Genomic DNA, 57,671 nt, shown 5'->3' with positions numbered 1-57,671 from the left:
TCATCGCGCGGCGGAAAGCCACACGCGAAGCAAGCTGCTCGGCAATGCCCTGGGCAACCAGCTGGGCTTCGATGTCAGGGTTCTTGACCTCGAGGATGTTCAGCTGAACCTGCTTCTTGGTCAGCTTCTCCAGCTCACCGCGGATGCGATCGGCTTCGGCGCCTCGGCGACCGATGACGATGCCCGGGCGGGCGGTGTGGATATCCACACGCACACGGTCACGGGTACGTTCGATCTCGACGCGGGCGATGCCTGCGCGGTCCATGCCGGTGGACAGCAGTTCGCGGATCTTGATGTCTTCCTTGACAAAATCCTTGTAACGCTGACCTGGCTTGCTGCTATCGGCGAACCAGTGCGAAACGTGGTCAGTGGTGATGCCGAGACGGAATCCGTTCGGGTTTACCTTCTGTCCCATTTACTTTTCCCCACCCTTCTCCGGGGTTGAAACAACCACGGTGACGTGGCTGGTGCGCTTCTTGATCTGGAACGCGCGACCCTGAGCTCGCGGCTGGAACCGCTTCATGGTCGGTCCCTCGTCAACAAACGCTTCGCTGATGATCAGCTCGTCCTCATTGAATGCTTCACCTGCGCGGTCCGCGGCGACACGGGCGTTAGCCACTGCCGATGCGACAACCTTGTACACGGGCTCCGAAGCTGCCTGGGGGGCGAACTTCAGAATTGCCAGTGCCTCGTTGGTCTGCAGACCACGAACAAGGTTGACGACGCGCCGGGCCTTCATCGGCGTTACGCGGAGATGACGCGCAATTGCCTTGGCTTCCATTGCTTTCCTTCTCTCGTCTTTCGAAGAAGTGCTAAGCGACACTAGGTTCCCTTCCGGGCCTAGCGACGCTTGCCCTTCTTGTCGTCCTTCACGTGGCCACGGAACGTACGGGTTGGAGCAAACTCGCCGAGCTTGTGACCAACCATTGATTCGGTGACAAACACTGGAATGTGCTTGCGTCCGTCGTGTACGGCGATGGTATGTCCCAGCATGTCCGGGATAATCATCGAACGGCGGGACCACGTCTTGATGACGTTCTTGGTGCCCTTCTCGTTTTCAGCTTCGACCTTAAGGAAGAGGTGCTGATCGACGAAGGGGCCTTTCTTCAGGCTGCGTGGCATGTTTCCAGGCTCCTATCGCTTGTTCTTGCCGGTACGACGGCGACGCACAATAAGCTTGTCGCTTTCCTTGTTCGGACGGCGGGTACGTCCTTCACGCTTACCGTTGGGGTTGACCGGGTGACGACCACCGGAGGTCTTACCTTCACCACCACCGTGTGGGTGGTCGATCGGGTTCATGGCCACACCACGCACGGTCGGGCGAACGCCCTTCCAGCGCATACGGCCGGCCTTGCCCCAGTTGATGTTGATCTGCTCAGCGTTGCCCACTTCGCCGATGGTGGCGCGGCAGCGCACATCGACGTTGCGGATTTCGCCCGAAGGCAAACGCAGCTGGGCGTAGCGGCCTTCACGGGCCACCAACTGGATCGATGCACCGGCCGAGCGGGCCATCTTGGCGCCGCCACCTGGGCGGAGCTCCACTGCGTGGATCACGGAACCAACCGGGATGTTACGCAGCGGCAGGTTGTTACCTGGCTTGATGTCGGCGTTCGGACCGGCCTCAACGGTGTCACCCTGGTTGAGGTTGTTCGGTGCGATGATGTAGCGCTTGGTGCCATCCACATAGTGCAGCAGGGCGATCCGGGCGGTACGGTTCGGGTCGTACTCGATGTGAGCGACCTTCGCCGGAACGCCGTCCTTGTCATGACGACGGAAGTCGATCAGACGGTAGGCGCGCTTGTGTCCGCCACCCTTGTGTCGGGTGGTGATCTTACCGGAGTTGTTACGGCCACCAGTCTTGGACAGTGGACGTACCAACGACTTTTCCGGAGTCGATCGGGTGATTTCTGCGAAGTCGGCTACCGACGAGCCGCGAAGGCCCGGGGTAGTCGGCTTGTACTTACGAATTCCCATTATTCTTATTCCTCGTTAAAGTGGTCTCCGCTTAGGAAAGCGGACCGCCGAAGATGTCAATCGAGCCGTCCTTCAGGGTGATGATGGCGCGCTTGGTGCTCTTGCGCGATCCCCACCCGAACTTGGTGCGCTTACGCTTACCAGGCCGATTGATGGTGTTCACGGAATCAACCTTCACCTTGAAGATAGCTTCAACGGCGTTCTTGATTTCCGTCTTGTTCGAACGTGGGTCAACCAGGAAGGTGTACTTACCTTCGTCGATCAGACCGTAGCTCTTTTCCGAAACGACTGGTGCGATGACCACATCGTGCGGAGCCTTTGAGAATGCGCTCACTTGGCTTCCTCCTTCTGGACCAGGGCGTCAAATGCAGCCTTGGTGAAGACCACGTCGTCCGAGACCAGAACATCGTAGGTGTTCAGCTGGTCAACGTACAGGGCGTGAACCTCAACGAGGTTACGAACCGACAGTGCGGCAACGTCGTTGGCGCGATCGATCACCAGCAGGATGTTCTTGCGCTCGGTGAGCGAACGCAGGGTAGCCAGTGCTTCCTTGGTCGACGGGGTTTCACCGGCAACCACGTTCTCGATCACGTGGACGCGATCGAAGCGTGCGCGATCAGACAGGGCGCCGCGCAGTGCAGCAGCCTTCATCTTCTTCGGGGTACGCTGCGAGTAGTCACGCGGGGTCGGTCCGTGGACAATGCCACCGCCGGTCATCTGTGGTTCGCGGATCGAGCCCTGACGGGCGCGGCCGGTCCCCTTCTGCTTGAACGGCTTACGGCCGGCACCGGAAACTTCGGCGCGGGACTTGACCTTGTGAGTGCCCTGACGAGCAGCGGCCAGCTGTGCAACAACAACCTGGTGCAGCAGCGGAACGTTGGTCTGGACGTCGAAGATCTCTGCAGGCAGGTCTACCTTAAGTACCTTGGACATGGGGTTATGCTCCCTTCACGGCGGTGCGTACAAGTACGACGCGGCCGCGGGCGCCTGGAACGGCACCCTTGATCAGCAGGAGGTTCTTCTCAGCGTCAATGGCGTGAACGGTCAGGTTCTGCGTGGTAACACGCTCTGCGCCCATGCGACCGGCCATCTTCTGTCCACGGAAAACGCGACCTGGGGTCGATGCGCCGCCGATGGAACCTGGCTTGCGGTGGTTCTTGTGAGCACCGTGGGACGCCGGGGCACCGCCGAAGTTGTGACGCTTCATGGTACCGGCGAAGCCCTTGCCCTTGGAGGTGCCAACGACGTCGACCTTCTGGCCGGCTTCGAAGATCTCGACAGACAGTTCCTGGCCTGCAGCGTATTCGGCTGCATCCTCGGTGCGCAGTTCTACCAGGTGGCGACGGGGGGTCACACCAGCAGTCTCGAAGTGGCCAGCCAGCGGCTTGGTCACCTTGCGAGGATCGATCTGGCCGTAGCCGATCTGGACTGCGGTGTAGCCATCACGGTCAGCGTTGCGCAGCTGGGTGACAACGTTGCTGTCAGCCTGGACCACGGTCACTGGGATCAGGTTGTTGTTCTCGTCCCAAACCTGGGTCATGCCGAGCTTCGTGCCCAGCAGGCCCTTGACAATACGGGTTGCGGTCATAGTTCTCTCAGCACCTCCCCTAGAGCTTGATTTCGATGTTGACATCCGCTGGCAGGTCAAGACGCATCAGCGAGTCAACGGCCTTCGGGGTCGGATCGACAATGTCGATCAGACGCTTGTGCGTGCGCATTTCGAAGTGCTCACGGCTGTCCTTGTACTTGTGTGGCGAACGGATAACGCAGTACACGTTCTTTTCCGTTGGCAGCGGCACTGGGCCGACCACGGTTGCGCCTGCGCGCGTTACCGTCTCAACGATTTTCCGTGCTGAAACGTCAATGACCTCGTGGTCATACGACTTCAGCCGGATGCGGATCTTCTGTCCCGCCATGGCGTCACGCCTCTTTCTGATAGCACTATCTACGATTACTGTGCCTATACGGGTCCTGGTGGACCGGCACGCCTAACACTGCGACTGAATCCGGATCAGATCCGGGTTCCTCACCCACAGGCGGCTCCGACCCCCGCGGTCGGGCGTGTCGTGCAAATTTTTGTCACGACCGTCCCCTCGACGTTCACACGAAGTGCGGGAATCCAATTCATCCGAAGCTGTCGTATCGTTCCCGAGCCCCAGGCATTATCCTGGGTGAGTGCCGATCCCTGTCGTCCGGAATCTGTTTCTGCTCTTTCGAGCATGCGGCTGCAATGAAGCAACTTATCTAGTGTGACAGGTAAACCCCTGCACGCGCAAATCTTTTGGGTGTGCAAACGGTGGTGATCTTCGACTCAGCACCGGCCGGTGTGGCCGAAGATCACCGGTTGCGCTCACTTCGGGGTCTTTTCCACCTTCAGCAGTTTCACTACGGCCAGCACGATCAGCCCGGCCGCAAGGAAGGCCAGCAGCAGGAAGGCATAGTTGCGCAGAAACCACAGCACGGCCGCGGTGATGGCGATTGCCGCCCACCAGATGAACAGCTTCTGCCCGCGGACCAGCCCGAAGGCCAGCAATCCGGCAAAGAAGACCAACACCAGCATCTGCACGACGGCCCCGGCATCGGCGATCGTTGCCAGCTCGGCGGCACTGGCGAGCACCGCAGCGGCGACCATCCAGCCGGTCGTCAGCCCGCTACCCGTTTTCAGGTGCCGCACCGCGATGCCCGCGGCCACGGCCGCCAGGTAGAGGATCGCGGAGCTGGCGGCCGGTTCCCTCTCCAGCACCGTGTAGCTGCGCAAGACCAGCAGGGAAGTGATAACCAGTAACACGTCGGTGCCATGAGGCGCCCAGGCCCGCGGCAGCTCGTGCAGCCGTACAACCAGCAGTGCCAGCAGCAGCACCCCCGCTCCCCCGAGAACGGGAAGGTAGCCGGAGTGCAACAGGTGTGCGGTGGCCCCGGCCAGTGCGCCGGCGAACAGCATTGCGGCGTAGTAGATCCGCGCGGCCTGCCCTACCGCGTGCGGGCTCGTGGTCAACGCCAACGGATACCCCGGCAGCGGTTCGGTGAACCTGCCGTGCAGCAGCGAGACAACCAACAGTGCCAGTGCTCCAGCCAGCATGGACCAACTCAGATCCAGGGAACGGTCCGGACCCAGTGGCCCGTGGGCCGAAAGGGTCCGCCAGCCGGTGTACGCGGCCGCCAGCAGCAATCCTGCTGCGGGCACCGCCGACCAGGCCAGTGAGCGGGTGTGGACCAGCAGCGCGCAGCATACCGCAGCCAGCAACAGGACGAAGGCCAACCAACCCTGGCTGGACTGGTAACCGATGAGCACCGCCCAGGGCACCGACAGCGCCACCAGTTGCAGCTGCCGGTGACTGGTCCGGTTCCGGCGCAGGTATTCACCGCCGGCGGCGGCAACCAGCTGGAGAACCAGCAGCCACAGCACCGTGCTCTCGCCCCACAACGGGGAGCGGATCCAGCCGGTGCCCGGGTTCATCGAAGCTGCCGGAACCATCGCCAGCGCGACACCGCCGAGCACTGCCGGAAGCAACAGCCATTGCCGGTAGGTCTTGGCTGCCAGGGCACGGTGTGCCAGCAGGCCGTAGCCGATCCATGAGGCCAGCCCCAGCAGCACAGTGCCGCGATCCGCCCAGCGAAGCTCCAGCGCGTAACCGGCCAGTAGCAGCGGTACCAGACCCAGCAAGCCCAGGGTGATGGCTTCCAGTTCCCTGCCCGGACCCCGGGCACCGCGCAGGGCGGGCAGCAAGCGGGTGCCCTGTGGAAGCAGAAGGCTGAGCAGCAGCACCGCGAGTTGCCCGTGGACATCCAGGGCGAACTGGTGAACCGTCCACCAGATGGCACCGGTGAAATGCACCTGCGCCACCGCGGCATAGGCGATCTTCCACCGGCCATCATCCACCCGTGGAAGCGCTACAGCCAGGAACGCCAGATTCAGCGCGGCCACCACCGCTGCCAGCCACCAGTAGTCGGTGCGCAAGGCCAGCAGGAAGAACACCAGCAGCGTGGCCAGTACCGCCAGCCGCAGGTAGTGATCGACCCCCTTCCCGGCACCGTACTCGTGGTGCCACCCGGTATAGGCCACCGCCAGGACCCCACCGATCAGGATCAGCACACCCCAGAGAGCGGAGCCCAGGGTCAGGAACGAGTCGCCGGGGTGGAGGAACATGGCATCAGCCCGGGTGACCGCGGCCAGCAACAGCAGCAGCACAAAGCCCGCACCCACCCGTCCCAGCAGATGGTGGCGGGCCGGCCCGGGCTTCAGTTCCCGGCGCAGCACTGCGGCAGTGCGTACCAGCATCAGGCAGGCCACCGCCCAGAGACCGACCAGCCCGGGAAGCAGCAACCGCTGGTCGGCTCCCCCGGCCAGGACATGCACGCTCTGCCCCAGCTTCATGCCGATGACCAGCAGCAGCACCCAGCGCATGGCGGCTGCGGCGCGTGCCAGGGTTTCCGGGGGTCTGCGGCAAACCAGGCCCAGACCCGCCACGGCCAGGAGCAGCGCGGGCAGCGGACGCCACCAGGTCTCCACGGTTTCCAGGTTGGCCGTCCCCGCCAAAACCAGTAGCACCAGCGGTTCGAGCCGGCCTCCGGTACTCGAAACCCAGATCAGCACCCCCATCAGCGCCGGAATCAGTAGCAGGGTCACCCACCAGGTTCCTGGCATACCTGCCCCATCGCGCAGGTACAGGCCCGCGGTGAGGAGCACGCCAAGGGCCCAGAGGATGCCGCGTTCGCTTTGGCTCCAGACCATACCCACCGAGAACAACCGCCGGTAGCGTTCACCGGATCGGGTGAGCACTGCAGCCTGTCCGACCAGTACCAGGATGATCACCACAACGGCTGGTTCCACTGCCAGATCGAGGTACGCCATCGCGGCCACCAGAGCCAGCACGAAGAACAAGCGCGCCGCGGCGAAATGCAGGGCCCGCCGCCGGGTGTGCAACCGCGTGGCCAGCAGGTAGTGGGCGCTGAGCAGCAGGAAGATCCAGAAGGCATCCCGCGCGCCCAGTTCGAAGATCATCACCATGGCGGCAAGGAAGACCAGCGGCGGCAGCACGGTGATGCTGGCGGCCATCGCGGTGTGGAACAAGGATTGGCGCACCCTGCCACTGCGTACGATCAGCAGTTGCAACAGGACCGAAAGCCCCAGCAGGGCCACCAGGTAGGTGAGCACTCCTTGTTGCAGGGCGGCCGCCGAGGACATGGCCGTGGAAATCAGGATCAGTATCGCCAGCCAGGCCAGTACACGTGAGCGCAACGCGATGGTGGCGTAGCCGAAGGCCAGCGTGGCCAGCAATGAGAAAATCCACCAGGTCCCGGCCCCTGAAATCCCCAGGGTATTGTAGGTGGCGATCGCGCACAGCGGAAGCAGCGCCAGCCCGGTTCCGGTGAAGGCCGCGGCGGCCGGTTGCAGGGTGTGCTTGACCCGGTGGACGACCAGCCCGGCGGCATAGAAGCTGGCGGCCACCAGGCACAGGCCGACCAGTTTGGCCACCGGTGCCAGGGCGAAGCTGAGGAACAATGCCCCGGCGGCCACGAGCAGCAGTGCCGCCACGTACAGGGTGATGTTGATATTGCGCAGTTCACGCTCACGGGGTGTCAGATCCGGCTTCAGGTGTCCCACCGGTTCACGCCAGCCGGTGTCCACGGTCCCGGTTCCCTGCTGTTCGGAGGACTGCGGACCCCTCATGAAGGGCAACCCCGCCGGTGCTGGAGTGCCCGGCGGTACGGTTGACACAGCGGACGGCACATCGACCGGTTGGTCCCTGTCCTGCAGGTCGGCGGTGGAGGGCGGGGCATCCGGTGGCGGCTGGCTGGCTGGCGCCGGCTCCACACCGGGTGCCTGGCCTGGTGGCGCTGCCTGCGAACCCGCCATCCGTGATGTCCAGTACTCGGTGGAGCTGTCGTATCCCCGCTGCCAGGCCTGGCCCAGGAGCGTTGCATTGGTTGCGTCCTTGCGTCCGCGGCGTACCCCGATGAGGTAGCCCACGATCGCGGTGAGCAGACCCAAGACGATATAGCCCACGTTTCCCCCTTGTCCCCGGCGTGCGTGCCAGCAGGCCCGCCGCCACATCACGACTAATTAAACCAGCTTCTAGATTTATCGTGGGGGTTTGCGACGTGGCGCGGGCATAAAAAATTCCCCGGGGGTTCTGATGAACCCACGGGGAATTTTTTGCGCTTAGGCCCTTAGGCCCGGATCAGTAAGTCGGACTTACTTGTTGATCTTGGTGACGCGGCCCGAACCAACGGTGCGGCCGCCTTCACGGATAGCGAAGCCGAGGCCTTCTTCCATGGCGATTGGCTGGATCAGCTCAACCGACATTTCGGTGTTGTCGCCTGGCATGACCATCTCGGTGCCTTCTGGCAGAGTGATAACGCCGGTGACGTCGGTGGTGCGGAAGTAGAACTGCGGACGGTAGTTCGAGTAGAACGGGTTGTGGCGGCCGCCTTCATCCTTGGACAGGATGTAGACGTTGGCCTCGAAGTTGGTGTGCGGGGTGATCGAACCCGGCGCAACAACAACCTGACCACGCTCTACGTCTTCGCGCTTCAGACCGCGAAGCAGCAGACCACAGTTCTCGCCTGCCCATGCTTCGTCGAGCTGCTTGTGGAACATCTCGATACCGGTAACGGTGGTCTTCTGGATCGGGCGGATGCCAACGATCTCGACTTCCGAGTTGATGGCCAGGGTGCCACGCTCGGCACGACCGGTCACCACGGTACCGCGACCGGTGATGGTGAAGACATCTTCGATCGGCATCAGGAACGGCTTGTCACGGTCACGCACTGGATCCGGGATGAAGCTGTCAACAGCGTCCATCAGTTCCTCAACGGCCTTGGTCCACACCGGGTCGCCTTCCAGGGCCTTCAGGCCGGAAACGCGGACAACCGGAGCGTCGTCACCGTCGAAGCCCTGGGCCGACAGAAGTTCGCGAACTTCCATCTCCACGAGCTCGAGCAGTTCCTCGTCCTCGACCATGTCGGACTTGTTCAGTGCGACCAGCAGGGTCGGGACACCAACCTGGCGAGCCAGCAGAACGTGCTCGCGGGTCTGGGCCATAGGACCGTCGGTTGCGGCAACCACCAGGATTGCGCCGTCCATCTGGGCGGCACCGGTGATCATGTTCTTCACGTAGTCAGCGTGGCCTGGGGCGTCAACGTGTGCGTAGTGACGCTTTTCGGTCTGGTACTCAACATGCGAGATGTTGATGGTGATACCGCGCTGGCGCTCTTCCGGTGCCGAGTCTACCGATGCGAAGTCGCGCTGCTCGTTCACGTCCGGGTACTTGTCAGCCAGCACCTTGGAGATGGCGGCAGTCAACGTGGTCTTACCGTGGTCAACGTGACCAATGGTGCCGATGTTGACGTGCGGCTTAGTCCGCTCGAACTTTGCCTTTGCCACAGGTTCCTCCTAGAAACATTTACAGAAGACATTCTTCGTCTGCGCGTTTCGCAAACGAACTGGAATCAGTCTACTGGGGGCATGGATAAAAATGAAAATTTCGGTCCTCTGCGGGTCCCACATGTGGTGGATCCCTCGTTGGCCGTTTGCGAGGCCGGATTCAATGGCATTTGAAGCCGGCCTCGCGATCGGCCACTCCCCCACACGGGCGGGGTCACGGCCAAGTGTTGCAGCCTCAGGCGATTACTCGCCGCGGGCCTTCTGAATGATCTCGTCGGCAACAACCTTCGGGACTTCAGCATAGGTGGAGAAGGTCATCGAGTACACCGCACGACCCTGGGTCTTCGAACGCAGGTCACCAATGTAACCGAACATCTCAGACAGCGGGACAGCAGCGCGGATGACCTTGACACCCGCAGCGTCGGACATTTCCTGGATCGAGCCACGGCGGGAGTTCAGGTCGCCGATAACGTCGCCCATGTACTCTTCCGGGGTACGAACCTCAACGGCCATCACTGGTTCAAGCAGGATCGGGTTGGCGCGACGTGCACCTTCCTTGAAGACCTGCGAGCCGGCGATCTTGAACGCCATTTCCGAGGAGTCGACGTCGTGGTAGGCACCATCGAGGAGGGTGGCCTTCACGCCGACCATCGGGTAACCGGCCAGGATACCGAACTGCATGGCGTCCTGGATACCGGCATCCACCGAAGGGATGTATTCACGAGGCACACGACCACCGGTGACGGCGTTCTTGAACTCGTAGACGACCCCGTCGACAACCTCGAGAGGTTCGAAGGAAACCTGGACCTTTGCGAACTGGCCCGAACCACCGGTCTGCTTCTTGTGGGTGAAGTCGACCTTCTCCGCAGCCTTCTTGATGGTTTCGCGGTAGGCAACCTGAGGCTTGCCGACGTTGGCTTCCACGCGGAATTCGCGCTTCATGCGGTCCACCAGGATATCCAGGTGGAGTTCGCCCATGCCGCCGATTTCGGTCTGGCCGGTTTCCTCGTTCTGCGAGACGGTGAAGGTTGGATCCTCCGCCGACAGCTTCTGGATAGCGGTCGACAGCTTTTCCTGGTCACCCTTGGTCTTCGGTTCGATGGCCACGAAGATCACCGGATCCGGGAAGCTCATCGATTCAAGGACGATCGGGTTGGCCGGATCGCACAGGGTGTCACCGGTGGTGGTGTCCTTCAGGCCAATCACGGCGTAGATGTGACCCGCGTGGATCTCATCAACCGGGTTCTCCTTGTTGGAGTGCATCTGGAACAGCTTGCCAACGCGCTCACGCTTCTGCTTGGTCGAGTTCAGCAGCTGTGCACCGGAGGAAACCTTGCCGGAGTACACGCGGATGAAGTTCAACTGGCCGAAGAACGGGTGGGCAGCGATCTTGAATGCCAGAGCGGAGAACGGCGCGTCCTCGCTTGGTTCGCGGGTCAGCTCGATCTCTTCGTTCTTCGGATCGTGACCGGTCATCGCGCCAACATCCAACGGGGTTGGAAGGTAGTCGATGACAGCATCCAGCATCGGCTGGACGCCGCGGTTCTTGAAGGCCGAACCACAGAAGACCGGGTAGGCTTCGCCGTTGACGGTCAGGGCACGGATACCGGCCTTGATTTCCTCAACGCTCAGCTCTTCGCCTTCGAGGTACTTCTCCATCAGTTCCTCGGAAGCCTCGGCCACGTCCTCGACGAGCTTGGCGCGGTATTCCTCGGCCTTTTCCTGCAGATCCGCAGGGATCTCCTGGACCTCGTAGTTGGCACCCATGGTGACGTCGCCCTTGGCGTCGCCTTCCCAGACGAGTGCCTTCATGGTCAGCAGATCCACAACACCAACGAAGTCGGACTCGGAGCCGATCGGCAGCTGCATAACCAGCGGCTTGGCACCCAGACGGTTGATGATGGTGTCTACGGTGAAGTAGAAGTCTGCGCCCATCTTGTCCATCTTGTTGACGAAGCAGATACGCGGAACGTTGTACTTGTCGGCCTGGCGCCACACAGTCTCGGACTGCGGCTCCACGCCTTCCTTGCCGTCGAACACCGCAACGGCGCCGTCAAGCACGCGCAGCGAGCGCTCCACCTCAACGGTGAAGTCAACGTGGCCCGGGGTATCGATGATGTTGATCTGGTTCTTGTTCCAGAAGCAGGTCACGGCCGCGGAGGTAATGGTGATACCGCGTTCCTTTTCCTGTTCCATCCAGTCGGTGGTCGACGCACCATCGTGGGTCTCACCGAGCTTGTGGTTCACACCCGTGTAGAACAGGATGCGCTCCGTAGTAGTGGTCTTACCGGCATCAATGTGAGCCATGATGCCGATATTGCGGACCTTGTTCAGGTCAGTAAGCACGTCCTGTGCCACGTTGTCTCCCTAAAAGGTGAGGCAAGGAACTACCGGCGTCGGTTGACGCCCGGCAGCCCCAAGCGTTTCTTACCAGCGGTAGTGGGCGAAGGCCTTGTTGGACTCGGCCATCTTGTGAGTGTCTTCGCGACGCTTCACAGCGGCACCCAGACCGTTCGAGGCGTCCAGGATCTCGTTCATCAGACGCTCGATCATGGTCTTCTCACGGCGGGCCTTGGAGTAGCCAACCAGCCAGCGCAGGGCCAGCGCGGTAGCGCGACCCGGCTTGACCTCTACCGGAACCTGGTAGGTTGCGCCACCCACGCGGCGGGAGCGAACCTCAAGTGCCGGACGGATGTTGTCCATGGCCTTCTTCAAGGTCGATACGGCGTCGGTACCCGACTTCGCGGCGGCACCTTCCAGTGCACCGTAGACGATACGCTCGGCGGTGGACTTCTTGCCACCAACCAGTACCTTGTTGATCAGCTGGGTGACCAACGGCGAGTCGTATACCGGATCAGAAACCAGTGGGCGCTTCGGCGCCGGACCCTTACGCGGCATTACTTACCATCCTTCTTTGCGCCGTAGCGGGAGCGAGCCTGCTTACGATCCTTGACACCCTGGGTATCCAGCGCACCACGAACAATCTTGTAGCGGACACCTGGCAGGTCCTTCACACGACCACCGCGCACCAGCACGATGGAGTGTTCCTGCAAGTTGTGGCCGACACCTGGGATGTAGGCGGTCACTTCGACACCACCGGAAAGGCGCACACGTGCAACCTTACGCAGAGCGGAGTTTGGCTTCTTCGGGGTGGTGGTGTACACACGGGTGCACACCCCACGACGCATTGGGTTGCCGCGCAGTGCAGGGGCCTTGCCCTTGTTTACCTGCGGCGTGCGGCCCTTGCGGACCAGCTGCTGAATAGTAGGCACTCTCGTGTCCTTCCAATTTTCTAAAATTCTTCGGCGCCGCCGCTCCATCCTGGGACGGTGACCGCTGCGCTATCTGCTCGTTCCATCGCGCACTGAGTCCAAAAGTCCCTAGGCGTGCGAAAGTGTGGCATTCGCTGCGCAACTTACCCGCAACCCGGACCGCGTCCATTTTGCCACACATAAAACAATTGATTCGAGTCTAGCATTAATCCTGCCAGCCCTGTAAATTCACCGCTCTACGCTGCCTGGCTACTAGATTAAGCGGGCCGAGTGAACATCGACCACTAGTCAGACAGATATCCGCTGAACTTTTCCTTGCTTCCATCGTTGCACGCCCACCGGCACCCCGCAACGCGAGTTGGGTCACGTACGCTGCCCTGCCCCGTCAGCAGAATAGTCGATTTATCTGTCAATGACTTAATGACTAGTCGTTTGTGTGAATGCTATTTTGGCAGGTTAACGACGAGACAGCCCGTCCCCCGTGGCCTGGCGGCGGTGGGGAACGGGCTGTCTACTGGGCTAGGACGGTGTCCAGGCTACCGGTTTAGCGGAAGTCCTGGCCGGTGTCGTAGTCGTCCATCGAGATGGCCTGGAATTCCGGGGACAGTCCCCCCTCCAGCCCATCGTCGTACAGGCCCGAGGAGAACGCCGAGGAACCGGTGAACAACGTGGCCTTGGCCTCGTCGGTCGGTTCAACGCTGACCTGGGTGTAGCGGTCCAGGCCGGTGCCGGCCGGGATCAGCTTACCGATGATCACGTTTTCCTTCAGACCCAGCAACGGATCGGACTTGCCTTCCATGGCGGCCTGGGTCAGTACGCGGGTGGTCTCCTGGAAGGAGGCCGCGGACAGCCACGAGTCGGTCGCCAAGGAGGCCTTGGTGATACCCATCAGCTCGTCACGGCCGGCTGCCGGACGCTTGCCTTCGGCCACGGCCTTGCGGTTCGCGGCGGTGAAGCGTGCCCGGTCGGAGAGCACACCCGGCAGCAGTTCGGTTTCACCGGACTCGATGACGGTGATGCGACGCAGCATCTGGCGGACGATGACTTCCACGTGCTTGTCGTGGATGCCCACACCCTGGGACTGGTACACGTCCTGGACCTCGCGGACCAGGAACTTCTGTGCCTCACGCGGCCCGAGGACTCGAAGAACCTGCTTCGGGTCCAGGGTACCGGCGGTCAGCTGGGTACCGGCCTGGACATGCTGGCCGTCCTCCACCTCAAGGCGGGCACGACGCAGGATCGGGTAGGCCTGCTTCTCGTCGCCGTTGTCCGGGGTGATCACCACGCGCAACTGCTTCTCGTCGTCCTCGATGGAGATGCGTCCGGAGACCTCTGCCATCGGGGCCACACCCTTGGGGGTACGGGCCTCGAAGAGCTCCTGGATACGGGGCAGACCCTGGGTGATGTCGTCGGCCGAGGCCACGCCACCGGTGTGGAAGGTACGCATGGTCAGCTGGGTACCGGGTTCACCGATGGACTGTGCGGCGATAATGCCCACGGCCTCGCCGATGTCCACGGTCTTGCCGGTGGCCAGCGAACGGCCGTAGCACAGTGCACAGGTTCCCACGGCCGAATCGCAGGTCAGTACCGAGCGGACGCGGATCTCGTCCACGCCAGCGGCGTACAGCTGGTCGATCAGCACATCGCCCACATCCGAACCGGCTTCGGCCAGTACGTTGCCTGCGGCGTCCTTGACGTCGGTGGCCAGCGTACGGGTGTAGGCCGAGTTCTCCACGGTGTCGTGCAGCTTGCGGAATCCGGAGATGTCCTCGGCAATCGGCACGGTGAGCCCGCGACGGGTGCCGCAGTCGTCCTCGCGGACGATGACATCCTGGGACACGTCCACCAGACGACGGGTCAGGTAACCCGAGTTGGCGGTCTTCAGCGCGGTATCGGCCAGGCCCTTACGGGCACCGTGGGTCGCGATGAAGTATTCCAGGACCGACAGGCCCTCACGGTAGGAGGACTTGATCGGGCGTGGGATGATCTCGCCCTTCGGGTTGGACACCAGACCACGGATACCGGCGATCTGGCGCAATTGCAGGTAGTTACCACGGGCCTTGGAGGTCACCATGCGGTTAATGGTGTTCAGCTCCTCCATGCCGTTCTTCATCGCCTCGGCAACCTCGTCGGTGGCCTTGGTCCAGATGTCGATCAGGTCCTGGCGGCGTTCGGTATCGGCAATCAGGCCCTTGTCATAGGAAGCCTGGACCTTGGCGGCACGCTCCTCGTAGGGGGCCAGGATGGCGGCCTTGTCCATATTCGAGGTGATATCCGAGATCGCCACGGTCACGCCCGAGCGGGTTGCCCAGTGGAAACCGGCATCCTTCAGGTTGTCCAGGGTGTTGGCCACCACGACCTTCGGGTAACGCTCCGCCAGATCGTTGACGATCTCGGACAGTGCGTCCTTGCCGGCCACCTTGGCAACCCACGGGTAATCCGCGGGCAGGGTGTCGTTGAACAGCACCTGGCCCAGCGAGGACTCGATCAGCGCGTCGGTACCCGGCTCCCAGCCTTCCGGAGCAGGCTGCTCGGCGGAGGGAACGAAGTTCTCCACACGGATCCTGATCGGGGCGTTCAGGTGCAGTTCCCGGCGGTCCATGGCCATGATGGCCTCGGCGACCGAGGTGAACACGCGACCGGCGCCGATTTCGTTGGCACGCTTGGTGGTCAGGTGGTGCAGGCCGATGATCATATCCTGCGACGGCAGGGCAACCGGACGGCCATCGGACGGCTTCAGGATGTTGTGCGAGGACAACATCAGGATGCGCGCTTCGGCCTGGGCTTCGGGGCTCAGCGGCAGGTGCACTGCCATCTGGTCACCGTCGAAGTCGGCGTTGAACGCCGCACACACCAACGGGTGCAGCTGCAGGGCCTTGCCTTCGACCAGCTGGGGTTCGAAGGCCTGGATACCCAGGCGGTGCAGGGTTGGTGCGCGGTTGAGCAGTACCGGGTGCTCGGTGATGATCTCTTCGAGAACATCCCACACCTGTGGGCGGTAACGCTCGACCATCCGCTTGGCGCTCTTGATGTTCTGCGCGTGGTTCAGGTCAACCAGACGCTTCATCACGAACGGCTTGAACAGCTCCAGGGCCATCTGCTTGGGCAGACCGCACTGGTGCAGCTTCAGCTGCGGACCGACCACGATGACCGAACGGCCCGAGTAGTCAACACGCTTGCCCAGCAGGTTCTGGCGGAAACGACCCTGCTTGCCCTTGAGCATATCGCTCAGGGACTTCAGCGGGCGGTTACCCGGACCGGTGACCGGGCGGCCACGGCGTCCGTTGTCGAACAGCGAGTCAACCGCTTCCTGCAGCATGCGCTTTTCGTTGTTCACGATGATCTCGGGGGCACCGAGATCCAGCAGGCGCTTGAGGCGGTTGTTGCGGTTGATCACGCGACGGTACAGGTCGTTCAGGTCCGAGGTGGCGAAACGGCCACCGTCGAGCTGCACCATCGGGCGCAGCTCCGGCGGGATCACCGGAACGGCGTCAAGAACCATACCCTCTGGCGAGTTCTCGGTGGTCAGGAACGCGTTGACGACATTCAGGCGCTTGAGCGCACGGGTCTTCTTCTGTCCCTTGCCATTGTCGATGATCTGCTTGAGGTTCTCGGCCTCGGCAACCAGGTCGAAGTTCTGCAGGCGCTTCTGGATGGCTTCGGCACCCATCGAGCCCTCGAAGTACAGCCCGTACTTCTCGCGCATGATGCGGTACAGGCCCTCGTCACCTTCCAGGTCGGCGACCTTCAGGTTCTTGAAACGCTCCCAGACCGCACGCAGGCGCTCGGATTCGTTCTTGGCGCGCTTGTCGATCTGCAGCACGGTCTTCTCGGCGTTGGTGCGGGCCTTGTTCAGCTCCGCGCCCTTGGCGCCGCCTGCTTCCAGGCGCTCCAGTTCCGCTTCGAGGTCCTTGAGCACCGCACGCTTGTCGGCCTCGGCGTTGTTCGCCAGCTGGCGCAGCTCGAGGTCATGCTGTGCCTGCAGGTTCGGCATTTCCGCATGGCGACGCTCTTCGTTGACGCCGGTGATCATGTAGGCGGCGAAGTAGATGACCTTTTCCAGGTCCTTCGGTGCCAGGTCCAGCAGGTAGCCCAAGCGCGAGGGAACGCCCTTGAAGTACCAGATGTGGGTGACCGGGGCGGCCAGTTCGATGTGGCCCATGCGCTCACGGCGCACGTTGGCGCGGGTTACCTCGACGCCGCAACGTTCGCAGATGATGCCCTTGAAGCGTACGCGCTTGTACTTGCCGCAGTAGCATTCCCAGTCACGCGAGGGACCGAAGATCTTCTCGCAGAACAGGCCGTCCTTCTCGGGCTTCAGGGTGCGGTAGTTGATGGTTTCAGGCTTCTTGACCTCGCCGTAGCTCCAAGCGCGGATCTGTTCCGCGGTGGCAAGGGCAATGCGCATGAGTCCGAATGAGGAATCGCTGGACATATGGTCCTTTTCTCTCTTTTCTGGTGTCTGAAGTCAGTACGTGGTGAGTGAATCCGGAAGGGATCCTGCCGGTGCCGGTCCCCCAGGGGGCCCGGCACCGAAGGGATCGGGTCCTAGACTTCCTCGACGGAGTTCGGCTCCGACCGGGAGAGGTCGATGCCCAGCTCTTCAGCAGCACGGAACGATTCCTCGTCCGATTCGCGCCACTCGATGGTGTTGCCGTCGGTACCAAGTACTTCGACGTTCAGGCACAGCGATTGCATTTCCTTGATGAGCACCTTGAACGATTCCGGAACGCCTGGCTCCGGGATGTTCTCGCCCTTGACGATCGCTTCGTAGACCTTCACGCGACCGTGAATGTCATCGGACTTGATGGTCAACAGTTCCTGCAGGGTGTAAGCGGCGCCGTAGGCCTCCAGGGCCCACACTTCCATTTCACCGAAGCGCTGGCCACCGAACTGTGCCTTACCGCCCAGCGGCTGCTGGGTGATCATGGAGTACGGGCCAGTGGAACGTGCGTGGATCTTGTCGTCGACCAGGTGGTGCAGCTTCAGGATGTACATGTAGCCCACCGATACCGGATCCGGGAACGGCTCGCCGGAACGACCGTCGAACAGCCGGGCCTTGCCGGTGTTCTGCACCAGCTGCTGGCCGTCGCTGGTCGGGTTCACCGAGTCCAGGATGCCGCGGATTTCCTCTTCCGAGGCACCGTCGAATACCGGGGTGGAAACGGTGGTCGAGCCGGTCTGGCGAGGCAGATCCGGCAGGTCACGCACCCAGTTCGGTTCGTTCTCGATGTTCCAGCCCTGCTTGGCGGCCCAGCCCAGGTGGATTTCCATGACCTGGCCCACGTTCATGCGGCCTGGCACACCCAACGGGTTCAGGACCACGTCGACCGGGGTGCCGTCTTCCAGGAACGGCATATCCTCGATCGGCAGGATCTTGGAGATGACGCCCTTGTTGCCGTGGCGGCCGGCGAGCTTGTCACCATTGGTGATCTTGCGCTTCTGGGCCACGTACACGCGCACCAGCTGGTTCACACCCGGTGAGAGGTCGTCGTCGTTGTCGCGATCGAAGATGCGCACGCCGATGACGGTTCCGGACTCGCCGTGCGGCACCTTCAGCGAGGTGTCGCGCACTTCGCGGGACTTCTCGCCGAAGATCGCGCGCAGCAGGCGCTCTTCGGGGGTGAGCTCGGTTTCGCCCTTCGGGGTCACACGGCCAACAAGCACGTCGCCGGCCTCGACCTCGGCACCGATGTACACGATGCCGCGGTCATCGAGCTGCGAGAGGATGTCTTCCGAGACATTCGGGATATCGCGGGTGATTTCTTCGGCACCCAGCTTGGTGTCGCGGGCATCGACCTCGTGCTCCTCGATGTGGATCGAGGTCAGCACATCGTCGGAGACCATGCGCTGGGACAGGATGATGGCATCCTCGAAGTTGTGCCCTTCCCAGGACATGAACGCGACCAGCAGGTTCTTGCCCAATGCCAGTTCACCGGCGTCGGTCGAGGGACCGTCGGCGATGATCGACTGGTACTCCACGCGGTCCCCTTCGGAGACGCGCACACGCTGGTTGTAGGCGTTGCCCTGGTTCGAGCGGGCGAACTTCATGATCGGGTACATCGACTGGGTGCCGTCGTCGTTCATCACGACAACCAGGTCGGCCGAGACCTCGGTGACCACGCCCGGCTTGGCGGCCACCACGGAGTCCCCGGCGTCAACCGCGGCGTACTTCTCCATGCCGGTACCCACCAATGGGGACTCGGAGGCCAGCAGCGGCACGGCCTGGCGCTGCATGTTCGCGCCCATCAGTGCGCGGTTGGCGTCGTCGTGTTCCAGGAACGGGATCAACGCGGTCGCCACCGACACCATCTGGCGCGGGGAAACGTCCATGAAGGTCACTTCGCCTGGCTCAACGAGCACGGGCTCGCCGCCGCCGCCCTTTTCACGGACCAGGACACTTTCCTCGGCGAAGCGGCCGTCTTCCATCAGCGGGGCGTTGGCCTGGGCGATGAAGTGCTGCAGCTCGTCATCGGCGGTCAGGTACTCGACCTGCTTGGTCACCACACCGTCCACGACCTTGCGGTACGGGGTTTCGATGAAGCCGAAGGAGTTGATACGGCCGTAGGTGGCCAAGGAACCGATCAGGCCGATGTTCGGGCCTTCCGGGGTTTCAATCGGGCACATGCGTCCGTAGTGCGAGGGGTGCACGTCGCGCACTTCCATGCCGGCACGGTCACGGGACAGACCGCCCGGGCCCAGCGCCGAGAGGCGGCGCTTGTGGGTCAGCCCGGCCAGCGGGTTGTTCTGGTCCATGAACTGCGAGAGCTGCGAGGTTCCGAAGAACTCCTTGATCGCGGCCACGACGGGACGGATGTTGATCAGCGTCTGCGGGGTGATCGCTTCCACGTCCTGGGTGGTCATGCGCTCGCGCACCACGCGTTCCATACGGGACAGGCCGGTACGGACCTGGTTCTCGATCAGTTCGCCCACGGCGCGGATGCGACGGTTGCCGAAGTGGTCGATATCGTCCACGTTCACCGGAACGTCCACGATCTCGCCCTGGCGGGTTCCCTCGATGCTGCGTTCACCGGCGTGCAGTGCCACGAGGTAGCGGATCATCGCCACCACGTCGTCGATGCTCAGCACCAGTGCGCTCTCCGCGTTAACCGGGGACTCGACACCGAGCTTGCGGTTGAGCTTGTAACGCCCGACCTTGGCCAGGTCGTAGCGCTTGGGCTCGAAGTACATGTTGCGCAGCAGTGCCTGGGCCGCTTCCACCGTTGGCGGCTCGCCCGGACGCAGCTTGCGGTAGATATCCAGCAAGGCCTCGTTCTGGTCCTTGATGTTGTCCTTTTCCAAGGTGGCGCGGATCGAGTCGTACTGGCCGAATTCAGCCAGGATCTTCTCTTCGCTCCAACCCAGGGCCTTGAGCAACACGGTGACCGACTGCTTGCGCTTGCGGTCCAGGCGCACGCCGATCTGGTCGCGCTTGTCGATTTCCAGTTCGAACCAGGCGCCACGCGACGGGATGATGCGCGCGGAGTAGATGGTCTTGTCACTGGTCTTGTCCGGGGCGGACTCGAAGTAGGCGCCCGGGGAACGCACCAGCTGGGACACGACCACACGTTCGGTACCGTTGATGACGAAGGTACCCTTGTCGGTCATCAGCGGGAAGTCGCCCATGAACACGGTCTGCTGCTTGATTTCGCCGGTTTCATTGTTCATGAACTCGGCCTTGACATACAGCGGTGCGGCATAGGTGACGTCACGGTCCTTGCACTCGGCAATCGAGTACTTCGGATCGGCGAACTCAGGCTCCGAGAAGCTCAGGGACATGGTCTCCTGGAAGTCCTCGATCGGAGAGATTTCCTCGAAGATTTCCGCCAGTCCGCTGACATCCGGGACGCTGCCATCGCCTGCGGCGACGGCCTCGGCCAGTCGTTCCTTCCAGCGCTCGTTGCCGATCAGCCGGTCAAAGCTCTCGGTCTGCAGCGCCAACAGGTTCGGCACTTCAAGGGGTTCGTGAATCTTGGCAAAAGAAAGTCGGCCAGCGTACGCAGCGTCGCGAGCCGAACTAGCGGTTTGGTTGTTAGAGGTGCTCGAGGCGACCAAAATGGATCCTTCCACAGACCGTCAGGTTTCCGAAACGCCCATCGTGCAAAGGCATCAGCGCACAGCTGATGACCCCTTGTCACATGAACCCACCGCTATATGAAGGTCGCATGCGCAAATAATACGGGCGCAAATTTCCACTCTACCCCAGCTGGACAAACTTGTCGATAGCTATTTTCCGTATTCATGCTATAGTCTCCCCGCCGCGGCGGCGGACCGGTGCGGCAAGTTTTCCCTTGGCCACCGGTGCAGCCTAGTCAACGGCAGGGTTCCCGAGGATTTGCGGGACTTGGCGAAAGCGCCGGCGGCCGCAGGTGTGGGCAACAGCACATGGTCTAACCTTGGATTAGCGAATATTTTTTGCCTACCCACGATTGGATGTGATCCCCATGGCTTCGGCACTGGACGCGGTCATCATAGCCGGTGCACGTACCCCCTTCGCCCGGTTCAAGGGGACACTGTCCTCACTGAGCGCGACCGACCTCGGCGCGGCGGCCATCGCCGGGGCCCTGGACCACGCAGGGCTGGAGCCCGAGCAGGTGCAGGCGGTCTTCATGGGCCAGGTGGTCCAGGCCGGTTGCGGGCAGAACCCCGCCCGGCAGTCGGCCATCAAGGCCGGACTGGGCTGGGATACCCCCACGGTGACCATCAACAAGGTCTGTCTTTCCGGTTTGGCGGCCATCACCGATGCGGCGCGACTGATCCGCCTGGGTGAAGCCGACGTGGTCGTTGCCGGCGGCCAGGAATCCATGTCGAATACCCCGCACCTGCTCCCCCAGTCCAGGTTCGGCTGGTCCTACGGGAATATCAGTGCGGTGGACTCGGTGGCCCACGACGGGCTGACCGATGCCTTCGACGGCAAGTCAATGGGTGTGAGCACCGAAACGAAGAACCGCGAATTGGGTATCGAACGGCCCCTTCAGGACCAGCTCGCCGCCCAGAGCCACCAACGGGCCGCCGCGGCCCAGCAGGCCGGGATCTTCGACGGGGAAATCGTCCCCATATCCATACCGCAACGCAAGGGCGATCCGCTGGTTATTGCCCAGGATGAGGGAATCCGTCCCGGCACCACCGTGGAAACCCTCGCCGGATTGCGGCCGGCCTTCGCGGAGGACGGGACGATCACCGCAGGCAACTCCTCCCCGCTCTCCGACGGGGCCGCGGCCGTGGTGGTGGTTTCCCGTCAGTGGGCCGAACGGCATGGGCATCCGATCCTGGCAGTCATCGGAGCCGCCGGCCAGGTGGCCGGGCCGGATAACTCGCTGCATTCCCAGCCGTCCAACGCGATCCGCGCCGCCCTGGACAAGCAGTCGCTGTCGGTCGGGGACCTGGACTTCATCGAGATCAATGAGGCCTTCGCCGCGGTGGCCCACCAGTCCCTGCTGGACCTGGACTATCCGGGTGACCGGGCGAATATCCACGGCGGGGCCATCGCCCTGGGCCACCCGATCGGCGCCTCGGGTGCCCGCTTGGCACTCACCGCCGCGCTGGAACTGCAACGCCGCGGGTCGGGCACGGCTGCGGTGAGCCTGTGCGGCGGTGGAGGACAGGGCGAGGCCCTGATCCTGCAACGACTCGCCGAGGGGTAACAGGGCCATGGATCCTGCCAACGAACAGAATGATGCGCTCAGCCGCGTGACCCTGGACGCGGCCAGGCGAAACATCCCGCTGGAAATCGTGCCCCGCGCAGCTGCCGCTTCCCTCCGCGAAGCGGCGGACTTGCTGGGCATCGAGCCGGAACGCCTGGTCAAGACCCTGGTCCTGAAGCGTTCCGATGGCAGCTTCCTGTTTGTGCTGGTTCCCGGAGGTCGGGCGATGAGCTGGCCGAAACTGCGGGCCCTGCTGTCGGTCAACAAATTGTCGTTGCCCAATGAGCAGGCTGCGTTTGAGGTCACCGGATATCGCCGGGGCACCATCACACCCTTCGGTTCGCGTACCAGCCTGCCGGTGGTTGTGGATCAGAGCGTGTTCCAGGACCTGCCGTCACCCACGATCGCGTTGGGGAGCGGGGATCCGCGCCATGCCCTGTTCGTCGATCCGCAGGCCCTGGTTAACGGATTTGGCGCGACAGTGGCTGATATTTCCTCGCCGGAGTGATCCATGCCGCGGAAGCGGCGGCGGCCTCCCCCGCCTTCCGGGTCAGCCAGGTCGCCGAACGGATGAACTCGTTGCGCAGCCACAGGCCTGCGGGCTTCTCGATGAACCGCGCCACCAGGTAGGCCAGCGCGAGCATCAGCACCACGGTCAGGGTCAAGAGCACGTACTTGTTCAGTACCGAACTGAACTGCTCGATCATCCACCAGCCCCAGAGCTGGTGGAAGAGGTATAGCGGATAGGTGAGCATGCCGGCGGTCACCATCCAGCGGGCGTGGACGGTCTTGAGCGGGGTCAGCGTGCACAGCAGCAGCAAGACGATGCAGCCCAGCACCAGCACGGAGAAATGCCAGGCGGGAATGTCGACCCCGGAAAGGAAATCGGAGTCCTTGCGTCCCTTGACACCGGTGAAATAGCAGGCCAGTACCGTGTTGAAGGCGATCAGTAGCCAACGCCACGGGGTCTGCATTCCCCGGTGCATCAGGAAGGTGACCATCCCGATTGCGAACAGCGGCGCGTACTGGCCCATAACCCATTCCTGGGCCTTGGTGGCGTTGCTGATATGCAGGTACAGGCCCAGCACCGGCCAGAGCAGACTCAGCCAGAGGATCACCCGGTCCCTGACCAGGCCGAAGGCCACCAGAACCGCGAGGATCAGGTAGAAACGCAGTTCCACCCATAGAGTCCAGTAGACACCGTCCAGGTCGCGCACCCCCATGCCGGCTTGGGCCATGGTCAGATTCGGCACAATGTCCTGCGTGGTGCGCCCGTCCTTGGCTGCGGGCCAAAGCCTGAAGGTCAGCAGGGCGGCCGCGGCCACGGCCAGCCAGTAGGCGGGATACAACCTGCCCAGTCGCGACCCGATGAATTGGATCAGCCCCTTGCCCTGAACAGACATGAGGATGACAAAGCCCGAAATCAGGAAGAAGAGCTGGACACCTATGCTGCCGTAGATCGTGAACTGGGAGAGGATGGGCCAGGCTTCCAGTGCCCCTTCACCCCAATGCTGATGCCCCCAGGCGGTGTAGTGGTAAAGCACTACGACCAGGGCGGCGACTATGCGTAAGGCGTCGAGCAAACCGAGCCGTGGCGTTGGATTGAGCGCGCTACTTCGTTCATTCGTCAACACATTAAATACCGTAGGTGACGAATATGAATATCACCTGTTAATAGAATCGTTATATACCGATAGCGAGGTATTCGATATTAACGGCCAAGGGCCCCACGGACGATTTCTCGTCCGCAGGGCCCTTGGCAGTAGGGTGCGAGTGACCGCTGGAACCTACTTGAGGGTGACGGTTGCGCCGGCAGCTTCCAGGGCTTCCTTGGCCTTTTCGGCAACGTCCTTCTCGGCACCTTCCAGGATGGCCTTCGGAGCGCCGTCAACGAGCTCCTTGGCTTCCTTCAGACCCAGCGAGGTCAGGCCGCGAACTTCCTTGATGACTGCGATCTTCTTGTCGCCAGCCGATTCCAGGATGACATCGAATTCGGTCTGCTCTTCAGCAGCAGCAGCGTCGCCGCCGCCAGCCGGGCCGGCTACGGCAACAGCAGCAGCGGTGACCTCGAAGGTCTCCTCGAACTGCTTCACGAACTCGGACAGTTCGATGATGGTCATTTCCTTGAATGCTTCGAGCAGCTCTTCGGTGGTGAGCTTCGCCATGGTGGCGTCCTTTCGGTTATGGATCCCGGACACGGGAACCGCAATGTTTTGGGGTAAAAGTTGCGAGAGAATCGCGAAGGCCTAGGCTTCTGCCGGGGCTTCCTCGGTTGCAGCGGCTTCCGCCGGAGCTTCCTCGGCGGCAGTGCCACCGTTCTCTTCGAGCTTGATACGCAGGGCGTCGACGATGCGTGCAGCGGCAGAGGCCGGAGCCTGCAGAACGCCGGCAACACGTGCCAACTGGTGCTCGCGGGATTCCAGTGCAGCCAGGGCAGCAATGCCAGCTTCATCCAGGGCGTTGCCCTCGAAGAAACCGGTCTTGATGACCAGCTTGTCATTGGCCTTTGCGAACTCCGTGAGGCTCTTTGCGGCAGCAACTGCATCGCCCTTGATAAAGGCAATTGCGGTCGGACCGGTCAGCTGTCCATCGAATGCATCGATGCCAGCTTCCTTCGCTGCAATAGCAGTCAAGGTGTTCTTCACAACCGTGTACTTGGTGTCTTGACCAAGCGAACGGCGCAGATCCTTGAGCTGTGCAACGGTAAGCCCACGGTATTCGGTCAGGACAGCTGCGGTGGATTCCTTCAACTCAGCGGCGATCGTTTCGATCGCAACGGTCTTGGTCTGCGTTGCCATAACACTCCTTCCGGGGTTCAGTTCGGTACCGTTTCATAACCGGCGGAGCGCATAAAAAACGCCCCGCGCAGGAGCACAGGGCAGTTCAACCTGTAGATGGTTGGAACAAATCTATGAAACCTGCGTTGGTCGCCCTTACGGGCTCTTCGGAGTGGATCACTGGGATACCACTCAACCGACGGTCTTCGGTGTTACCATCCTAATTCGCCGGGGCTTCGGAACACAAATCCAGCAACCGGCAGGAGACTGTGATATGCGGCGCACGATACCCGAATTCCAGGGGGCGTTAAAAAGACAAGGCCCGTGGCCAGCACTTGGGGGACGCTGGCAACGAGCTCTTGTCGACATGAAGCTTGGGGAAACTTGCATGTCCAGCAGCTGCATAGTCTTGGGGGTCCCATGCAACCGCTGCCGAATTATTTCGGTAGGTTTACCGTACCACTAGCAACCCACCGACTAGCAACTCGAGGATGCACAGGCCAAGCGGCACTCGGCAACCGCTGCACGGTAGCCCGCTCCACCCTTTGAGCCATTGATTTGGGTTAATCAGCCCTGCCGGTGAATTACTGAAAACCGTTCATCAGCTGCCCTCAGACGTGATTCCAGGGTCCCGGAGGCCCGGATTAACGTCGCCCCGGAGGCAAGACTCACAGTAAACTGTAAGCTGCATCACCCCCGGGCTTTAGGCATTGGTAGGCTGAATCTGCGAGTCCGGAATACGTTTGTACGCTCAGAGCAGACATTCGAACCGCTAGATGACATCCGGTGACCGCATGCCCTCCCCCGCGAAAGCGGTCGGCTGGACTGCTGCCCCCTATATGACGTTAAAAGACCTCGGCTGCCCCGTACCGTGGTGGTACGGGGCAGCCGAGGTGTATCGGGCTAGGGTTAGCCGATTAGACGTTCACGCGGGTCACGTTCGGGTCCAGGGCGATGCCCGGGCCGAAGGTGGTGGCGATGGTCGCCTTCGAGATGTAGCGGCCCTTGGAAGCCGATGGCTTCAGGCGCAGGACCTCGTCCAGGGCTGCTGCATAGTTCTCGGTCAGCGCCTTGGCATCGAAGGAAGCCTTGCCGATGATGAAGTGCAGGTTGGCGTGCTTGTCGACGCGGAAGTCGATCTTGCCACCCTTGATGTCGTTGACGGCCTTGGCCACATCCATGGTCACGGTGCCGGTCTTCGGGTTCGGCATCAGGTTACGTGGGCCCAGGATCTTGCCCAGACGGCCAACCTTGCCCATCAGGTCCGGGGTTGCCACCGCGGCGTCGAAGTCGGTCCAGCCACCCTGGATCTTTTCGATCAGGTCGTCCGAGCCAACGAAGTCGGCGCCGGCTTCCCGGGCTGCCTCGGCCTTGTCGCCGTTGGCGAAAACAACCACGCGGGCGGTCTTACCGGTACCGTGCGGCAGGTTCACGGTACCGCGAACCATCTGGTCGGCCTTGCGCGGGTCAACGCTCAGGCGGAAGGCCACCTCAACGGTGGAGTTGGTCTTCTCGCCGGCGATTTCCTTGGCCAGGGCGATAGCCTCGGCTGGCTCGTAGAACTTGTCGGCCTGGATCTTGGCCGCTGCGGCCAAATATGCTTTGCTGCGCTTTGCCATCTGCGTTTTCTCCTTATGCAGTCGTGGTCATGAGGACCGCGCTCGGTCCTGCCACTGGCGGGGTCCGCTCGTAGCGGGATCCCCTAATGAAAATTATCTGGGTGTCACCAACAGGAGCTGGCGACGCTGGGTCGAACTTAGCCTTCGACGGTGATGCCCATGGAACGGGCGGTACCGGCGATGATCTTCGAGGCGGCAGCCAGATCGTTGGCGTTGAGGTCTTCCATCTTGGTGTTGGCGATTTCCTCGACCTGGGCCTGGGTCAGGTTACCGACCTTGGTGGTGTGCGGAACGCCCGAGCCCTTGGCAACGCCGGCAGCCTTCTTGATCAGCTCGGCTGCTGGTGGGGTCTTGGTGATGAAAGTGAACGAACGATCTTCGTACACGGTGATTTCAACTGGTACAACGTTACCGCGCTGCGACTCGGTCGCGGCGTTGTAAGCCTTGCAGAATTCCATGATGTTGACGCCGTGCTGACCAAGTGCCGGACCAATCGGAGGAGCCGGGTTGGCGGCGCCTGCCTGGATCTGCAGCTTGATAAGTCCGGTGACCTTTTTCTTTGGGGCCATGTCGGGTCCTTCTACTTTTGCGTGTCCCCGGGCACAGGAGCGTGCTTCGGGGTGTTGGTTGCCGTGGCGCGGCAACCGGACGTGCCTGGCTCACGTAAGCACGCGTGAGTGGCACGAAGTACTAATGCTACTGGATCTTGGTGACCTGGTTGAAGTTCAAGGTCACCGGGGTCTCGCGTTCGAAGATCGAGACCAGCACCACCAGCTGGGCTGCTTCGAGCTTGATCTCCGAGATCGTGGCCGGCATGGTCTCGAACGGGCCGTCGTTGACGGTGACCGATTCGCCGACCTCGAAGTCGACGGTGACCTCGGTGATTGGTGCACGACCTGGCTTCGATGCCGAAGGCTGCTCGGCCGGGTCAACCACGGTGTGCTCGAGCATCGAGAACACCTCATCCAGGGTCAGCGGGTTCGGATCGTGGGCGTTGCCAACGAATCCGGTCACCCCGGGGGTGTGGCGAACAACACCCCACGAGGCGTCGGTCAGTTCCATACGCACCAGGACATAGCCCGGGATGCGCACACGGCGCACGATCTTGCGCTGGGTGTTCTTGACCTCGACGACCTCTTCCATCGGGACCTGGATCTCGTAGATGAAATCATCCATGTCCTGGGTCTGGATTCGGGTTTCAAGGTTCAGCTTGACGCGGTTCTCGTAGCCTGCGTAGGTGTGGATGACGAACCAGTCACCTGGCTGGCGACGCAGCTTGGCACGGAACTCTTCCTTCAGCTGCTCGACATTGGTCTCGGATTCCTCGGCGGCCTGAACCTCTACACCGGTCTCGTCACCGGATTCGGTGGCTTCGGCGGCATTGTCCTCGGATTCGAGGGATTCGGTTGCGTCCTGGGCCTCAACGGCCTCGTCCAGCACTACCTCGTCCACGGTCTGATCCAGTTCGGGGGCTTCAGTGGCAACGTCTGCGTTGTCGACCTGCTCGTCAACGGGGTCGACGAACTCGGCTTCTACCTCGTTGTTGTTCTGCGGTTCGAGTTCCTGGTCGGACACTGCAGCTCCTGCTTTCTGTTACTGATGTACACCTTGGGCCCTGACGCAGCGCTTTCACAGGGCTGCGCGGAAAATTTTACTGCTCTGGTCTGTTTGTGAACAGCAGCGTGGAGCCGGTACCGAAAACGAAGTCCAGGGCAGTCACGATAAGCATCACGATGGCGACGAACGCGATCACGACCAGCGTGTAGTTGATCAGTTCGCTACGGGTGGGAGTGACAACCTTCTTCAGCTCCGCGATGACCTGGCGAACAAAGAGCACGATCCGGCCGAAGAAGCCCTTGCCGGACTTGTTGCCGTTTCCCGAATGGGTGACAGCTGATTCGCTCACCGTGTTCCTCGTTTCAATAAAATTGGCCAGTTGAAACAATCACGGTGTGCCGCAGCCTGGTCGACCACAACACACCGTGACGTGAGATTCGCTGTGCGATACATCTGATCGCTACTGCGCAGGGCAGACAGGACTCGAACCTGCAACCTGCGGTTTTGGAGACCGCTGCGCTACCAATTGCGCCACTACCCTTCGAGCATTTGCTCTGGTTGATCCAACTATATCCGATGACTTTGGATGTGTTGTCCAACCCGGCGCTTTCCGCACCGAGAAACAACTCTACGCAATGTTCCGGACATTGTCGAACTGACAGGGCACAGTGTGTCCCATGCCGCACCGCACCGCGGCGCGCACGCACCCGGTTTGTCATGTTGCCCGTCAGAGCGTGATTATCGGGGAGCCTTGGCTCTAAGCTAGAAGTACATTTGAACCTTCTCGGACGTCAGGATGCCACCAGATATGTCTAGAATTTCCCGCCGCATCGGCGCCATCTCCGAATCCGCGACCCTGGCTGTGGATGCCAAGGCCAAGGCGTTGAAGGCGGCCGGACGTCCGGTCATTGGCTTCGGCGCCGGAGAACCGGATTTCCCGACCCCCGATTACATCGTGCAGGCCGCGTTGGAAGCGGTGAAGGATCCACGCAACCACCGTTACTCCCCCGCCGCCGGGCTCCCGGAGCTGCGCGAGGCCGTGGCCGCCAAGACCCTGCGCGATTCGGGCTATTCCGTCCAGTCCAACCAGGTGCTGGTCACCAACGGCGGCAAGCAGGCCGTCTACAACACCTTCGCCACGTTGCTGGATCCGGGTGACGAAGTGATTATCCCGGCCCCATTCTGGACCACCTACCCCGAAGCCGTTTCGCTGGCCGGAGGTGTGCCGGTATCGGTGTTCGCCGGCCCGGAACAGGGGTACAAGGCCACCATCGAGCAGCTGGAGTCGGTGCTGAGCGCACGCACCAAGGTGCTGCTGTTTGTCTCCCCGTCCAACCCCACCGGGGCGGTGTACACCCCGGAGGAAGTGGCGGCAATCGGGCGGTGGGCGCATTCCAAGGGCTTATGGGTTGTCACCGATGAGATCTACGAACACCTGACCTACGGGCAGGCACAGTTCTCCTCCATCGCCACGCTGGTGCCCGAACTGGGTGACAAGGTCGTGGTACTCAATGGCGTGGCCAAGACCTACGCCATGACCGGCTGGCGGGTGGGTTGGATGATCGGCCCCACCGATGTCATCAAGGCCGCGGCCAACCTGCAATCACATGCCACCTCCAACGTCGCCAACGTCTCGCAGCGCGCCGCGCTGGCCGCGGTCGCCGGCCCGCTGGACGCGGTCCAGGAGATGAAGGTGGCGTTCAACCGCCGACGCCTGGCCATTGTCGAGGCACTGAACGCGATCGACGGGATCTCCTGCCCGACCCCGGAAGGTGCGTTCTACGCCTACGCCGATGTCCGCGGCCTGCTGGGCCGCGAGATCCGTGGCAAGGTCAGCGGCACCAGCGCCGAGCTGGCCGCCCTGATCCTGGAGGAAGCCGAGGTCGCAGTGGTCCCAGGCGAAGCCTTTGGGCCCTCGGGCTACATCCGGATGTCCTACGCGCTGGGTGACGCGGACCTGGCCGAGGGCGTGCAGCGGATGGCCGCGCTGCTGGGCGAGGCCAAATAGCCCATCACCCCGCACCAGACGCAGGTGGCCCGGATCATTGATCCGGGCCACCTTCGTCTTTATACCGGTCTAGAGGATCCTTCGGTCCACGGCCCACCGCGTGAGCTCATGGCGGTTGGACAGCTGCAGCTTACGCAGCACGTTGGAGACATGGGATTCGACGGTCTTCACCGAAATGAACAGTTCCTTGGCCACTTCCTTGTAGCTGTATCCCCGGGCGATCAGGCGCATCACCTGCAGTTCCCGGTCCGAGAGCAGGTCCAGTTCCTCATCAACCTGCTGCACCGCACCGCTGCCGAAGGCATCCAGCACGAAGCCGGCCAACCGCGGGGAGAACACCGCGTCCCCGGAAGCCACCCGGCGTACCGCCGTGGAGATCTCGGGTCCGGAGATGCTCTTGGTGACATAACCGCGTGCCCCGCTGCGGATCACGGTGACCACGTCCTGCGCCGCATCGGAGACGCTCAGGGCGAGGAACCGGGTGGTGTTCAAGAGTTGCGAACAGCCGCGCAGCACCTCGGCCCCACCCCCGCCGCGGCCACCGGGCAGATGCACATCCAGCAACACCACATCCGGGCGCAGCTCGGTGATCCGTTCAATGGCCTGCTCTACCGTGCCGGCCTCACCGACCACTTCGATGCCCTCATCCAGGTCGGCCTTGAGACCGGATCGGAAGATCCCGTGGTCGTCCACCAGGACCACGCTGATCTGTTCGGGTACGGCGGAATTGTTCATGGTTTCTCTTCCCCTTCGGTGCCGTGCGGCATCCTCAACTGTACTTCGGTGCCCTCCTCGCCGCTGCGGATCCGGGCGCTGCCACCGGCGCGCTGCATCCGGCCGATAATCGACTCGCGCACCCCCAACCGGTCCACGGGGATCTGCTCGGCGTCAAACCCGGTCCCCCGGTCACGGATGAACACCTCCACGCTTTGGGCATGGCATTCGATGAAGACCGAGATCAACCCGGTGGCATGTTTGGCCGCATTCATCATCGCTTCCCGGCTGGCCTGCACCAGGGCCTGCTGCCCGGCAAACCCACGGGCGGAGCCCACCGAGACCACATCGACTTCACGCAGCATCAGCGCCTCGATCTGGGCCGCCTCCGCGGCGATCGCCGCCACCACATCATCCTGGCCGGTTTGCCCGTCCCCGTATAGCCACTGGCGCAATTCACGCTCCTGGCTGCGGGCCAGGGCCCGTACCGCGGCCGGATCGGTGGCCCGCTTCTGGATCACCGCCAGGGTCTGCAGAACCGAGTCATGCAGGTGGGCGGCGAACTCGGCGCGCTGCGCGGCCGCCTGCCGCGAGGTTCGTTCGGCCAGGAAGTCCCGCCACAGGCGGGTGCCCCAGGGCAGCAACACCACCACTGCGCCGGCAAAGATGGCCAGCGCCGCCCAGATCCCGCCAATCAGGTCGGTGGTGGCCACGGTGCCGCTGATGAGGGCCAGTAGTCCGCCGATCACCAGCAAGAGGCCCACCCCGAGCCGGATCAGCGCCGCGAACCGTTGCTGCCTGCTGCCGTTGGCCGGCTGCTTGCCGTCGATCTGCAGCCATGCCAGCAACACCCCGGCCACGATCCCGATTCCCGGCCAGATCAGGTCCCAGCGGATATTCCAACCCAGCCACTGCCCCAGCGCCAGCACGGCGAGGATCATCAGCACCGCACCGATGAGGATTTCACGCATTGAGCCGAGTTTCTCGGCCACTTCCCGGGCATTGATGGAGGCGGCGTTTCCCAGCCCCAGTTCCTCGGCCAGGCTGCGGCGCCGGGTCCCGGCACTGCGCAATTCATCGGCCTGCGACTCCTGCGCGCTCGGGGTGAAAACCCATAACCAGGCATACAGGATGATCCCGATACCCCCGAGCGCGGTGAGGAAAAGGAAGGCCAAACGGATATAACCCACGGCAAGTCCCAGATGGTCGGCAACCCCACCGCACACGCCGGCCACCAGACGCGTTTCGCTGCGCACGATATGCCCGGTGCCTTGTGTTCGATCCATGTACCCAGTCAAACACGACTGGTGGCCATCGCCCCAGACCACCGGAAGGTTTACGGGTTGACTCAGGGTCGGAATCAGGGCTCTCCCGCATAGCGCGCGGGAGACGGAACGCGAGAGGATGGGAACATGGACACCGATCACTCACCGCACAAGATCTTCGAAAGCCTGCGCAATGCCGGCATCCGCCGCCGGGAATCCCAATGGATGGGCGGCGTCGCGGCCGGCGTGGCGGAGAAGTTCACGGTTGATACCGTATTGATCCGCGGCATCGCGGTCGCCCTGGCGCTACTGGGCGGGGTGGGCATGATCGCCTACGGCCTGGCGTGGGCCTTCCTGCCAGACGAGCAGGGCCGGATCCATTTCGAGCAGGCCCTGAAGAAGAACTGGACCCTGGGCATGACCGGGGCCACGGCGGTGTTCGTGCTTGGCGTGGGTCCGGCCCCGTGGGTCTTCAGCAGCCTGGCACCGTTCATCTGGCCGCTACTGGTCATTGCCGCGGTGCTGTTCATCGTCTTCAGCCGGAACAACACCAGCTTCGCCAAGGGCACCACCCCAACCCCGGACAGTTCGCCCTCCAGCACCCCCGGGCCAGTTGCCGGCAGCGGGGTCCTCCCCTACCAGGGGCCGCCCGCCCCACCACGGATCGACGAGGATTTCCGGGCCACAGCAGCCGGCTGGGACCGGCAGGACAACGCCAGCGCCCAGGCGCGGGAGCACGAGAAGGAGAACCCGATGCAATCTGAACCGGACGACAGCTATCCCCGGCCCGAACCACGGGCCAAGACCCCGAAGGTCCCCGAAGCGCCACCGATCCCCGGCTGGGTGGCCACCATTGTGGTCGGGGTGACCGCGCTGATTGTGGCGCTGATTTTCTGTGCCGACTACTTCGACGTGATCGCCTTCCCCGGCGGATCCTGGTCCTTGGCCCTGTCCCTGGGCCTGCTCTTCGTGGGCCTGACCCTGGTGGTGACGGCGCTGAGCCACCGCACCAGTGGCGGCCTGCTGGGATTGGCCATTCCGTTGCTGGTGCTGTCATTGATCTTCGGCAACACCGGTTACAACAACACCACCGGCTTCGGCATCCATTCCGGCGGCCAGATCCAGCAAAACAACGACGGCGACTACAACGCGGTGTTCAGCAATGCCTCGATCGACCTGCGCCACTACTCGGATCTGACCTCGTCCACCACGGTGGAAGTCAATGCGGTATTCTCCTCTGTGGATCTGCTGCTGCCCGCGGATGTGCCGGTGCGCATCGAGACCCGCGGCGCCTTCCTCTCCCAAGGCGGAGACCAGCCGTCGAACACCGCCGCCGGCAGTGGCCAACCGGTATTGACCATCGAAGTCAACGGGGCCTTCGCCCGGGTGAGCACCGTGGCTTCCGAACAGGCCGCCCCGTCGAATACCTCGGACTTCTAAGGACTGATTGACGATGAATCCCGAAAAATACGACTCTTCCAAGTTCCCGACCGGTACCCTGGTTTTCGGCCTGATCCTGGTCGTGGTGGCGTTGGCCCAGCTGACCAGGCATGTGTTCTCCTGGAGTTTCGACGCCCCGTTGTTCTTCATCACGCTGATCGCCCTGGCCGGGATCGCCCTGATCATCTCCGGAGTCGCCTCCGCCCGCCGGGCGGCATCAAGGAAGAACACCCCTCCACCCTATGATTCGAACCAACTCTAAGGATCCTGACATGGACAAATTCTTCAACTCCCTGCGTTCCATTCCACTGCGTCGCGGCCCGGCGCGCATGGCCGGTGGAGTCGCCGGTGGCATCGCCGACAAGTTCGGCTGGGACCTGACGATCGTGCGTATCGCCATGCTGCTCTCCTTCCTGCTGCCCGGGGTGGGCATCGCCGCCTATGTGGTGGCCTGGCTGCTGATCCCGGCCCAGGACAATTCGATCATCCTGCAAAAGTGGTTGCGCGCACTGTAGCCATCAGCCACGGCAACACGGCGGGTTCCGGTTCACTTCACGGCCGGCACTCGCCGCGTTGCTGTTTTCCCAGTAGAATCGCATCAATGACGGCTCAACGGCGCGCTGCTGAACAGACAAGAAACCGGCCTTCGGCCCGGTCTGGCGTGTAGCTGCCCCGGTGGTTGCCCGCTGCGACACGGCTGGCCATCCAGGTAGAATCGAGCAGATATGCGCATTGGAATACTGACCTCCGGCGGCGATTGCCCCGGTTTGAACGCCGTGATCCGCGGTGCGGTACTCAACGGGATCAAGAGCCACGATTTCTCCTTCGTCGGCTTCCGTGACGGGTGGCGCGGAGTGAAGGAAGGCGACATCTTCGAGTTGCCCCGCCACCAGGTGCGGGGTATCGCCAAACAGGGCGGCACCATCCTGGGAACCTCGCGCACCAACCCGTTCGACGGGGAAAACGGCGGGCCGGAACGCATCCAGGCCACCCTGGACCGGCTGGGTGTCGACGCCGTCATCGCCATTGGCGGGGAAGGGACCCTGGCCGGGGCCAAAAGGCTCACCGATGCCGGGTTGAAGATCGTGGGGGTGCCCAAGACCATCGACAACGACCTGGACGCCACCGACTACACCTTCGGTTTTGATACCGCGAACCAGATCGCCGTGGAAGCCATCGACCGGCTGCGCACCACCGGTGAATCCCACCACCGGTGCATGGTCGCCGAGGTCATGGGCCGGGATGTCGGGTGGATCGCCTTGCATGCCGGCATGGCCTCCGGCGCCCACGCCATCCTGATCCCCGAGGTTCCGACCAGCATGGAACAGATCTTCGGGTGGGTGCGCGAGGCCCACGATCGTGGGCGCGCCCCGTTGGTGGTGGTCTCCGAGGGATTCGTGCCCGAAGGTGCCGATGCGGCGTTCAGCTCGCGTGGGGTCGACAGTTTCGGCCGTCCGCGACTCGGCGGCATCGGCGAGGTGCTGGCCCCGCTGATCGAGGAAAACACGGGCATCGAAACCCGGGCCACGGTTCTGGGACACATCCAGCGTGGCGGGGTTCCCACGGCCTTCGACCGCGTGCTGGCCACCCGGCTGGGCATGGCCGCCGTAGAATCGGTGGCCGCCAGGCAGTGGGGCACCATGGTGTCGCTGCACGGAACGCAGATCCATCGGGTTCCACTCCGTGCGGCACTGGATAACCTCAAGCGTGTACCGGCCGAGCGTTACGCCGAGGCCCGGATCCTCTTCGGCTAACTGCAGGCAGGGGAAAACCGCTGCGCCCCGCTCCCTGATGGGAGCGGGGCGCAGCGGTTTTTTCCTTGTGTCCTAGACACCCGGGGTGCGCGGGGTGCGCAAGAACCCGGTGAATCGTCCGGCGACCTGCCCGGCATCCGGGGACACGATGATCTCCTGGCTGACCGGGTAACGGGTATCCCCGTCCTCGACCTCCAGTTGCGCATCCGGTTGCACGGTGCGGCGCAGGGTCGCCAGCCCGATGGGCCCGGCCTCGAAGTGCAGCGCCACGGAGGAAAGGCGGCCGACCACGCGTTCGCCATCCATAACCGGCGAGCCTGCCGCCGGCAGGGTGTGCATCGATCCGTCCAGGTGCAGCATCGCCAGCCGGCGCGGCGGATGGCCCACATTGTGGACCCGGGCAATGGTTTCCTGGCCCTTGTAGCATCCCTTGTCCAGATGGACGGCGGTGCGCAACCAGTCCAACTCGTGCGGGATGCTCTTTTCGTCGGTGTCCACACCCAGACGCGGTTCCCAGGCGGCGATCCGCAAGGCCTCGACGGCCATGGTCCCGGCCAGGGGCAGCTGCCCGACCCGTTGTTCAAGTTCGGTGAGCGGGACGATGTATTCGAACCAGTCCCGTTCCGCGCCCGGATGGTCCTCGCGGGAATAGGCGAAGCCTCCGACCTGGATATTCGGCCACGGGTTCGCCCAGACGACCTCGCCCAATTCGGGTTTGGCCACGGTGCTGGCCAGCACCCCGTGGGTGGCCGACAGATCCTGGATCTCGACCCGCGACATGAAGCGCATTGAATCCATGAACTGCGCCAGCGCCGCACCATGCTGCGGTTCGGTGATGATCCACAACAGGTCTTCGGCCGCCACGATGTTCAGTACATGCTCGGCCCGGCCCTGAACGCTCAGCAGCAAGGCCTGGGTGCTCTGCCCCGGGGCCAGGGTCGTGATGCGTTGGCTGCTGATGGTGTCCAGCCAGGTCAGCCGGTCCTCCCCACGCAGCTGGAGCACATCGAAATGGCTCAGGTCGGCCACGGCCTTGCCCTGGAACAGATCACGGGCCTCTCGGGTGGGCGCGCCGTAGTGGGCTGCCACCCCGGCATCCACCCCTGCTGCGGCCACGGCGCCGTCCCTCTTGAGGAGGACCGACTGGTAACTGTCGCTCATGGTCTACCCACCGGCGCTTTCCGTAGGACTCTGCCCACTGTTCGACACGCGTTTCAGGGCTGCGGAGGCATGGGCCTGCAGCTGTTGCTCGCCCTGGGAGATGTCCCAACGCCAGAACAGCTCGCCGCCCACCAACCCGTAGATCCTGGTCGATGAGGCATAGGGCTTGGAATTCGCGCTGCGCAGCAGGGCCTCGGTGGCCAGCTGGATCCGCGGCCCATTGATCAGCCCGTAGTACAGTTCGCTCAGCCCGCCAGGGTGGTTGATACTCGCCTGGATTCTGAAACCGTCGTCGGTGCGTAATTTTTCGACATCATCGGCTGAGCGCAGGACCGGGAACGGGTCTCCGGGAGTCATCCCCGGTCCGGGATCAGCCGGTTCCAACTTGCGGTCCAACGACCAGAACCCGGTTTCCACCGCCAGCGGGCGTAGGCGGGTGCCATCGGCTTCGGTCAGCCATGATTCGCTGCGGTATTCCAGGCAGGGTAGTCCCGTGTCGCGGAATGCTACCTGCTGCCAGAAATAGGCGTCATCCGCTTCGCCTTCACCCAGGCGGCCGGTGCCTTCCCAGGTGCCGATCAGCCAGGATAGCGGGACAAGTTCCGGGGTGAGATCCGTGGGAATTTCAATAGCCATTTACGGCGCTCGCTTTCCGTGGATGTACATGAAGAAGGCGCACACCGTACAGTGTGCGCCGCTTCTACTTCTGACCCTTGAACAGGCGCTTGACAACCAGTCCGGCGAAACCGGCCATACCCAGGCCGGCAACGGTCAACAGCGCCAGGAAGAAGATCTCGAGTGCAAGATAATTTTCGTTCATGTTCCCATCCTAGCGCCACCTGTCGGGGTGCCGGGTAACCGACGAGAGCTGAATCACTTTCAGGATGTCATGTTCCGCCTAGATCCGGCCCATGACCTGCATGGCGTACCAGCTCAACGCACCGGCCACCAGCAGGATCAGGGTGGAGACCGCCAGGATATGCGTGGTGCTCCTGATCGCCCGGGTCGCCAGCACGATGGCGCGCATCGACCCGACCAGCAGCCCGGCCAAGGCACCGATCAGCAGGCAGTGATACCAGTACAGCCCCAAGGGCAGGGCGCTGGCTGCGGCGGCGACCGCCGAACCGGTGAGCACCGAAAGGACCATGACCACCTGGTCGGGCAGCCGGGTCATCGCCACCGCCCCGGAACCCAGCAGGCTGGCCACGGTGACCAGGATGATCCCGAAACCGCCGGCGACCGCCCCCAACGCGGAGAACCCCGCCCCCTGGCTGACCAGGGCCAGCCCGCTGATTCCCGCCACCACATTGGTCAGCCGCCCGCTGGCCGCGGCCCCGCGGAAGACCTGGGATACGAAGACAAGCAGAACGCCGGCGGCAATCACCAGCAGACTGTCCTGCAAACCCGGGTTTGCGCCCAGCCCCACGGCCGCGGCACTGGAAGCCAGGGCCGCCAGGGCCAAGATGACACGCAGCGGCCAGGGTTTCTCACACCCGGTGAAACCCGGCCAGGTGTAGGCGAACACCAGCTGCAGCAGCACGGTCACCACACCGACCCAGATGCCCGGTGTATCAAGGGCTGCCGCAAGAAGCACAGCTGCCGCCGCAAGTAATCCGCTGATCAAAACCTTGATTCTCACACTGTCCATCCTGTGGTGTTACTCGACGCGCACATGGGGCTTTCCGCTTAAACGAACTATCTATTCCTTATACTGTGACACGTACAAAATTTTTTTTCGCCAAACCACCCGGCAGGAGGTCCCATCGAATGGCACACCTGCTACTGCTTGGGCCCGTTGATGCCCAACAGTCCCTGCCACTTCCGGCACTGGAGCTGCTCAGCCACGAATTGCTTGTTCTGCCCGCCACCAGCGAGTCGCTGGCCAAGGCCGAAAATTGCGAACTCGTGGTGCTTGATGCCACCGGAGAGCTGGTCGCCGCGCGCACCATGGCGCAGCTCGTGGCCTCGGTTCTGGGCCTGCCAATCCTGCTTGTGGTCAACGAGGGCGGCTTGACTGTCCTGTCACCGGAATGGCACCTCTCGGATTTCGTCTTGCCCACCGCCTCCCCGTCGGAGGTCGAGGCGCGCCTGCGTCTGATGCTCTCGCGCAGCGCCGAAAACGACGGCCGGGCGGCTCCGGAGAATGTCGGCGGATTGCATATCGACGAGCTGAGCTACACCGCGAAAATCGATCGGCGTGTCCTGGATCTGACATACAAGGAATTCGAACTGCTCAAGTACCTCGCCCAGTTCCCGGGGCGCGTCTTCACCCGGGAACAGCTGCTGCATGAGGTCTGGGGCTACGACTACTATGGGGGCACCCGGACCGTAGACGTCCACGTACGGCGCCTTCGGGCCAAGCTCGGTTCCGATCATGAACAGCTGATCGGTACCGTGCGCAATGTCGGCTACCGTTTTCACGTCGACTCGGATTAGTCTTCCCACCTTCCTGTTCCCTGCCTTGATCGCTTGACGGCGGCCGTGGTGGTTCTGGTACCCAGCATTATCAACGGGGTCCTTCGCATATAGGTGTTAGCTCCCCTGGCTTCCGCGCCACTGAACGAGGTGTGATTTCCATGCCCCGGCCCCGGACCTGGCGCTAGGGTTGGACTATGAGCAACCAGCAGAAACTCCACCTGGCATTGTCGACCCACAACGGGGCGGCCTCCCCCGCACTGCGCGAGCAGGTCCAGCAGCTGGCAAGCAGGGCCCGGACCCACGATGCCAACCCGCCGCTGAGTGACCAGACCTTCATCGACCTGGCACAAGCCGGACCGGAGCAGCTCATCGCGGTGTACGCCCATTCCGCCGACGAGCTGGGCACTGAACGGCTGCTGGGCACCGCCATCGCCCTGCGCGGCACCGACACCGACCCGTGGACGGTTGAACTGGTGGTCGACCCCCGGTACCGGCAGCGGCAGGTGGCCACCCGGATCCTGGAGCAGCTGGAGAACACGCTTGGTGACCTCTCGGCGGTCCAGTCCTGGGCCCATGGGGACCACCCGGGGGCCCGGGTGCTGGCCGAACGCCATGGCCTGGCGCGCCAACGCGACCTGTACAAGATGCGCCGGGACTCCACCGACCTGCTGCCTGCCGGCCGGCTGCCCGAGCACCTCCAGCTGCGAACCTTCGTGCCGGGACAGGATGAGCAGGCCTGGCTCCAGGCCAATGCCGCCGCCTTTGCCGATCATCCCGAACAGGGCTCGATGGGCCTGGCCGACCTGCAGGCACGCTTCGGCGAACCATGGTTCGATGCCGCCGGCTTCTTCCTGGTCGTGGATTCCACACAACAGATCCAGGGCTTCCACTGGACCAAACTGGTGGAACCGGACACCGCAGGTGCACCGCGTATCGGGGAGGTCTACGTGGTCGGGGTGGTACCCAGCGGCCAGGGGCTGGGCCTGGGCAGGATCCTCACCGCGGCCGGCATCAACCACCTGCTCGAGCGCGGGGTGGCCGCCGTGATGCTCTACGTGGATGCCGGGAACACCGCGGCCGTGGGATTGTACAAGTCACTGGGCTTCACAGTGTGGGACATCGATGTCATGTACGGACCTGCGCGGTAGGATATCCACAACGCATCTCCTGGATGGAGGGTGGGGGCCAAGGGCGTTCCCGCCCGGCCGCCAGGGAAGAGAATCGAAGTCAAGAAGCGAGATCAGCCGATGCCAAAACCCGTGATCCATTCGACTACCAAGCTCCAGGACGTGCCCTCCTCGCAGGCCACCGAAGACCGGATCGGGCTACCGGATCTGGCGCCAGCCACTGAACCGGACGGCGGTTTTTCCACCGAACGGTTCCTTGATCGCGAAATCAGCTGGCTGGACTTCAACGCCCGCGTGCTGGAATTGGCCGAGGACGAGAACCTGGCCCTGCTCGAACGCGTGAATTTCCTATCGATCTTCGCCTCGAACCTCGATGAGTTCTTCATGGTGCGGGTGGCCGGGCTCAAACGCCGCATTGCCACCGGTCTGGCCGTGCCCGCGGCCACGGGCATGAACCCGGTCGATCAGCTGGAACAGATCCTGGCCAGCGCCTACGAATTGCAGTTGCGCCACGCAAAGGTCTTTGCCGAGTCGGTCCGCCCCGAGCTGATCGAGGAGGGTATCAGGCTGGTCACCTGGAAGGACTTGAGCGAGAAGGAACGCGCGGAGATTACCGACTGGTTCACCAAGCAGGTCTTCCCGATCCTGACCCCACTGGCCGTGGATCCGGCCCACCCGTTCCCCTACATCTCCGGGCTGTCGCTGAACATGGCCGTGGTGGTGCGCAACCCGCAGACCCACAAGGACCTGTTCGCCCGCTTGAAGGTCCCGGACACCATCACCCGGTTGATCTCGGTGGACGGGTTGCGCGCCGCGCATTCCTCGCACCACCAGGCCCGGTTCATCGCCTTGGAGGATGTCATCGCCCGGCACCTGGAACAGCTGTTCCCGGGCATGGATATCGTTGAGCACCACTTCTTCCGGATCACCCGCAACGAGGATCTGGAAGTCGAGGAGGATGACGCGGAAAACCTGCTCCAGGCGCTGGAGAAGGAACTGCTGCGCCGTCGTTTCGGCCCTCCGGTCCGCCTGGAGGTGGCCGATGACATCAACCCGCAGATCCTCGAACTGCTGGTGCGCGAACTGGGCATCGAGGACGACGAGGTCTTCCGGCTGCCCACGCCGCTGGACCTGCGCGGGTTGGGGGTCATCGCCGGGCTGGACCGCACCGAGCTGCACTACCCGAAGCATGTGGGACACACCTCGAGCTACCTGAATGTCTCCGAAACCTCCAAGGCGGCCAACGTCTTCGCCGCGGTGCGCCGGCGCGACATCCTGCTGCACCACCCGTACGATTCGTTCTCCACCAGCGTGCAGGCGTTTTTGGAACAGGCCGCGGCCGATCCGAAGGTCATGGCCATCAAGCAGACCCTGTACCGTACCAGCGGGGATTCACCGATCGTCGACGCCCTGATCGATGCCGCCGAGGCCGGCAAGCAGGTGCTGGCACTGGTGGAGATCAAGGCCCGCTTCGACGAGCAGGCCAACATCTCCTGGGCCCGCAAGCTGGAGCAGGCCGGCGTACACGTGGTGTACGGCATCGTGGGTTTGAAAACCCATTCCAAGCTGTCCCTGGTGGTGCGCCGCGAGGGTGACAAGCTGCGCCGCTACTGCCATATCGGCACCGGCAACTACCATCCGCGCACCGCCCGGTACTACGAGGACCTGGGGTTGCTGACCTCCAATGACGAGGTGGGCGAGGACGTCTCGAAGCTGTTCAACCAGCTCTCCGGGTACGCCCCGCGCTCCACCTACCAGCGGTTGCTCGTGGCCCCGCGTTCACTGCGCTGGGGGCTGGTGGCCCGGATCGAGCAGGAAATCGCCAACGCCCAGGCCGGGACCGAGGCCCGGGTGGTGATCAAGGTGAACTCGATGGTCGACGAGACGATCATCGATGCGCTGTACCGGGCCAGCCAGGCCGGGGTCAAGGTCGATGTGATCGTGCGCGGCATCTGCGCCCTGCGTCCCGGGGTGCCGGGATTGAGCGAGAACATCCGGGTCCGTTCCATCCTGGGCCGCTTCCTGGAGCACAGCCGCGTCTTCATGTTCGCCAATGCGGGCGACCCGGTGGTCTACATCGGCTCGGCCGACATGATGCACCGCAACCTGGACCGCCGCGTCGAGGCACTGGTCTCGCTGGCCGAAGCCGCGGATATCCGGGGTCTGATAGAGATCCTGGACCGGTACATGGACGAGAAGACCTCTTCCTGGCATCTGCAGTCCAACGGCGACTGGGAGCGGCATCACCGTGACGAGAGCGGCGCGCCGTTGCTCGATGTGCAATCATGGCTCATTGAGACCCATTCGCGGCGCCGCAACCCCGGTCGCGGCAATTAGTGGCCGACAACCAACATAAGGACCCATTACCGCTGTGCTCCTGATACAACGATCCTCCGACCCAGAGGAAATCCTGCTCGGGGAATTCGACGTCATCGCCGCCGGTGCGATCCCCTGGCGGATCGAGGACGGCGAACTGCAGGTCCTGGTCATCCACCGGCCGCGCTATGACGACTGGTCCTGGCCCAAGGGCAAACTTGATCCCGGCGAATCGATCCCCGAATGCGCGGTGCGCGAGGTCCGTGAAGAGGTCGGCCTGACGGTGCGCCTGGGAATCCCGTTGGAGGCCACCGCCTATACCGTGAACAGCAAGGCCAAGGTTGTCTACTACTGGGCCGCCCAACTGGCCAACGGAGCCGAGCCGAGCGTGGACGGGAACGAATGCGACGAGGCCCGCTGGGTCGGTGCCAAACAGGCCAAGTCGATGCTGACCAACCCGACCGACTCCCTGCCACTGGATGATCTGCACGACGCCCACCTGGCTGGCCAGCTCGAAACCCGTTCCTTCATGCTGGTACGCCATGCCAAGGCCAAGCCGCGCGCCAATTGGACACGCGAGGAGGGCCAACGACCCCTGGCGGCCACCGGACGCCGGCAGGCTTTGGCGGTGGCCCGGTTGCTTGAATGCTGGCAACCGGAGCACGTGGCCACCAGCCCCTGGCTGCGTTGCCTGCAAACCATCACCCCGTACGTGACCGCCCATGACATCAAGCCCAAGATGGTCAACTCGATGACCGAGCACGCGGCCCAACGGAAACCGGAAAAAACGGTCAAGTCCCTGGGCAAGCTGCTGGACAAGGTCCGCTCCCAGGTCCTGTGCACCCACCGCCCGGTGCTGCCGCTGATCCTGCCGCTGATCTCGGCACGGGCCCCGCAGGCGGTGCGCAAACTGCTGCCGACCGCGGACCCTTTCCTGGAACCCGGTGGCACGATCGTGTTGCAGCAGCCTGCCGGTGAGCACGAGCGGATCGTCTCGATAGAAATCCATGCACCGTTCGCGGACTAGCCAGCCGCGTGGTCCGCGCAGGGGTGGCATACTAGTACCATAGTGGTATAACTCACAGCAGGAAGGGGATGCGCCTTGTCATCACGGGATTCAGGACAAGAGCTGCCAAAGATCGTGCATCAGGGATTGCGTCTGGACCACGATCCCGGACGGGGCCGGTATGCGCTCTGGCATGGCTCGACCTATGTGGGCTTCATCGGCTACCAGCGTGAAGGGGACCTGGTGACCTTGCAGCACACCATCGTGAACGAGGAGTTCGGCCGCCGCGGTTATGCCCGCGCCCTGGTGACCCTGGTACTGGACCAGCTGCGCACCGAGGGGGTCCGGATCGTCTCCGAATGCACCTATATCGACGGCTACCTGGACAGGTACCCGGAGTACAAGGACCTGTTGGCCACCCAAGCATAGCGTGGGGCGCCTGCCCGTGCGGCTTGTGATGACCACCGCGCAGGAGCCATGCGAAACCCCCTTGCCTTTTCCCCTAGACTTGTGGAGTGAGCATTCCTACCCCATACGAAGATCTGCTGCGTGAAGTACTGGAGAACGGCACCGTCAAGGAAGACCGCACCGGCACCGGCACCCGCTCGGTGTTCGGCCGACAGATCCGTTTCGATTTGTCCGAATCCTTCCCGCTGATCACCACCAAGCGAGTGCATTTCAAGTCGGTGGCTGCCGAACTGCTCTGGTTCCTGCGCGGCGAGTCCAATGTGACCTGGCTACAGGAACAGGGTGTACGCATCTGGAACGAATGGGCCGACCCGGATGGTGAACTGGGCCCGGTCTACGGGGTGCAATGGCGTTCCTGGCCCACCCCCGATGGCGGGCATATCGACCAGATCTCCCAGGTGGTCCAGTCGCTGCGCGAGAACCCCGATTCCCGCCGGCATATCGTCTCGGCCTGGAATGTCGCCGAGATCTCGAATATGGCGTTGCCCCCCTGCCACATGTTCTTCCAGTTCTATGTCGCCGACGGGAAGCTGTCCTGCCAGCTCTACCAGCGCAGTGCCGACATGTTCCTGGGTGTTCCCTTCAATATCGCCTCCTACGCGCTGCTGACCCTGATGCTGGCCCAGCAACTGGATCTGGAACCGGGCGAGTTCATCTGGACCGGCGGGGATGTGCATATCTACACCAACCATCTGGACCAGGTGCGCGAACAGCTCTCCCGCGACCCGTACCCGTACCCGCAGCTGCAGCTGGCCCGCCGTCCGGAGTCGATCTTCGATTACACGCTGGAGGATTTCGTGGTCCAGAACTACCGGCACCACCCCACCATCAAGGGCAGCGTGGCGGTATGAGTCCGGCGCACAGCAGCGAACGCCCGGCACTGATCGGGGCGATCTGGGCACAAACCGGCTCGGGCATCATCGGTGAGGCCGGAACCATGCCCTGGCATGTGCCCGAGGACCTGAAACATTTCAAGCGCGTCACCGCCGGCCACCCGGTCATCATGGGACGCCGGACCTGGGAGTCCTTCCCGGACAAGTTCCGTCCCCTGCCCGGGCGCACCAATATCGTGTTGACCACTAATACCGGTTCCTTCGAGCAATTACGCGCCGCCGGCGCCGAACCGGCCCAGTCCCTGGATGAGGCGCTCGCCCTGGCCGCCCGGAGCGAGGGCAGCGAGGAGATCTGGATCATCGGCGGTGGGGCGGTCTATGCCCAGGCCATGGAACACATCGACACGGCGCTGGTGACCCGGCTGGACCTGCAGCTCACCGGGGACACCACCGCGCCGCAGCTGCCGGACGGATTCGAGCAGGTCCTGTGTGACCCCGAAGCAGGCTGGCATACCTCCACATCACAGATCAGGTACCGTTTCGAGGCCTGGCACAACCGAAGGACATCGCCGTAGTGAAAGATTCATTGGCTGCTTTGAAGAAAAGTTCAGAGGGGCTGTTCGTCATCGGGTACATGCTCTTCCCGCTGTTGGCCCTGGCTGTTGCGGTGCTGGGGTTCTTCCTGGTGCTGGGCGGACACCGGATCTTTGGTGTCATTTTGTTACTGCTGCCCACCCAGCTGTTCATTTTCATCGCCTACTGGGCCATCACCCAGCGAAAGAAGCTGCTCGCCTCACAGGACTAGGTGCGGGTTGCCTCCGGCCGGGCAGCCGGATACCGCTGGCCCGGGTGTTAGCCCTGTAACGAATCGCGGACGCGGGCACGAAACGGCCTACCATTGAAGTATGACTTCTTCTGTTGGTTTTGTTGGTTATCGCGGCATGGTGGGTTCCGTGCTCATGCAGCGCATGGTCGATGAAGGCGATTTCGCCCATCTTGACCCGGTTTTCTTCTCCACTTCGAACCCCGGTGGTGACGCCCCGTCCTTCGCCGACGGCGCAGGCAAGCTCCAGGATGCCTATGACATCGAGGCCCTGGCCAAACTGCCCATCATCGTCACCGCCCAGGGCGGCGACTACACGAACAAGGTCCACCCGCAGCTGCGTGCCGCAGGTTGGGACGGCTTGTGGATCGACGCGGCCAGCGCCTTGCGCATGAACGATGACTCGGTCATCGTCCTCGACCCGGTGAACCGCAATGTCATTGACGCCTCGCTGGCCAATGGCACCAAGGATTTCGTCGGTGGCAACTGCACGGTTTCGTGCATGCTCATGGGCCTGGGTGGACTGTTCCGCAACAACCTGGTCGAGTGGGGTACCGCCATGACCTACCAGGCCGCCTCCGGTGGCGGGGCGCGCCACATGCGCGAACTGCTGACCCAGTTCGGGGACATCAACTCCGCGGTCCATGCCGACCTTGCCGATCCGGCCAGCGCCATCCTGGAAATCGACCGCCAGGTGCTAACCACGCAGCGCAGCTCCCTGGACGCAGCACAGTTCGGCGTCCCGTTGGGCGGTTCGCTGATCCCGTGGATCGACTCGGATCTGGGCAATGGCCAGTCCCGCGAGGAATGGAAGGCCGGGGTCGAGACCAATAAGATCCTGCAGACCAGCGGCGAGAACCACATCATCATGGACGGGCTGTGCGTTCGTATCGGTGCCATGCGTTCGCATTCGCAGGCGTTGACCCTGAAGCTGAGGGAAGACCTGTCGATCAGCGAGATCGAGAACCTGCTCGATGGCGATAACCAGTGGGCGAAGGTCGTGCCGAACCAGAAGGAAGCGACCATGGAGCAGCTGACCCCGGTCGCGGCGTCGGGCACCCTGGACATCCCGGTGGGACGTATCCGCAAGCTGGAAATGGGCCCGCAGTACATCTCCGCATTCACCGTGGGCGACCAGTTGCTGTGGGGCGCGGCCGAACCGCTGCGCCGCATGCTCGCCATTGCCCAGGGCCGCCTCTAACCAGGCCCAGGTTTTAGCCACAGGAGGCTGCCAACCGGAGCGATCCGGATGGCAGCCTCCTTCTGCTGTGCGCAGCGGCCACCGCGCCCGGTTGCCGCTGGTACCGGCTACTGTTCGAGCTGCACACCGATCAGCAGGGGCTCATTCACCAGGGTGATCCCGAAACGTTCTTTGACCCCGCGGCGTACCGCCCGGGCAATGGCCAGGATGTCCCGCGCCGAGGCCCCACCGCGGTTCGTGATGGCCAGGGTGTGCTTGGTGGACAGCGCCGCCCGCCCCCCGGCCAGCAGGTGGCCGGGGGTGCGTTCAAGCCCATAGCCCTTGCAGAACCCGGCCTGGTCGATCAGCCAGGCGGCCGAGAGCTTGACCTTCTGCGGGTCTTCCACCGGGTAGTATGGCGCATTCTCCGGCAGGGACCGCACCACACCCCGCTCGACAATCGGGTTGGTGAAAAACGACCCGGTGGAATGGGAGTCGAGATCCGCCGGATCGTAGACCATCCCCTTGCCCCGGCGCAGCTCCAGGACCATCTGCCGGACCTGCGTTGCCGGGACCCGTTGCCCGGTCTCGACCCCGAGTCGCAGGGCCAGCTCGGCGTAGCGTACCGGGGCGGAGAGTTCATCCATTGGCAGCAGGAAACTGGCTTCCAGCACCATATACCGGGGCGATCCCTCCCGGCTGGTGCGTTTGATCAACGAATCACGGTAGGCGAAGTCCAACTGCTTGTTATCCAGCGTGACCTGTTGCCCGGTATGCCGGTCGAAGGCCAGTACGCTTTCCAGGGTTTGTGAGATATCCGCGCCGTAGGCCCCCACATTCTGCACCGGGGTGGCACCTGCACTGCCCGGAATGCCGGAGAGCGCTTCGAGCCCGCTCAGTCCGGCATGCAGGCTGTGCGCCACCACTGCATCCCAGTTTTCCCCGGCAGCCACCCTCAGCCGTGCCCGGTTTCCGGAGATCTCCTCGATGTCGATCCCCTTGGTGGCAATGCGGATCACGGTGCCGCCGAACCCTTCATCGCTGATCACCAGGTTCGAACCTCCCGCGATCGGCAACACCGGCACCCCCTGGGAGTCGGCCTCCACCAGCGCGGAGATCAGCTGCTGGTCATGGTGGGCATCAACCAGGTGCCGGGCCGGTCCGCCGACACCGGTGGTGGTCAGGTTCTTGAGCATGGGAGATGTCACTTTCCTGGGGAATCGTGGTCACTGCCCGCCGGATCCTTGGGATATCCGGAGGCGTTGGAGGACAGGATGAGGGCCAGCACGATCAATACCGAAATACTGCTCAATGCCGGCAGCAAGCCGATCTGGTTGGCCAGCAGGCCCAGCAGCGGTGGGCCACCGAGGAAGGCGCCGTAACCGATGGTGGAGACCACCGATACCCGTGCCGCAGCATGTAGCGGGTCGTCCGAAGCGGCGCTCATGGCCAGCGGGAAGGTCAGGGCCACTCCCGCACCCCACAGGCCCAGGGCCACAAAGGCCAGCGGCAGGGACTGGCCCAGGGTGAAGACCAGCAGGCCCACCAGTGCCGTCACGGCGCTGATGCGGATCATCACCACCCGGCCGAGTCGGAAGATCAGCTCCCCGCCCAGCATCCGCATGGCGGTCATCGCGGTGACGAATACCGCGTAGCCCAGGGCACCGGTCGCTTCGGTGGTGCCGTACCCGTCGGCCAGGGCCAAGGCCACCCAGTCAGCAGCCGCCCCTTCGGCCAGGGCCATGCCCAGCACCAGTACCCCGAGCAGGATCGTGCGCGACTCGCGCCAGGCCCGGCCCAGGGACTTGTTGGATCCTTCCCGGGAGGTACGGCTGCCGTCCTCGCCGAAGTGCCGGGCACCGAGCACTACACTGCCGGCCACCACGATCCCCATCAGCAGGTAGTGCACACCAATGCCCACCCCCAGCGCCGCTGCCCCGGCACCGATGCCCGCACCGATGACCGTGCCCAGGGAGAAGAACCCGTGCAGCAGCGGCATCAGGGTGCGCCCCATGGTCCTTTCCAGGGCCGCACCTTGCACATTGGAGGCCACATTCCAGCTGGCGACTCCCAGCCCCTGGGTAAACAGGAAGATCCCGGTCAGCCAGGGCTGGTGCCAGATCACCGAGCTCAGGCCCACCAGGGCCAATGAGCTTCCAGCGGTGGCGGCGCACAGCCGCATTACGAGGGTGGCTCCCAGCCGGGAGACCAGCTGCCCGGACAGGCTGACCGAGAGGAAGGAGCCGGCGCTCAGGCACAGCAGGAGCAAACCGACACTGGCATGGTCCAGCTGTAACTCATCACGCAACGCCGGCAACCGGGAAACGAGGGTGGACAGCAGCAGCCCACTGGCCAGGAACGCGGCCAGCAGGCCGCTGCGCCAGCGGCGCAGGGCGAGATCGGTGGACAGGATCAGAGCCGCACCACGGCCTGGGCCTTGACCAGTACCTTGGTGCCGTCCACCGAGACGGTCAAATCGATACGGGCGGTTCGGGCTTCGGCATCCAACGCGCCGACCTTGCCCTGCACCTCGATGGCGGTGCCTTCATGCCCGGCGGGGTTGGTTCCGGCAGGATCCTGGACCACCACCGGCTTGGTGAATCGGGTCTGGTAGTCGATGATGGCCCCGGGATCCCCCACCCAGTCGGTGACGACATCCACCACGGCGCCCATGGTGAACATGCCGTGGGCAATCACATTGGGCAACTCGACTTCGGTGGCGAAACGCTCGTTCCAGTGGATCGGGTTGAAGTCCCCGGAGGCCCCGGCGTAGCGGACCAGGTCCGCACGGTTAACGTGGATGGTCGTCGAGCCGATGACCTGTCCCTTTTCCAGGCTGTCAAATGCAATCATGGTCTACTCCTCGCCTCGCACCAACAGGGATGACACGGTGGTGGCCACTTTCACGCCGTCCACCGTGGAGATCTCGGCGCGCGAGGTGATCATCGCCCCGGCCCCCATGGTACGTACCTGGTCCACGTGCAATTCGGTGACCAGTTCGTCCCCCGCCACGATCGGACGGTGGTGGGTGAAGCGCTGGTCGGCGTGCACCACCCGGGAAAAATCGATCCCGGAGTCGGGATCGGCGATCAGCTGCGCGTCCGCACGCTGGGCGATGATGATCGCGAAGGTGGGCGGGGCCACCACGTCGCTGTAGCCCAGCGCCCGGGCTGCAGCCACATCGTAATGGGCCGGCGAGGTGGCCTTGGTGGCGGTGGCGAATTCGCGGATTTTCTCGCGGCCCACTTGGTAGGGCTCACCGGCCGGATAAATGCGTCCGACCAGGTCGGTGTTGATGCTCATCTATGCTCCTTGAGCGGCAGTGGTGTTCTCGTGCCAGGTTTGTCTGTGTGAAGGGATGCCTATTTTTTGGCGCGCGGCTTCTGGTAGCCGTTGGCGATCCGCCAGGCGCGCGCATCGCGGGCCCGGACCACCAGGGAACCGATGTGCACGCACATGCCGATACCCATCATCCCGATGGCGATAAACAGCAACGGCCGCGAGGACAGGTTGATGCCCACAATGGCCAGCAGGATTCCGCCACCCATGAGTGTCAACGCCGCGAAGACGAATTTCTTGTAGCGTGGCGAGGCCGCTTCCCAGGGAGTGTTGGTCATGGTTCCAGTCTAGTTCAGCCTCCGGGCCGGAACGTGGTTTGCCCTCGCGTGATCCGCGGAACCCCACGGTGATTCAGAACAGGCTGGACTGTCCGCCTTGTTCCCCGAAGTGGGCCGGGCCCACCCGCAGCGATCGGGTCTTCAGTTCGGCGGCATCGAGCACCACCAGGTTGGTTTCCGGCCCGGTATCCACCATCAGGCTTTGGCCCAGCACCCCGCGCAGCTGCAGTGAGATCTTCCGTCCGGGCAATCCCCCGGGCCAGGCCTGCAGGGAGCGGTCGTCCCAGGCCCGCACCACGCTGCGACCATACTCCGGTTGCTGCCAGGGCTCGTCCAGCAGGGTGATCCCGTAGCCTTCCAGGCCGCGCTGTGCGGCCAGGAAGGCTCGGGCCCTCTCGGCCTGCCCGGTATTCAGTGACTCAAGCGAATCCAGGTTGTGTTCCCAGGAGCACAAGCCCTGGATCTTGGCCTTTTGGCGTACCTGTTGGCGCAGACCGCAATGTTCGGTGACCAGGTCTTCCAGGATGCGGATGGCCGCCCCATCGGCGGCCCGGGCGATGTAGCGGGCGCTGACCGCGCCCTGGGTGACCAGACGGGTCCACTTGCTTTGTGTGGAGGTCGTCCCGACCTTGGTGGTCCCGTTGGCGAAGGAGGCCACATAGAGGAAGTGGGGTTGTTCCAGGTAGCGGCGCAGACCCTCGGGGGCTTCACCGGTCTTGTGGAAGTGGTGCATGAACTTGGTTTGATCCAGCCGGCGGCATGCCGCGCACTGGGTTCCGCTGTTCAGCGCCTTGGTGCGCGGGCAGATGTGGTGGCTGCGTCGGCCATCATCCGACATCCTCACGTACCCCAGGCACCATTTCGTCTCCCCGATCTGCAGCGAGAAGGTGCGCCCCTCATCCAGGGGTTCGTTGATCCACTGCCCACCGTGGCGCAGCCGCAGGAACGGTGAGCGTTCGGTGGGTGAAAAACCGATACCGTGGCACAGTGCCATGCTCTGACGTGCCAGTTCCATGTGCGCCTTCCCTCGATGTTATTGCGTTATCCACCGTAGGGCATGGACGGCGGCAATGCCGGACCGCTACTCAGCGTGTGGCCGATTCCAGCATGTGGTGGCGTCCCACCGGCAGGATCAATGGCTTGTTGGTGGTGGGGTCGGCGATCACCTGGCAGCAGAGCCCGAAGACCGTGGCCACCACCTCGGCGGTGAGCACCTGGCCGGGTTCCCCGTTGGCCACGATCTTCCCTTCCCGCATGGCCACCAGGTGTTGGCCGTAGCGTGCAGCCAGGTTCAGATCGTGCAGCACCATCACGATCGTGGTGCCACGGGCGCGGTTCAGGTCGGTGAGCAGGTCCAGCACCTCCACCTGGTGGGCCACGTCCAGGAAGGTGGTCGGCTCGTCGAGCAGCAGGATGTCGGTTTGTTGCGCCAGCGCCATGGCGATCCAGACCCGTTGGCGTTGCCCTCCGGAGAGCTCATCCACGGCCCGTTCAGCCAGCCCGGCGGTGTTGGTCAATTCCAATGCCTCGGCTACCGCCAGGTCATCGGCCGTGGACCAACGGGCCAACAGTTTCTGGTGCGGCTGCCGGCCGCGTCCGACCAAATCCGCCACGGTAATCCCCTCAGGCGCCAACGGGGTTTGCGGCAGCAGTCCCAGGGTCCTGGCCAGTTCCTTGGCAGGCAGCCGGTGCACGGCGTTGCCGTCGAGCAGCACCTGCCCCTGCCGGGGTTTGAGCAGCCGGGACATGGAACGCAGCAGCGTGGACTTGCCGCAGGCATTGGGCCCCACGATGGTGGTGATCGCACCATCGGGTACCTGCAGGTCCAGTCCCTGAATGACGGCGCGCTCACCGTAGCCCACGGCGAGCGCCGAGGCGCCGAGCTGGTGCGATGTCTTGGTCGTGGCATTGGGCATGGTGTGCTGCGCTGGCATGTCTATAGGGCCCCTTGGCTGCGGTTGGAACGGATGATCAGGTAAATCAGGTAGGGAGCGCCCAGGATCCCGGTGACGATCCCCACCGGGTAGCGGGCCGGGAGCAGGTATTGTCCGCAGAAATCCCCCACCATCACCAGCAGGGCACCAACCAGGGCTGCAGGCAGCAGCAGGCAACCGCGTGGTCCGATGATGCGGGCGGCGATCGGGCCGGAGAGGAAGGCGACAAAGGCGATCGGCCCGGTGGCGGCGGTGGCGAAGGAAATCAGGCCCACCGCGGCGATGATGGCCAGTAACCGGGTGCGTTCGACCCGCACCCCCAACCCAGCTGCCGTGTCATCACCCAGTTGGAGGCTGGAGAGGTTGCGCCCCTGCCCCAGGAGCACCGGTGCGAGCACCAGCAAGGCGATCAGGGCCGGGATGACCTGGCTCCAGGTGGTGCCGTTCAGGCTGCCGGTCAGCCAGCGCAGGGCCACTTGCAGATCCCATTGTCCGGCCTGGGTCAGCAGGTAGTTGATGGCCGAGTCGAGCATGGCCGCGATGCCGATCCCCACCAAGATCAGCCGGGTCCCGGCCGCACCGCCTTTGTAGGCCAGCATGTACACCAGCAGGGCCACCCCGAGCCCGGCGGTGATCGCGAACGTGGAGACCACCGCCCCGCTGGCCGAGAGGGTGATGATGGCGAAGGCCGCCGCCGCGGAGGCCCCGGAACTGATACCGATGATGTCCGGGCTGGCCAGCGGATTGCGCAGCATGGTTTGGAAGGTGACCCCGGCCAAGCCGAAGCTCAAGCCCGCCACCAGGGCCATGACGGTACGCGGGATGCGTAGCTCGCCGACCGTGAAGGTGGCCCCGGGAACCTGATCACCGCTGATCACCTGCCAGACCTGGGCCGGGGAGTAGTGGGTTTGTCCCAGGCACAGGCTCAGCACGGCCAACAGCAGCACCGCGGTGGCCAGCAGGCCGATGACCCAGCGGCGTCGGGCCGTGCGCTGGGAGCGCAGCCGTGCCAGCCTGCCTGCGGTACGGGCAGTGGCCGGCGCTCCGGTATCCGTCCCCTGAAGGGGGTTCGTGCTGGTACTGGTGCTCATAGTTCGCGCATTCTGCTTCGGCGGACGATCGCGATGAAGACCGGGGCTCCGATCAGGGCGGTGATGATCCCGACGTCGAGTTCGGCCGGGCGGGCCACGATCCGCCCCAGGACATCGGCGGCCACCAGCAGGGCTGCCCCGGCCAAGGCGGAGAAAGGCAGCAACCACCGTTGGTCGACACCGACCAGAAGCCGGCACAGGTGCGGGATGACCAGGCCGACGAATCCGATGGGTCCGGCCACTGCGGTGGCCGCACCGCACAGGATCACGGCCCCGGCAGCGGCCAGGGCTCGGACCCACACCACCCGCTCCCCCAGACCGACGGCCAGTTCGTCACCCAGGGCCAGTGAATTCAGGCTGCGCGCGCAGGCGAAGCTGATCAGGATCCCGGCCAGGAAGAAGGAGAACATGGGGCTCATGGTGGCGAAGGTGGCCCCGCCGACCCCACCGATCTGCCAGGAACGGATATTGGCCGAGATGTCCCCGCGGGGCAGGGCCACCGCGGTGATGAACGAGGCCAGTGCGGCGCTGGTGGCCGCACCGGCCAGGGCAAGTTTCAGCGGGGTGGCCCCGCCGCGCCCCAACGACCCCACCACGTAGACGAACACGGCGGTCAACGCCGCACCGAGGATGGCGCTCCACAGGTACCCGTGCGCGGTGTTCAACCCGAACCAGGCGATACCGGTCACCACGGCCAGCGACGCGCCCATATTCACGCCCAGGATGCTGGGGTCCGCCAACGGGTTGCGGGTGACCGCCTGCATGACCGCACCGGACAGGCCAAGCGCCGCACCTACGACCAGCCCCAGCACGGTGCGGGGCAGGCGTTTGGCCACCGCGGCTTCGGAAATGGTCTCGGAGTACCCGCCCAGGCCGCGCAACAGGTCGTTCCATCCCACATCCCGTGAGCCGATCATCAGGGACAGCGTACAAAGCAGCAGTACGGTCACGGCCAGAACCAACAGGGCGAGCAGACGCGCCCGCCGCGGACGCCGCAAGTCCGCGGCGCCCACGTCGGGCAGTGTGGTGGTGACGGTCATCGGCTACTTGGCAGCGGCTTCGGCCAACAGGTCCAGGTAATCATCCAGCACCCAGGAAATCGCCAATGGGGTCGGATTGGCGGCAGTGCCCAGCGGTCCGGTGCCGTCCAGGGCCACGATGGCCCCGTTCTTCACGGCAGGCATCTGCGAGAGCAACGGGTCCGATTCCAGCGTCTCGACCAGGGATTCGTCGCCGTAGGTGACAATGATGTCCACATCGGCGAAGTCGTCCACCCGTTCGGCGGAGATGGTCCCGGAGAACTTCACCTCGCCTTCCGAGGCCTTGGCCACCGAGGCCGGGGTTTCCAGGCCCAAATCGGAGAAGAAGGCGGTACGGGTGTCGTGGGTGGTGTAGAAGCTGACCTCGCTGAGATCGGAGGGGTCCACGTGGGTCATGAACATGGCCGATTTGCCCTGAAGTTCGGGATGCTTGGCCACCGCGGTGTCGATTTGCTCCTCCAAGTCGGCAACAAGTGCCTGGCCTTCGGCTGCCATGCCCATGCCCTGGGAGTTCAACAGGATGTTATCCCGCCAGCTGGTGGCCCAGGCTGCTTCCGGGTAGGCGACAACGGGGGCGATCTTGCTCAGCGTCGCGTAGTCCTCCTCGGTCAAACCCGAGTACGCGGCCAGGATGACATCCGGGTTGCTGTCGGCGACCGCTTCGAAATCGATCCCGTCGGTCTCGTCGAAGAGCACCGGCATCTCACCTCCCAGTTCCTCGAGCTTGTCCTCGACCCAGGGAAGCAGCCCGTTGCCGTCGTCGTCGCCGAAGTTCGCGGCCGCCATGCCAACAGGAACCACCCCCAGGGCCAGTGGTACTTCGTGGTTGGACCACTGGATCGTGGCGATACGTTCCGGTTTTTCGGTCAGTTCGGTGGTGCCCAGCGCATGCTCGATCGTGCGCGGGTAGTCGGCTCCGCCCTGGGCTTCGGTGCCGGTAGCGGCTTCGGGCTGTGCGGTCGAACCGCAGCCGCTCAAGGTCAATGCGGCAGCTGCGGCCAATGCCACAGCCTTCGCGGCCATATTCATGTGCCTACGCATAGGTGTTTCTCCAGATTCGTTTCAACAGTGGCCCAACACTGAATTTCCCGTCCCGTTGGTTAGGCTACCCGGCTACGCAACATGGAGCGTACCTAATGGGAAGGATGAAGATAAGGTGAGCCTTCCCTAGCCATGGTAGATCCACGGCCATCGAGGCGCAATCGCTGGGATTGGACAGAAATATCGCGATTCAGACACCGTGGGTATCGCGGTACTGTCCCTCCCTACGGCCGGAATGCGCTGGGGGTGCTACCGGTTCCACGCTTGAAGGCCGCCCCGAAGGCGCTGAGCGAACGATAGCCCAGTTTCTCGGCAATCCATTCGGTATCCTCACCGCAGGACAGCTGTGTAATCGCCCATTGCAGCCGCAACATGCCCAGCCAGGCGCTGAAACCTACACCCGTCTCGGTTTGGAAGGCACGGGTCACGGTGCGCGAGCTGACATTCAGTTCCGCGGCCCAGTCAGCCAAGGTGCGCTGATCCCCCGGATCCTTGGTGAGCGCCTGCACCAGCGGCCGCAAAAGATCGCCGTGCGGGATCTGGAGTATGACCTCGTGTGTCGCCGGCGCGAGGTTGTCCACGACCGCCGCTTCGGTGATCCTGCGGGACTTCTCACTGAGCCCTGGTGCCGCCAACCGCTTCAACAACAGGCGCAACAGTTCGTCAACCTCTACCGCCACCGGCGTATCGGAAATCGAGGTGACAGCGTGGAAACCGAAGTGGGTGGAGTTGCACCAGCTGTCTGCTGGCGCCATCCCGGAGTGAAGCATCCCTGCTGGCATCCAGACACCGGTGTTACGCGATATGGTCCAGGTCTTATCCCCCACGGTGACTTGTGATGCCCCGCGGTCGTTCCACAGCAGTTCGTGAGTGGGATGCGAATGTGCCGACCATCGCGTTTCCCGGCTGACCTTCTCCTGGAAATGGTAGATCGCAAAGGGCACCTCTACGGACCCGGCCTCGAATACCGGTAGAGAACGATGGTCAACGCCGGATTCCATCGACAGTTTCCCCGCTTTCGCCGAATTGGGCATGTGCGGTCTTCGGGTGATTCTGACCGCGCTCAAAGGAGCACGATATAGTCTGCCATCAATAGAAGTCATTAAGTATGCGAACCGCGCCGGCCGACCAACTACCGGCAGGTCACCGGTTCATCCAGCCACAGGGGTGAGAGCAATTAAGCCAAGCCAGGAAATCGCCACAACCGAATCCAGCATCGTGAACCAGATGAGCGCTGCTCCCCCGGAGCAAATGCTCGTTTTCGCCCGCACCCTGCGCCAGAAACTGCCGCGCTTCATGATGGAATACCGGTTCGGAGTGGACGAGATGCTGACAAAGGTCTCCATCCTGCGCGAAGAGTTCATCCACCTGCACCAGTACAACCCCATCGAGCATGTCACCTCCCGCGTCAAGAGTCCCGAAGGCATTCTGGAGAAGGTCGTCCGACGCGGGTGCGTACCGACCCTGGATGAGATCCGGAAGAACATCACCGATATTGCGGGGATCCGTATCACCTGCAGCTTCCTGAAGGACACCTACCACGTGCTGGATATGATCACCTCGCAGCACGATATCCGGGTCTTGGAGATCAAGGACTACATCAAGAATCCCAAACCCAACGGATACAAATCACTCCACGCCATCGTCGAGTTGCCGGTCTACCTCTCGGAAGGTCCGGTGCCAGTGATCGTGGAGGTCCAGATCCGCACCATCGCCCAGGATTTCTGGGCCAGCCTGGAGCACAAGATCTTCTATAAGTACGAAGGAGAGGTCCCGGAACACCTGGTACAAAGCCTGGCATCGGCTGCCAGCGCAGCCGAACATCTGGACAAGCACATGGAGCATCTGTATGACGAAGTCCACGGCGACCAGGCTGGAGAAGGGCCGGAGACGGCCGGCACCGGTTTCGACGAACAACTGTGGGAAAAACTCTGGGACCTGGCACGGAACAACGACACCGTGGATGGAACCACGTTTGGCGGAAGCCGGTGAACCCATCCATGGCGACCACTTCGATCCCGTCCTTCCATTCTTCCTCCCGTGCAGCCAGCCAGGTTTAAACACCGCTTTGGAACGTCCGGGGACCATGTCCAGTAAACGTGAGGGCCCGGTTCAGTCGCGCACACCGGTGAGGTCTGGTGAGCCCTGAGCTCATCCCCATCAGCCACCGGTTCATCACTACGCGCAGAAGAAGTCGAAGGCACC

The 57,671-nt window shown here is 63.3% G+C and carries 55 protein-coding genes, 1 tRNA gene and 1 pseudogene (1 of these 57 only partly in view); 17 read left to right on the top strand and 40 right to left on the bottom strand.

From position 1 onward, the window contains the following. From rpsC to OK351_RS01290, 15 genes are all read right to left on the bottom strand, one after another. Positions 1-415: the 5' portion of a 30S ribosomal protein S3 gene (gene rpsC, locus OK351_RS01360; protein ID WP_265155537.1), read on the bottom strand. 374 nt of this gene lie to the left of the window's left edge; only the first 415 of its 789 coding nucleotides appear in the window; it begins with the start codon at positions 413-415; the stop codon falls past the left edge of the window. After that, a complete protein-coding gene (rplV, locus tag OK351_RS01355; protein ID WP_265155536.1) occupies positions 416-781 on the bottom strand; it encodes a 50S ribosomal protein L22 in 366 nt (121 codons plus the stop codon). A gap of 59 nt (positions 782-840) precedes the next feature. Then, the gene (gene rpsS, locus OK351_RS01350; RefSeq protein ID WP_265155535.1) at positions 841-1,122 is read right to left on the bottom strand and encodes a 30S ribosomal protein S19; all 282 of its coding nucleotides are present in this window, start codon (positions 1,120-1,122) and stop codon (positions 841-843) included. A 12-nt stretch (positions 1,123-1,134) separates the two neighbouring features. Next, positions 1,135-1,974 carry a 50S ribosomal protein L2 gene (gene rplB / locus OK351_RS01345; RefSeq protein ID WP_265155534.1) on the bottom strand — a complete coding sequence of 280 codons (840 nt, stop codon included), beginning with the start codon at positions 1,972-1,974 and terminating at the stop codon, positions 1,135-1,137. 31 nt (positions 1,975-2,005) lie between these two features. Then, on the bottom strand, positions 2,006-2,308 hold the full coding sequence (gene rplW / locus OK351_RS01340) for a 50S ribosomal protein L23 (protein ID WP_265155533.1): 303 nt from the start codon (positions 2,306-2,308) through the stop codon (positions 2,006-2,008). Next, positions 2,305-2,907 (bottom strand): 50S ribosomal protein L4, encoded by a 603-nt coding sequence (gene rplD, locus OK351_RS01335; protein ID WP_265155532.1) that lies wholly within the window; start codon positions 2,905-2,907, stop codon positions 2,305-2,307. Before rplD ends, rplW begins: the two co-directional genes overlap by 4 nt. Before the next feature lie 4 nt (positions 2,908-2,911). Continuing rightward, complete coding sequence (rplC, locus tag OK351_RS01330; protein WP_265155531.1) at positions 2,912-3,562, bottom strand: 50S ribosomal protein L3; 651 nt, start codon at positions 3,560-3,562, stop codon at positions 2,912-2,914. A gap of 19 nt (positions 3,563-3,581) precedes the next feature. Next, positions 3,582-3,890: a 30S ribosomal protein S10 gene (gene rpsJ, locus OK351_RS01325; protein WP_013349689.1), complete on the bottom strand. Its 309-nt coding sequence runs from the start codon at positions 3,888-3,890 to the stop codon at positions 3,582-3,584. A gap of 434 nt (positions 3,891-4,324) precedes the next feature. Further along, the gene (locus OK351_RS01320; RefSeq protein WP_265155530.1) at positions 4,325-7,981 is read right to left on the bottom strand and encodes a hypothetical protein; all 3,657 of its coding nucleotides are present in this window, start codon (positions 7,979-7,981) and stop codon (positions 4,325-4,327) included. A 189-nt stretch (positions 7,982-8,170) separates the two neighbouring features. Continuing rightward, positions 8,171-9,361: an elongation factor Tu gene (gene tuf, locus OK351_RS01315; RefSeq protein ID WP_265155529.1), complete on the bottom strand. Its 1,191-nt coding sequence runs from the start codon at positions 9,359-9,361 to the stop codon at positions 8,171-8,173. Between the two features lie 243 nt (positions 9,362-9,604). Further along, a complete protein-coding gene (gene fusA / locus OK351_RS01310) occupies positions 9,605-11,719 on the bottom strand; it encodes an elongation factor G (protein ID WP_265155528.1) in 2,115 nt (704 codons plus the stop codon). A 69-nt stretch (positions 11,720-11,788) separates the two neighbouring features. Beyond that, positions 11,789-12,259 carry a 30S ribosomal protein S7 gene (gene rpsG, locus OK351_RS01305; RefSeq protein WP_265155527.1) on the bottom strand — a complete coding sequence of 157 codons (471 nt, stop codon included), beginning with the start codon at positions 12,257-12,259 and terminating at the stop codon, positions 11,789-11,791. Further along, entirely contained in the window at positions 12,259-12,633 is a 375-nt protein-coding gene (gene rpsL / locus OK351_RS01300) for a 30S ribosomal protein S12 (RefSeq protein ID WP_265155525.1), read from the bottom strand. The genes rpsG and rpsL overlap by 1 nt, the downstream gene beginning before the upstream one ends. A gap of 544 nt (positions 12,634-13,177) precedes the next feature. After that, entirely contained in the window at positions 13,178-17,068 is a 3,891-nt protein-coding gene (locus tag OK351_RS01295; protein WP_265155524.1) for a DNA-directed RNA polymerase subunit beta', read from the bottom strand. 113 nt (positions 17,069-17,181) lie between these two features. Continuing rightward, on the bottom strand, positions 17,182-20,688 hold the full coding sequence (locus OK351_RS01290) for a DNA-directed RNA polymerase subunit beta (protein ID WP_265155522.1): 3,507 nt from the start codon (positions 20,686-20,688) through the stop codon (positions 17,182-17,184). Between the two features lie 389 nt (positions 20,689-21,077). Here OK351_RS01290 and OK351_RS01285 point away from each other — a divergent pair, with 389 nt between their 5' ends. Together OK351_RS01285 and OK351_RS01280 are read left to right on the top strand one after the other, a co-directional pair. Further along, positions 21,078-22,277: an acetyl-CoA C-acetyltransferase gene (locus OK351_RS01285; RefSeq protein WP_265155521.1), complete on the top strand. Its 1,200-nt coding sequence runs from the start codon at positions 21,078-21,080 to the stop codon at positions 22,275-22,277. A 7-nt stretch (positions 22,278-22,284) separates the two neighbouring features. Beyond that, positions 22,285-22,785 carry an aminoacyl-tRNA deacylase gene (locus OK351_RS01280; protein WP_265155520.1) on the top strand — a complete coding sequence of 167 codons (501 nt, stop codon included), beginning with the start codon at positions 22,285-22,287 and terminating at the stop codon, positions 22,783-22,785. Here the strand turns inward: OK351_RS01280 and OK351_RS01275 are convergent. From OK351_RS01275 to OK351_RS01240, 8 genes are all read right to left on the bottom strand, one after another. Continuing rightward, positions 22,739-23,911, bottom strand: a complete 1,173-nt coding sequence (locus tag OK351_RS01275) for an acyltransferase family protein (RefSeq protein ID WP_265155519.1) — start codon at positions 23,909-23,911, stop codon at positions 22,739-22,741. The two genes, OK351_RS01280 and OK351_RS01275, sit on opposite strands and share 47 nt — an antisense overlap. 153 nt (positions 23,912-24,064) lie before the next feature. Continuing rightward, positions 24,065-24,442, bottom strand: a complete 378-nt coding sequence (rplL, locus tag OK351_RS01270) for a 50S ribosomal protein L7/L12 (protein WP_265155518.1) — start codon at positions 24,440-24,442, stop codon at positions 24,065-24,067. An 81-nt stretch (positions 24,443-24,523) separates the two neighbouring features. Next, on the bottom strand, positions 24,524-25,075 hold the full coding sequence (rplJ, locus tag OK351_RS01265; RefSeq protein ID WP_265155517.1) for a 50S ribosomal protein L10: 552 nt from the start codon (positions 25,073-25,075) through the stop codon (positions 24,524-24,526). Between the two features lie 896 nt (positions 25,076-25,971). After that, positions 25,972-26,673: a 50S ribosomal protein L1 gene (gene rplA / locus OK351_RS01260; protein WP_265155516.1), complete on the bottom strand. Its 702-nt coding sequence runs from the start codon at positions 26,671-26,673 to the stop codon at positions 25,972-25,974. A 137-nt stretch (positions 26,674-26,810) separates the two neighbouring features. Then, on the bottom strand, positions 26,811-27,242 hold the full coding sequence (gene rplK / locus OK351_RS01255; protein WP_265155515.1) for a 50S ribosomal protein L11: 432 nt from the start codon (positions 27,240-27,242) through the stop codon (positions 26,811-26,813). A 127-nt stretch (positions 27,243-27,369) separates the two neighbouring features. Then, complete coding sequence (gene nusG, locus OK351_RS01250) at positions 27,370-28,248, bottom strand: transcription termination/antitermination protein NusG (RefSeq protein WP_265155514.1); 879 nt, start codon at positions 28,246-28,248, stop codon at positions 27,370-27,372. Between the two features lie 76 nt (positions 28,249-28,324). Further along, positions 28,325-28,579 (bottom strand): preprotein translocase subunit SecE, encoded by a 255-nt coding sequence (secE, locus tag OK351_RS01245; protein ID WP_265155513.1) that lies wholly within the window; start codon positions 28,577-28,579, stop codon positions 28,325-28,327. Positions 28,580-28,698: 119 nt separating this feature from the next. After that, a tRNA-Trp gene (locus tag OK351_RS01240) sits at positions 28,699-28,771 on the bottom strand. A 267-nt stretch (positions 28,772-29,038) separates the two neighbouring features. On the opposite strand from OK351_RS01240, the gene OK351_RS01235 reads away from it, so the two are divergent. Beyond that, positions 29,039-30,238, top strand: a complete 1,200-nt coding sequence (locus OK351_RS01235; protein WP_265155512.1) for a pyridoxal phosphate-dependent aminotransferase — start codon at positions 29,039-29,041, stop codon at positions 30,236-30,238. 69 nt (positions 30,239-30,307) lie between these two features. On the opposite strand, the gene OK351_RS01230 is transcribed toward OK351_RS01235, so the two are convergent. Then, a complete protein-coding gene (locus OK351_RS01230; protein ID WP_265155511.1) occupies positions 30,308-30,973 on the bottom strand; it encodes a LuxR C-terminal-related transcriptional regulator in 666 nt (221 codons plus the stop codon). Further along, complete coding sequence (locus OK351_RS01225) at positions 30,970-32,238, bottom strand: ATP-binding protein (RefSeq protein ID WP_265155510.1); 1,269 nt, start codon at positions 32,236-32,238, stop codon at positions 30,970-30,972. Before OK351_RS01225 ends, OK351_RS01230 begins: the two co-directional genes overlap by 4 nt. A gap of 126 nt (positions 32,239-32,364) precedes the next feature. On the opposite strand from OK351_RS01225, the gene OK351_RS01220 reads away from it, so the two are divergent. From OK351_RS01220 to OK351_RS01205, 4 genes are all read left to right on the top strand, one after another. Beyond that, positions 32,365-33,657, top strand: coding sequence for a PspC domain-containing protein (locus tag OK351_RS01220; protein WP_265155509.1), 1,293 nt, complete (start codon positions 32,365-32,367; stop codon positions 33,655-33,657). A 13-nt stretch (positions 33,658-33,670) separates the two neighbouring features. Beyond that, on the top strand, positions 33,671-33,919 hold the full coding sequence (locus OK351_RS01215; RefSeq protein ID WP_265155508.1) for a hypothetical protein: 249 nt from the start codon (positions 33,671-33,673) through the stop codon (positions 33,917-33,919). 10 nt (positions 33,920-33,929) lie between these two features. Continuing rightward, a complete protein-coding gene (locus OK351_RS01210) occupies positions 33,930-34,172 on the top strand; it encodes a PspC domain-containing protein (protein ID WP_265155507.1) in 243 nt (80 codons plus the stop codon). Positions 34,173-34,382: 210 nt separating this feature from the next. Beyond that, the gene (locus OK351_RS01205) at positions 34,383-35,411 is read left to right on the top strand and encodes a 6-phosphofructokinase (protein WP_265155506.1); all 1,029 of its coding nucleotides are present in this window, start codon (positions 34,383-34,385) and stop codon (positions 35,409-35,411) included. Between the two features lie 72 nt (positions 35,412-35,483). Here OK351_RS01205 and OK351_RS01200 read toward each other — a convergent pair whose 3' ends face one another. From OK351_RS01200 to OK351_RS01190, 3 genes are all read right to left on the bottom strand, one after another. Further along, positions 35,484-36,572, bottom strand: a complete 1,089-nt coding sequence (locus OK351_RS01200) for a CAF17-like 4Fe-4S cluster assembly/insertion protein YgfZ (RefSeq protein WP_265155505.1) — start codon at positions 36,570-36,572, stop codon at positions 35,484-35,486. A 3-nt stretch (positions 36,573-36,575) separates the two neighbouring features. Then, entirely contained in the window at positions 36,576-37,208 is a 633-nt protein-coding gene (locus OK351_RS01195; protein WP_265155504.1) for a heme-binding beta-barrel domain-containing protein, read from the bottom strand. A gap of 262 nt (positions 37,209-37,470) precedes the next feature. Continuing rightward, positions 37,471-38,211 carry a hypothetical protein gene (locus tag OK351_RS01190; RefSeq protein ID WP_265155503.1) on the bottom strand — a complete coding sequence of 247 codons (741 nt, stop codon included), beginning with the start codon at positions 38,209-38,211 and terminating at the stop codon, positions 37,471-37,473. A 128-nt stretch (positions 38,212-38,339) separates the two neighbouring features. Here OK351_RS01190 and OK351_RS01185 point away from each other — a divergent pair, with 128 nt between their 5' ends. From OK351_RS01185 to asd, 9 genes are all read left to right on the top strand, one after another. Further along, complete coding sequence (locus tag OK351_RS01185; protein ID WP_265155502.1) at positions 38,340-39,008, top strand: response regulator transcription factor; 669 nt, start codon at positions 38,340-38,342, stop codon at positions 39,006-39,008. A 176-nt stretch (positions 39,009-39,184) separates the two neighbouring features. Next, positions 39,185-40,138 carry a mycothiol synthase gene (gene mshD, locus OK351_RS01180; protein ID WP_265155501.1) on the top strand — a complete coding sequence of 318 codons (954 nt, stop codon included), beginning with the start codon at positions 39,185-39,187 and terminating at the stop codon, positions 40,136-40,138. 99 nt (positions 40,139-40,237) lie between these two features. Next, positions 40,238-42,454, top strand: coding sequence for an RNA degradosome polyphosphate kinase (locus OK351_RS01175; protein ID WP_265155500.1), 2,217 nt, complete (start codon positions 40,238-40,240; stop codon positions 42,452-42,454). A 34-nt stretch (positions 42,455-42,488) separates the two neighbouring features. Then, entirely contained in the window at positions 42,489-43,460 is a 972-nt protein-coding gene (locus OK351_RS01170) for an NUDIX hydrolase (RefSeq protein WP_265155499.1), read from the top strand. A gap of 75 nt (positions 43,461-43,535) precedes the next feature. Beyond that, entirely contained in the window at positions 43,536-43,868 is a 333-nt protein-coding gene (locus OK351_RS01165; RefSeq protein ID WP_265155498.1) for a GNAT family N-acetyltransferase, read from the top strand. 86 nt (positions 43,869-43,954) lie between these two features. Further along, a complete protein-coding gene (locus OK351_RS01160) occupies positions 43,955-44,758 on the top strand; it encodes a thymidylate synthase (RefSeq protein WP_265155497.1) in 804 nt (267 codons plus the stop codon). Continuing rightward, positions 44,755-45,315 (top strand): dihydrofolate reductase, encoded by a 561-nt coding sequence (locus OK351_RS01155; RefSeq protein ID WP_265155496.1) that lies wholly within the window; start codon positions 44,755-44,757, stop codon positions 45,313-45,315. The genes OK351_RS01160 and OK351_RS01155 overlap by 4 nt, the downstream gene beginning before the upstream one ends. A 20-nt stretch (positions 45,316-45,335) precedes the next feature. Then, positions 45,336-45,545, top strand: a complete 210-nt coding sequence (locus OK351_RS01150) for an NF038396 family protein (protein WP_265155495.1) — start codon at positions 45,336-45,338, stop codon at positions 45,543-45,545. 100 nt (positions 45,546-45,645) lie between these two features. Further along, positions 45,646-46,764: an aspartate-semialdehyde dehydrogenase gene (gene asd / locus OK351_RS01145; RefSeq protein ID WP_265155494.1), complete on the top strand. Its 1,119-nt coding sequence runs from the start codon at positions 45,646-45,648 to the stop codon at positions 46,762-46,764. Positions 46,765-46,871: 107 nt separating this feature from the next. Here asd and OK351_RS01140 read toward each other — a convergent pair whose 3' ends face one another. From OK351_RS01140 to OK351_RS01090, 11 genes are all read right to left on the bottom strand, one after another. Continuing rightward, on the bottom strand, positions 46,872-47,939 hold the full coding sequence (locus OK351_RS01140) for a UDP-N-acetylmuramate dehydrogenase (protein ID WP_265155493.1): 1,068 nt from the start codon (positions 47,937-47,939) through the stop codon (positions 46,872-46,874). Between the two features lie 8 nt (positions 47,940-47,947). Next, positions 47,948-49,099: an MFS transporter gene (locus tag OK351_RS01135; protein ID WP_306349464.1), complete on the bottom strand. Its 1,152-nt coding sequence runs from the start codon at positions 49,097-49,099 to the stop codon at positions 47,948-47,950. Between the two features lie 56 nt (positions 49,100-49,155). Next, positions 49,156-49,596: a MaoC family dehydratase gene (locus OK351_RS01130; RefSeq protein ID WP_265155492.1), complete on the bottom strand. Its 441-nt coding sequence runs from the start codon at positions 49,594-49,596 to the stop codon at positions 49,156-49,158. 3 nt (positions 49,597-49,599) lie between these two features. Next, positions 49,600-50,046, bottom strand: coding sequence for a MaoC family dehydratase N-terminal domain-containing protein (locus OK351_RS01125; protein WP_265155491.1), 447 nt, complete (start codon positions 50,044-50,046; stop codon positions 49,600-49,602). Between the two features lie 59 nt (positions 50,047-50,105). Continuing rightward, complete coding sequence (locus OK351_RS01120; RefSeq protein WP_265155490.1) at positions 50,106-50,360, bottom strand: hypothetical protein; 255 nt, start codon at positions 50,358-50,360, stop codon at positions 50,106-50,108. A gap of 73 nt (positions 50,361-50,433) precedes the next feature. Then, complete coding sequence (locus tag OK351_RS01115; protein ID WP_265155489.1) at positions 50,434-51,375, bottom strand: DUF2797 domain-containing protein; 942 nt, start codon at positions 51,373-51,375, stop codon at positions 50,434-50,436. Positions 51,376-51,445: 70 nt separating this feature from the next. Continuing rightward, the gene (locus OK351_RS01110; protein WP_265155488.1) at positions 51,446-52,294 is read right to left on the bottom strand and encodes an ABC transporter ATP-binding protein; all 849 of its coding nucleotides are present in this window, start codon (positions 52,292-52,294) and stop codon (positions 51,446-51,448) included. A 2-nt stretch (positions 52,295-52,296) separates the two neighbouring features. Continuing rightward, the gene (locus tag OK351_RS01105; protein ID WP_265155486.1) at positions 52,297-53,385 is read right to left on the bottom strand and encodes a FecCD family ABC transporter permease; all 1,089 of its coding nucleotides are present in this window, start codon (positions 53,383-53,385) and stop codon (positions 52,297-52,299) included. Then, positions 53,382-54,425: a FecCD family ABC transporter permease gene (locus tag OK351_RS01100; protein ID WP_265155485.1), complete on the bottom strand. Its 1,044-nt coding sequence runs from the start codon at positions 54,423-54,425 to the stop codon at positions 53,382-53,384. Before OK351_RS01100 ends, OK351_RS01105 begins: the two co-directional genes overlap by 4 nt. Positions 54,426-54,428: 3 nt before the next feature. Then, complete coding sequence (locus tag OK351_RS01095; protein ID WP_265155785.1) at positions 54,429-55,454, bottom strand: iron-siderophore ABC transporter substrate-binding protein; 1,026 nt, start codon at positions 55,452-55,454, stop codon at positions 54,429-54,431. A 236-nt stretch (positions 55,455-55,690) separates the two neighbouring features. After that, positions 55,691-56,467 (bottom strand): helix-turn-helix domain-containing protein, encoded by a 777-nt coding sequence (locus OK351_RS01090; RefSeq protein ID WP_265155484.1) that lies wholly within the window; start codon positions 56,465-56,467, stop codon positions 55,691-55,693. Between the two features lie 226 nt (positions 56,468-56,693). Between OK351_RS01090 and OK351_RS01085 the strand changes: the two genes are divergently transcribed. Then, positions 56,694-57,458 (top strand): GTP pyrophosphokinase, encoded by a 765-nt coding sequence (locus OK351_RS01085; protein WP_265155483.1) that lies wholly within the window; start codon positions 56,694-56,696, stop codon positions 57,456-57,458. Here the strand turns inward: OK351_RS01085 and OK351_RS01080 are convergent. After that, positions 57,445-57,602: pseudogene (locus OK351_RS01080) on the bottom strand (transposase); the annotation flags it as partial. The gene OK351_RS01085 and the pseudogene OK351_RS01080 overlap by 14 nt on opposite strands. Positions 57,603-57,671 lie beyond the last annotated feature (69 nt).

Source organism: Glutamicibacter sp. MNS18, from assembly GCF_026107515.2.
In the GTDB taxonomy this organism is placed as follows: Bacteria; Actinomycetota; Actinomycetes; order Actinomycetales; family Micrococcaceae; genus Glutamicibacter.
The sequence above is the reverse complement of the archived record's forward strand: the minus strand, read 5'-3'. Positions and strand labels throughout refer to the sequence as shown.

Bases quoted from the DNA above. Each gene is read 5' to 3' on its own strand.
- rpsG (WP_265155527.1), bottom strand. From the start codon at position 12,259: ATGCCGCGTAAGGGTCCGGCGCCGAAGCGCCCACTGGTTTCTGATCCG.
- OK351_RS01100 (WP_265155485.1), bottom strand. From the start codon at position 54,425: ATGACCGTCACCACCACACTGCCCGACGTGGGCGCCGCGGACTTGCGG.
- OK351_RS01280 (WP_265155520.1), top strand. From the start codon at position 22,285: ATGGATCCTGCCAACGAACAGAATGATGCGCTCAGCCGCGTGACCCTG.
- OK351_RS01195 (WP_265155504.1), bottom strand. From the start codon at position 37,208: ATGGCTATTGAAATTCCCACGGATCTCACCCCGGAACTTGTCCCGCTA.
- rpsJ (WP_013349689.1), bottom strand. From the start codon at position 3,890: ATGGCGGGACAGAAGATCCGCATCCGGCTGAAGTCGTATGACCACGAG.
- OK351_RS01115 (WP_265155489.1), bottom strand. From the start codon at position 51,375: ATGGAACTGGCACGTCAGAGCATGGCACTGTGCCACGGTATCGGTTTT.
- OK351_RS01125 (WP_265155491.1), bottom strand. From the start codon at position 50,046: ATGAGCATCAACACCGACCTGGTCGGACGCATTTATCCGGCCGGTGAG.
- OK351_RS01110 (WP_265155488.1), bottom strand. From the start codon at position 52,294: ATGCCAGCGCAGCACACCATGCCCAATGCCACGACCAAGACATCGCAC.
- OK351_RS01185 (WP_265155502.1), top strand. From the start codon at position 38,340: ATGGCACACCTGCTACTGCTTGGGCCCGTTGATGCCCAACAGTCCCTG.
- OK351_RS01085 (WP_265155483.1), top strand. From the start codon at position 56,694: ATGAGCGCTGCTCCCCCGGAGCAAATGCTCGTTTTCGCCCGCACCCTG.
- OK351_RS01120 (WP_265155490.1), bottom strand. From the start codon at position 50,360: ATGACCAACACTCCCTGGGAAGCGGCCTCGCCACGCTACAAGAAATTC.
- rpsS (WP_265155535.1), bottom strand. From the start codon at position 1,122: ATGCCACGCAGCCTGAAGAAAGGCCCCTTCGTCGATCAGCACCTCTTC.
- OK351_RS01130 (WP_265155492.1), bottom strand. From the start codon at position 49,596: ATGATTGCATTTGACAGCCTGGAAAAGGGACAGGTCATCGGCTCGACG.
- OK351_RS01220 (WP_265155509.1), top strand. From the start codon at position 32,365: ATGGACACCGATCACTCACCGCACAAGATCTTCGAAAGCCTGCGCAAT.
- OK351_RS01285 (WP_265155521.1), top strand. From the start codon at position 21,078: ATGGCTTCGGCACTGGACGCGGTCATCATAGCCGGTGCACGTACCCCC.
- OK351_RS01210 (WP_265155507.1), top strand. From the start codon at position 33,930: ATGGACAAATTCTTCAACTCCCTGCGTTCCATTCCACTGCGTCGCGGC.
- OK351_RS01205 (WP_265155506.1), top strand. From the start codon at position 34,383: ATGCGCATTGGAATACTGACCTCCGGCGGCGATTGCCCCGGTTTGAAC.
- OK351_RS01175 (WP_265155500.1), top strand. From the start codon at position 40,238: ATGCCAAAACCCGTGATCCATTCGACTACCAAGCTCCAGGACGTGCCC.
- asd (WP_265155494.1), top strand. From the start codon at position 45,646: ATGACTTCTTCTGTTGGTTTTGTTGGTTATCGCGGCATGGTGGGTTCC.
- rplB (WP_265155534.1), bottom strand. From the start codon at position 1,974: ATGGGAATTCGTAAGTACAAGCCGACTACCCCGGGCCTTCGCGGCTCG.
- rplV (WP_265155536.1), bottom strand. From the start codon at position 781: ATGGAAGCCAAGGCAATTGCGCGTCATCTCCGCGTAACGCCGATGAAG.
- OK351_RS01230 (WP_265155511.1), bottom strand. From the start codon at position 30,973: ATGAACAATTCCGCCGTACCCGAACAGATCAGCGTGGTCCTGGTGGAC.
- OK351_RS01295 (WP_265155524.1), bottom strand. From the start codon at position 17,068: ATGTCCAGCGATTCCTCATTCGGACTCATGCGCATTGCCCTTGCCACC.
- rplK (WP_265155515.1), bottom strand. From the start codon at position 27,242: ATGGCCCCAAAGAAAAAGGTCACCGGACTTATCAAGCTGCAGATCCAG.
- OK351_RS01090 (WP_265155484.1), bottom strand. From the start codon at position 56,467: ATGGAATCCGGCGTTGACCATCGTTCTCTACCGGTATTCGAGGCCGGG.
- OK351_RS01235 (WP_265155512.1), top strand. From the start codon at position 29,039: ATGTCTAGAATTTCCCGCCGCATCGGCGCCATCTCCGAATCCGCGACC.
- OK351_RS01225 (WP_265155510.1), bottom strand. From the start codon at position 32,238: ATGGATCGAACACAAGGCACCGGGCATATCGTGCGCAGCGAAACGCGT.
- OK351_RS01215 (WP_265155508.1), top strand. From the start codon at position 33,671: ATGAATCCCGAAAAATACGACTCTTCCAAGTTCCCGACCGGTACCCTG.
- OK351_RS01140 (WP_265155493.1), bottom strand. From the start codon at position 47,939: ATGCTCAAGAACCTGACCACCACCGGTGTCGGCGGACCGGCCCGGCAC.
- rplJ (WP_265155517.1), bottom strand. From the start codon at position 25,075: ATGGCAACGCAGACCAAGACCGTTGCGATCGAAACGATCGCCGCTGAG.
- OK351_RS01155 (WP_265155496.1), top strand. From the start codon at position 44,755: ATGAGTCCGGCGCACAGCAGCGAACGCCCGGCACTGATCGGGGCGATC.
- rplD (WP_265155532.1), bottom strand. From the start codon at position 2,907: ATGTCCAAGGTACTTAAGGTAGACCTGCCTGCAGAGATCTTCGACGTC.
- OK351_RS01105 (WP_265155486.1), bottom strand. From the start codon at position 53,385: ATGAGCACCAGTACCAGCACGAACCCCCTTCAGGGGACGGATACCGGA.
- rplL (WP_265155518.1), bottom strand. From the start codon at position 24,442: ATGGCGAAGCTCACCACCGAAGAGCTGCTCGAAGCATTCAAGGAAATG.
- OK351_RS01200 (WP_265155505.1), bottom strand. From the start codon at position 36,572: ATGAGCGACAGTTACCAGTCGGTCCTCCTCAAGAGGGACGGCGCCGTG.
- OK351_RS01095 (WP_265155785.1), bottom strand. From the start codon at position 55,454: ATGAATATGGCCGCGAAGGCTGTGGCATTGGCCGCAGCTGCCGCATTG.
- mshD (WP_265155501.1), top strand. From the start codon at position 39,185: ATGAGCAACCAGCAGAAACTCCACCTGGCATTGTCGACCCACAACGGG.
- rplC (WP_265155531.1), bottom strand. From the start codon at position 3,562: ATGACCGCAACCCGTATTGTCAAGGGCCTGCTGGGCACGAAGCTCGGC.
- rplA (WP_265155516.1), bottom strand. From the start codon at position 26,673: ATGGCAAAGCGCAGCAAAGCATATTTGGCCGCAGCGGCCAAGATCCAG.